This is a genomic window from Sphingomonas sp. PAMC 26605, assembly GCF_000241485.1.
In the GTDB taxonomy this organism is placed as follows: Bacteria; Pseudomonadota; Alphaproteobacteria; order Sphingomonadales; family Sphingomonadaceae; genus Sphingomonas.
Window position 1 is genome coordinate 3,110,149 of the sequence record NZ_JH584241.1, and the last position, 43,478, is coordinate 3,153,626.

Genomic DNA, 43,478 nt, shown 5'->3' on the forward strand with positions numbered 1-43,478 from the left:
ACATTACGGGCGGCGGTTTGCTCGACAATATCCCGCGTGTGCTGCCCGACGGGACGCATGCGCGGATCGACGCCGATGCGTGGGCGCAGCCGCGGCTGATGGCGTTCCTTCAGGCGCAGGGCAATATCGAGCCCGAGGAAATGGCACGGACCTTCAATTGCGGGATCGGGATGGTCGCGGTCGTGGCGGCGGATCAGGTCGCGGCGGTGACCGCCGGGCTCGAGGCGGCGGGCGAGACGGTGTTCGCGATCGGGACGATCGAGGCTGGTGCGCGCGGGTGCACCGTGTCGGGCTCGGTCGAGACCTGGGGCGGCCGTGCCGATTGGACCGCGACGCATAACCATGGGTGACCGCCGTCTTCCCCCCTCCCGCTTGCGGGAGGGGAGTCTTGAGCCGCAAGGTCGGCATTCTGCTTTCTGGCCGGGGCTCCAATATGATGGCGTTGGTCGAGGCGGCGCACAATTATGACGTCGTGCTCGTCGCGTCGGACAAGCCCGATGCCGCCGGCATCGCCTGGGCGCATGACCGTGGCCTCGCCACCTTCACCCAATCGCCCAAGGGCATCGCCAAGGCCGACTATGAAGCCGCGATCGACGCGGCGCTCGTTGCAGCTGGCGTCGAGGTGATCGCCCTCGCCGGCTACATGCGCCTCCTCTCCGACGCATTCGTCGCGCGCTGGGCGGGGCGGATCATCAACATCCATCCCTCGCTGCTGCCCAAGTACAAGGGCCTCGACACCCACGCCCGCGCGATCGCAGCGGGTGACACGGTCGCCGGCTGCTCGGTCCATATCGTCACCGAGGAACTCGACGGCGGCGCCGTGCTCGGTCAGGCCGAAGTCGCGATCAGGCCCGGCGACACGCCCGACAGCCTTGCGGCGCGCGTGCTTGAGGCCGAGCATCGCCTCTACCCACAGATTTTGGCGGAGTTTGTAAGACGATGAGCCCCGATCCCGCAGCCATCCTTGCCAAGGTGCGTGAACTCGCCCTGGCATTGCCAGAAACGACCGAGCGCGAATCGCATGGCGCGCCCGGCTTTCTGATCGAAGACGGCAAGTTCTTCGCCTATTTCTGGCACGATCATCATGGCGACGGCGAGACCGTCGTGATCGTCAAGACCACCGGCAGCGACGAGCAGGCGATGCTGATCGAAGCCGATCCCGAGACCTATTTCAGCCCGGCCTATCTCGGCGCCTCGGGCTGGGTCGCGCTCCGGCTCGACCGCGAAGTCGACTGGGACCGTGTCGGCGACCGGATCGCGATCAGCTGGGAACTCGCCGCGCCGCGCCGCCTGCTCGAGGCGGGCGGACGATGAGCGAGCAACCGCGCGATCCGGAACTGCAGGTCGCCGCGACCGAAGCGGTCGCCAAGGCCGAAGCCGCGGCGACGCGGCGGCGCTGGATCAACCTCGGCGAATTCATCGCGGTCGCCGGGCTGCTCATCGCGGGTGGCAGCCTGTATCTCAACTGGGCCGACCACCGCGCCGACGAAGCCGACAAGCAGGTCGCCTCGGTCAAGGCGGCGCGCGAGCAATCGCGCTTCGACATCCGCGCGTCACCGGCGTCGAACGGCAGCGCGCTGCTTCTGGCGCACGACGAGCGCCATGCGATCCGCGACGCGACCGTCACCTTCCCGACCGCGCTTGGCGTCGGCACCAAGGACACCGTCGCCGACACGATCGATCGCGGCTGGTTCGACCATGCCCTGCTCAAGACGACCGATGGCGGGCCCGACAAGAAGGCCGGGCGGCTGCCGGTGCTGATCGCGCTGACCTATTGGGACGGTGAAACGCCGCGCACGACGCGCGGGATCTACGATATCGGGTGGAAGACCGAGGGCGGGTTTCCGTTCGGGCGCTCGGTCAAGCTCGAGAGCCTGCGGCTCCACGAACTCGGCGGGACGCAGAAGCGGCTCGATGCGATCTGGGCGGGGCAGCAGCCGAAGGCGAAGGACTGACGGCGTTACAGCCGGGGGTCAGAGACTCCGCGCGTAGACCGGGTCGACATGCACCTCGCCACCGACGACGAAATCGCGGCTACCGATGACGCTGAAACCGTTGCGTTCGTAGAAGGCGCGGGCGCGGGCGTTCTGGTCCCATACGCCGAGCAAGAGCCGCTTGCCGCCGAGCAGCACCGCGTCGGCGGTCGCCTGCGCCAGCAGCGCGGCGCCGATGCCGCTGCCATAGGCCTGGCGGAGCGTATAGATCCGTCGCAGCTCGACATCGCCGAGCTGCAGGTCGATCGGAAAGTCGGGCGCGGTCAGCACGGCATAGCCGATCGGCGCCAGCCCGGGCTCGATCTCCGCGACGGTGACGACCGTCGCGGGATCGGCGAGCCATTCGGCGAACACCGCGGCGCTATTGTTCTTGAGACAATGCGCGACGAGATCGGCGCCGGCGAGCGACGGCGCATAGGTATCAAGGAACGCCGCATTGGCGACGAGCGACAGCAGGTCGGCATCCGCCGCCCCTGCCCGTCGCACGCGCCACTTTAGCATCAGCCGACGATTTCTTCGGGCTTGAAGAAATAGGCGATCTCGATCTCAGCATTCTCGTCCGAATCCGAACCGTGCACGGTGTTGGCTTCGATCGACTCGGCGAGCTCCTTGCGAATGGTGCCGGGCTCGGCGTTCGCCGGGTTGGTCGCACCCATGATGTCGCGGTTGCGCTGCATCGCATTCTCGCCCTCGAGCACCTGCACGACGACCGGGCCCGAGATCATGAAGCTGACGAGCTCGCCGAAGAACGGACGCTCCTTATGGACCGCGTAGAAGCCTTCGGCCTGCTCGCGGGTCATCTGGATGCGCTTCGAGGCGATGACGCGCAGGCCGGCTTCCTCGAGCATCTTGGTGACGGCACCGGTAATGTTGCGACGCGTCGCGTCGGGCTTGATGATCGAAAACGTGCGGTTCGCGGCCATGACCGTGAAGCTCCTGTGGTTTGAATGACGATTGGGAAAGTCGCGGTTCCCTAGTCGGGAGGCCGGTTGGATGCAAGTCTCGGGGTCGGCCTCAGGCCGCCTGCTCCCAGCGGCCCGAGTCGCTCTGTTTCCAGTAGCGGCGCTCGATCCCGGTGCGATCGGCGAGCGCCTTCCAGGCGGCGCGCGCCTGGGTGATGCGGTCCTCGTCGAAGAAGTGGAAGGCGCGGTCGAAGCCAAGCGCTTCCTCACGCCACACGCCGTCGGCGAGCGCGATGTTGCGCGCGGCGTTGGCGGCGGCGGGGCGGTCGGCGATGAGGATCGGCTGAGCGGTGTCGCTTTCGCCGTCGGCCTGCGCGTGCGGGAGGAAGCTGTCGGGGGCGTAGGTCCATAGCAGGCGGTCGAGCGCGCCGCGCTGGTCGGCGCTCTCGGCGACGATCAGCAGGCGGCCGCCAGTCTCGACGACACGCTCGGCGATGCGCGGGAGGACGCGCTCGAGCGGCTGCGCGGTGAGGTGGTAGAAATCGACCTGCATGTTTCTCGTGCCCCTCCCTTCTTACTCCCCTCCCGCTTGCGAGGTCGAGGTCGGTCATGCCCCCGGCATGACCTAAACGATGCGGGGCATCGTTTACCTCGACCTGGGTTGGGGGTGGGGCGTGCCCCAAGCGGATCGCGGGCGTTCCAGGTCGTTCCCACCCCTAGCCCCTCCCGCAAGCGGGAGGGGGATTTTGCAGCTCAGCCTTCGAAATTATCCGCCACGAATCGGTCGAGCAGGCGTACGCCATACCCCGTCGCGCCCTTGTCGTAATTCGGTCCGGCCTTGTCCGACCACACCATCCCGGCGATGTCGAGATGCGCCCATTTCACGCCCGGATCGACGAAGCGCTGGATGAACTGCGCCGCGGTGATCGACCCGGCGCCGCGCGGACCGACATTCTTCATGTCGGCGATCGGCGAGTCGATCAGCTTGTTGTACGCATCGCCCAGCGGGAAGCGCCACAGCAGGTCGCCCGAAGCCTTGCCCGCCGCCAGCAACTGGTCGGCGAGCGCATCGTCATTGGCGAAGATGCCGCCATGCTCGTTGCCGAGGCTGATGATCATCGCGCCGGTCAGCGTCGCGAGATCGACGATCGTCTTGGGACGATGCGTCCGCTGCACCCAGGTGACCGCGTCGCACAGCACCAGACGCCCCTCGGCATCGGTGTTGAGGACCTCGATCGTCTGCCCCGACATCGAGGTGAGCACGTCGCCGGGACGGATCGCATCGCCGTCGGGCATGTTCTCGACCAGGCCGCACACGCCGATCACGTTCGCCTTGGCCTTGCGCCCGGCGATCGCCTTCATCGCGCCGACGACCGCGCCCGCGCCGCCCATGTCCCATTTCATGTCTTCCATGCCCGGCCCGGGCTTGAGCGAGATGCCGCCGGTGTCGAAGGTCACGCCCTTGCCGACCAGCGCCAGATCGGGATCGCCCGCCCCTGCCCCGCTCCACTTCAGCGCGAGCAGCCGCGCGTCCTTGGCCGAACCCTGCGACACGCCGAGCAGTGCGCCCATGCCGAGCTCGCGCATCTCGTCCTCGCCGAGCACGGTGACCTCGAGCCCAAGGCCCTCGACTTCGGCGAGCACCTTGGCGACGAAGGTCTCGGGATAGATCTTGTTGGGCGGCTCGGCGACGAGCGTGCGCGTCAGTTCGAGCCCCTCGGTCAGCGCCTTCTGCTTACTCCACGCGCCGTCGGTGCCGTCGGGCGCACCATGGAGCACGATCGTCGTCAGCGTCGGCTTCGACTTTTCGGGCAGCTTGGTGCGATAGACGTCGTGACGCCAGCCGCGCTGTGCCGCCGCGCCGGCGAAGCGCGCGGCCGCGTTCGACGAAGCCTCGGCGCCCGCGAAGTCGACGCTCACGCGCTCCACCCCCGAGGTCAACAGCCGCGCGGTCAAGGCGCCCCCGGCACGCTCATAGTCGGCCTCGCTACCGGCGCCCGTGCCGAGCAGCAGCACGCGGCGCACGCCGCCGGCGCCGTCTGCGACGAAGGTCTCGCTCACGCTCGCCGCCTCGCCATCGAAGCGGCTCGCGCGCGCTGCCGCCTTGACCAGATCGAGCGCGGCGGCATCGATCAGCGTGGTGGCAAGCCCGGCAAGGCCGTCTTTCCTGATCGGGAAGGCAATGGCCGCGGCGGACGCCGGCGCGGCGCTGGAAAAGTCGATTTGCATGAAAGCCTCGATGTGGGTCTGGTCTGCGCTTGAGTCGGATGTCTCTAGGACAGCGGAACGCGGCTGGCAAAGGATCGGCCCCAGGAATTCGCCGCAGCACGATTGCAGCAAGGCAAGGTCGATGCGATAGGGCGGGATCGACCAGCGGCATCCGGCGACAGATCGGGCGCTTTCTCGCATCAGGGTGTTAGTTCCGACGTGAAGCGTGCCTTCTTCCTCGCCAGTTGTGTGTGTCCGTTGCTCTGGGCGGCCGCGCCCGCCTGCGCGCAGGACCTGCAGACGCGCACCGTCCCGCCGCCGCCGCCCGCGACGACGCCGAGCACGAACGACGATCAGGTCCAGTTCAACGCCACCACGCTCGAATATGACAACACGGCCGACGTGGTCACCGCGACCGGCGACGTGCGCATGTACCGCGCGGGCAATCGCCTCCGTGCCGACACCGTGGTGTGGAACCGCAAGACCGGCAAGGTCCGCGCGAGCGGCAACGTGGCGGTGGTCAACCCGGGCGGCGATACCGCTTATGGCGATTCGATCGACCTGACCGACGCGCTCAAGGACGGCATGGTCGACAACATGCTGCTCGTGCTCGAGAAGGGCGGGCGGCTCGCGGCGCGCAAGGGGACGCGCGCGCTCGACGAGAGCGTCGTGCTCGAAGACGCCGCTTATACCCCATGCGGCGTGACCGATACGGACAATTGCCCGAAAGAGCCGTCGTGGAAGATCACCGCGATCCGCGTCCTCTATCGCCCCGACCGCAAGCGGATCTATTACAAGGGCGCGCGGATCAATCTGTTCGGCCTGCCGACGCTTCCGCTCCCGGCCTTTTCCAATTCGATCGGCGACGGCAACGACAATGGCCTGCTCGCCCCGGATTTCCGCTACAGCCGGACCAACGGCTTCGAATTCGCCCAGCCGTATCACTTCGCGCTCGGGCCCAATCAGGGGCTGACCGTCACGCCGCGGATTTTCAGCGCGGTGCTGCCGATGCTCAAGGCCGAATATAGCGCGCTCAACACGCTCGGCGCGTATCGCATCGCTGGCTATGTCACCGCGAGCCCGCGCAGCACCGACCTGCTGACCCCGACCCCGGCGGGCACGCCCGATTCCTTTCGCGGCTATCTCGACGGCGTCGGCCGGTTCCAACTGACCCCGAATTGGACGTTGAGCGGATCGCTTCGCCTGACCACCGACCCGACCTTTCTGCGCCGCTACGACATCTCGACCGACGACCGGCTGCGCAGCACGGTCAAGCTCGAGCATATCGACGAGAGCAGCTATTTCTCGGTCGCCGCCTGGTACGTCCAGACGCTGCGCGTCGGCGACCGCCAGGCGTTGCAGCCGATCGCGCTGCCCGAGATCGATTACCGCAAGCGCATCCCCGACAGCCTGCTCGGCGGCGTCTTCACCTTCCAGGTCAACAGCCTGGGGATCGAACGCCCGGCGGGCCAGGACACGCAGCGCGCCTTTGCCAGCGCACAGTGGGAATTGCGCAAGCTGACGCCGTGGGGCCAGGAAGTGACCTTCACCGCGCTCGGCCGCGGCGATATCTATCACACGAGCGATATCCTCGCGACCAGCGTGGCGAGCTATCGCGGCGAATCGGGGGTCACCGGGCGGATCATCGGGGCGTTCGCGGTCGATGTGAAATGGCCGTTCATCGGCACCTTCCTCGGCGGCACGCAGCGGCTGACCCCGCGCGTGCAGCTCGTCGGCTCGCCGCAGGCGGGAACGCTGACGGTGCCGAACGAGGATTCGCGCTCGGTCGATCTCGAGGATACCAATTTGTTCTCGCTCAACCGCTTCCCGGGTTACGACCGGTTCGAGGATTCGGCGCGCGTGACCTATGGGCTCGACTGGGCGGTCGATCTGCCGGGCTTCTCCTTCACCACCAATATCGGCCAGAGCTATCGCCTCAACAGCCGGCCCTCGCTGTTTCCCGACGGCACCGGCCTGTCGGGCCGCGTGTCGGACATCGTCGGCCGCACCGAGATCCGCTTCCACGACTGGATCTCGGTGATCCACCGCTACCGGCTCGACCAGGGCGATTTCGCGGTGCGCCGCAACGAGCTCGACGCGACGGTCGGATCGCGCAGCACTTATGTGCTGGTCGGATACCTCCGGCTCAACCGCAACATCGACCAGACGCTCGAGGATCTGCGCGATCGCGAAGAGTTGCGGCTCGGCTCGCGCGTGCAGATCTCGCGCTTCTGGTCGGTGTTCGGCTCGACCGTTATCGATCTGACCAATCGCGACGAGGATCCGCTGTCGCTCGCCGACGGGTTCGATCCGGTGCGGCACCGGCTCGGCGTCCAATATGAGGACGATTGTCTCCGGCTCGGGATGACCTGGAAGCGCGATTATCAGACGACGGGCGACGTCAAGGCGGGCAACGGCTTCCTGTTGACGCTGGCGTTCAAAAACCTTGGCCGCTAAGCACTGGTTCAGACGGACCGGCGCAGTGGAGCGTTCAACGGCTCGGGCCGGACCCGGCTCGAGGTTTTGGCGCTGTTCGAGGCACGCCGTGCGGGATGGGATTTTGATTACGTGAAGACTGATACTGCAAAGCCGACCCGCCTGGGTCGCAGCTTCGGCTTTGGTGCCGCGATCATCGCCTTGCTGGCCACGAGCGGGGGCTCGATCGCACAGACCGCACCCGACCCTGCGGGTCAGGATCCCGCGACGGCCGAATCGCCGGGCGTGGCGGCGCTCGATCTGCCGAAGAACCCGACGATCTTCGGCAAGGTCGATCCGACGATCCGCAAGCCGACCGCGATCGTCAACGGCGCGGTGATCACCGGCACCGATATCGACCAGCGCGTCGCTTTGCTGCTCGCCGCGCGCGACCTCAAACTCTCGGCGCAGGAAATGGCGCAGTACAAGCTCGTCATCGTCCGCCAGCTGATCGACGAGACGCTCGAGATCCAGCAGGCCAAGACCGCCGACGTCAAGATCGGGCCCGACGAGATCAACAAGAGCTACGACACCGTCGCACGCAACTTCGGCAAGACGCCGGCCGAGATGCGCGCATATCTGCGCTCGATCGGCTCGGCGGACCGCTCGCTCAAGCGCCAGATCGAGGCCGAACTGTCGTGGAACCGCTATCTGCGCCGCAAGGTCGACGTCAATGTCGGTGACGAAGAGGTCAATGCGATCATCGACAAGATCAAGAAGCAGCAGGGCTCGACCGAATATCACGTCCGCGAGATCTATCTGAAAGCCGATGCCGATCGCGCGCCCGAAGTGTTCGCGCAGGCGCAGCAGATGATGCAGTCGATCCAGAAGCGCGACAAGGGCGAGGACACGTTCGGCTATTACGCCCGCCTGTCCGACGCCACGACGCGCGCGACCGGCGGCGATCTCGACTGGTTGAGCGAGCAGCAATTGTCGCAGCTTCCGGCGTCGCTGGTCGAGGCGATCAAGTCGATGACGCCCGAGCATCTCGCCGGGCCGATCGAGGTGCCGGGCGGCTTCTCGATCATCTATCTCGTCGATACGCGGAAAATCGGCGTCGCCGATCCACTCGACGCGCGCCTGACGCTCAAGCAGGTCAGCGAGCGCTTCCCCGAGGGGATCACGCAGGAGCAGGCCAACGCCCGCGTCGCCGAGTTCGCCAAGCTCAGCGCGACGATCAAGGGCTGCGGCGAGGTGGCCAAGGTCGCCTCGGCGCTCGGCGCCGACGTGGTCGACAACGATTCGGTGCGGATCAAGGACCTGCCGGTCGCGCTGCGAGACATCATGCTCAAGTTGCAGGTCGGTGAATCGACCCCACCGTTCGGCTCGGCCAAGGACGGCATCCGCTCGCTCGTGCTGTGCGGTCGCGACGAAGCGGTTGCAAACATTCCGGGAGTGGAACAAGTTCGCAGCACGATGGAGAATCAACGCGTTAACCTGCGCGCCAATCAGCTGCTCCGCGATCTGCGGCGTGATGCGATCATCGAATATCGCTGACCGGGGAGAAAGTACGATGGTCGCGCCGCTCGCCATATCGATGGGAGACCCGGCGGGCATCGGGCCCGAGGTGATCGCCAAGGCGTGGGCGCGCCGTGTGGAGGCGGGGCTCCCGGCCTTTTTTGCGACCGGGGACGCGCGCGCGATCGCGGCGGTGTGGGACGGTCCGATCACGACGATCGCGCATCCCGACGCCGCGAACGGCGTGTTCGAGACCGCGCTGCCGGTACTGACGGTCGAGGATGGCGGCGAGATCGTGCCGGGCGTGCCAGATGTCGAAGGCGCACGCTGTGCGTTGCGTGCGCTCGAGCTGGCCGCCGGCCTCGTCCGCTCGGGTGCGGCGCGCGCGCTCGTCACCGGGCCGGTGTCGAAGAACCAGCTGTACCAGATCGGTTTCAATTATCCGGGCCAGACCGAGTTCGTCGCGGAGCGTTGCGGCATCGCCGGCGAGAATGCGGTGATGATGCTCGCCGGGCCCGATCTGCGCGTCGTGCCGATCACCACGCACGTCCCGCTCGCCGCGGTCAGCGGCCTGTTATCGATCGAGCTGATCGTCGCCAAGGGCCGCGCCACCGCGCGCGGCCTCGCGCGCAATTTCGGCATCCTCAACCCGCGGATCGCCTTTGCCGGGTTCAATCCGCATGCCGGCGAGAGCGGCGCGATCGGGCGCGAGGAGATCGAGCTGATCGCGCCCGCGGTTGCGCTGCTGCGCGACGATGGGATCGACGCGATCGGCCCGTTTGCTGCCGACACGCTGTTCCATCCGCGCGCGCGCGCCGGCTATGATGCGGTGCTGTGCTGCTACCACGACCAGGCGCTGGTGCCGATCAAGACGCTCTATTTCGACGAGGGCGTCAACATCACGCTCGGCCTGCCGATCGTGCGGACTTCGCCCGACCATGGCACCGCGTTCGACATCGCCGGCAAGGATCGCGCCGAGCCCGGCGCGACGATCGCGGCGATCCGTCTCGCCGGCGAAGCCGCCGACCGCCGCGCCGCCGCCGACGCGTGACCCTTCCCGATTTGCCGCCGCTGCGCGAGGTTATCGCGCGTCACGGCCTCAACGCGAGCAAGGCGTTGGGGCAGAATTTCCTGCTCGACGCGCAACTGCTCGCGCGGATCGCGCGGATCCCCGGGGATCTGACCGATGCCGAAGTGCTCGAGATCGGCCCCGGGCCGGGCGGGCTGACGCGCGCGCTGCTCGGCGCGGGCGCACGCGTCACCGCGATCGAGCGCGACCGGCGTTGCATCCCCGCGCTCGCCGAACTGGGCGAGGCGTTTCCGGGCAAGCTGCGCGTTATCGAGGGCGACGCGCTCGAGATCGACGGCGCTGCGCTGTTCGAGAGCAAGCCGCATATCGCCTCCAACCTGCCCTATAACATCGGCACCGCCCTGCTGGTGCGCTGGCTGTCGGCCGATTGGGCGCCGTGGTGGCAGAGCCTCACGCTGATGTTCCAGCGCGAGGTCGCCGAACGGATCGTCGCGCCGACCGATGGCGAGGCCTATGGCCGGCTCGCGGTGCTGGCGCAGTGGCGCAGCAAGGCGACGCTGGCGATGCCGGTGCACCGCTCGGCCTTCACGCCGCCGCCCAAGGTGATGTCGGCGGTGGTCCATATCGTGCCGACCGAGGCGCCCGAGGCAGTGCGCTTCGCGAGCCTCGAGCGGCTTACCGCCGCGGCCTTCGGACAGCGGCGCAAGATGCTGCGGCAGAGCTTGAAGGGTGTGCCTGGGGCGCTCGCGGCGCTCGACGCGGTCGGGATAGAGGCTACGCGGCGCGCGGAGACGGTAAGCGTTGCGGAGTTTGTGGCGCTGGCGAAGGCGCTTTCCTGACATCGTCGCCCCGGCGAAGGCCGGGGCCGCGGGATGCAGCAGAGCGCCGCCCGATCAACCGAGCGGCCCCGGCCTCCGCCGGGGCGACGGATCAGTCCTTCTTCGGCAGCGCCGCTGGCGGTGTTGCTGACGCCGTCACGATCGGCGGCCCCTTGGCGATCGACGCGGTCAGCGTGGCGACCTCGGGGCAGGCGCGCTTGGCGCAGACGAGCTTGACCTTGGCCAGATTTTCGCGCGCCCGCAGCACCGCGCCCTTGGCGACGAGCGCCTCGCCCTGCCCGCTCAGCGCGGCGACATCGTTGGGATCGAGCGACAGCGCCTCGCGATAGAGCCGGATCGCCTTGCCCGCCAGGCCGCGCGTCCGCGCGACTTGGGCGAGGCTGACGAACGCATCGAGGTTGCGCGGATCGACCGCAACCGCGCTCTCGAGCAGATCGGTCGCGGTATCAAGATTGCCCGCCGCCTGCTGCGCCCGCCCCTTGGCAAGCAGCGCGAGCGAGCGCGCATCGACGCCGTCCGCCGGGCGCTGGCCCTGCACCGCGGTCGCGACGGTAACCAGCGTCAGCGCGGCAGCGACGGCGACGGACGTGTAACGCATGAGATACTCCAGCTTCGACACAGCGGGAGAGCTATCACGGCGCGACGAGGCGCGCGACAAAAAAGCCGTCGGTGGCGTCATGCGCCGGGGTCAGGCGGACGCCGGGGCCGTGACGTCGCCCGGCGGGCAGGCTGAGCGGTTGCGCCTTCCAGCCGGGATTGGCGGCGAGGAAGTCGGCGACTTGCCCCGCCCCCTCCTCGTCGAGCAGCGAGCAGACGATATAGACCAGCGCACCGCCCGGCTTGACCAGATTGGCGCCGACCTCGAGCACGTGCTTCTGCATCGCGACCAGCCGCTCGATCCGGTCGGGGGTGAGCCGCCAGCGCGCCTCGGGATTGCGACGCCAGGTGCCGGTGCCCGAGCACGGCGCGTCGATCAGCACGCAATCGGCGGCGTGCAGCCAATCGTCGAGCATCTCGACTTCGCGCCCCGGGTTGAGCAGGCGCGTTTCGATGATCCCCGAGCGCGCGCGCTCGGCGCGCGGCGCCATGCGCGAGAGCCGCATCCGGTCGGTGTCGGTCGCGAGCACCTCGCCCTGCCCTTCCATCACTGCCGCGAGCGCGAGCGTCTTGCCGCCGGCGCCGGCGCACAGGTCGACGATCCGCTGGCCGGGTTTCGCCTTGGCGGCGAGCGTGACGAACTGACTGCCGGCGTCCTGCACTTCGATCGCGCCGTGATTGTATGCGGGGAGGTTTTCCACCTGCGTGCCGGATAGGAGACGCAGGCCGTCGGGGAGACCCGCGATCGGCTCGGCGCCATCGATGTCGATCTCCTCGACGATCATCCGATTGATGCGGACGTCGAGCGGCGCGCGGTCGATGAGCGCGGCGAACTCCTCGTCATCGATGTCCGAGGCGCGCAGGCGGTCGATGATCCACACCGGCGCTACGCCCGACGGCGCGGCGGTCTCGTGCTTGCCGATCAGCGCGGGGCCATGGCCGACGCCGTCGAAGGTGGCGGCGACTGCGGGATCGGCCTGCGCGACGGCGAGCATCGCGGCGCGGCCGCTCGCGGGGCGTTCGCCCGCTGCCCGGATCGCGGCATAGACCAACTCGCGAACGGCGCGGCGATCCTTGCTGCCGGCGTAGCGGCGCGTCGCGAAATAGCGCGCGATCAGCGTGTCGGCGGCGGCGCCGCTATCGCGCGCGCCGGCGATGATCTGGTCGAGCAATTCGATCGCGGCTTGCGTGCGGGCGGATGGGGTCATGATCGTCTTTCTTATTCTCTTGCGGCGGCAGCGGGTGCCGCAGCGTATCCCCCGGATGGTCCGCGGGGCGGCCGAACAACACGCGCGCCCGATAGGGCGCGAAGCGAAGCGGCGCGTCGAGCGGCGGCAGTGCCTCAACCGGCGTCGAAAGTCACGGCCTGTCGTATTCACTGCCACGCGGCGGAACGGGGCGCTGGGTCTGCGAATAGGAATGCGTCGAGAGCCAGCGGACGGTTCGGCTCGCATCCGCCTTGCACCGATCGCACGGCCCGCTACGCTCGCAGCGTCTCCGGTCAAGGATCCCTGCATGCGTGCTGTCTGTGTTCTTCTGCTTTCTGCCTCGATCCTGACCAGCGCCGCGTCCGCCGCCTCGTCCTCTCCCGCTTCGACGGCTTCGGCCGACCACGCGCTCGATCTCGCCAAAAAGGCGATCGCGTTGCGCTCGGTGAAAGGTCCCGGCAACCAGACCCCGCAAGTCGCCGCGCTCTACAAGGCTGCGCTCGTCGCGGGCGGTTTTGCCGAGAGCGACGTCGAGATCGTGCCCGTCGACGACACCGCCTATCTGATCGGCACCTGGCGCGGCAGCGATCCGACGCTCAAGCCGCTGGTGATTTCGGGCCATATGGACGTGGTCGAGGCCAAGCCCGCCGACTGGCAGCGCGATCCCTTCACCCCGGTGGTCGAGAACGGCTATCTCTACGGCCGCGGCGCGACCGACATGAAGCTCGACGGGACGATCGCGATCACCGCGCTCACCGATCTGCGGCGGAGCGGCTACAAGCCGCGTCGCACGATCATCATCGAATTCTCGGGCGACGAGGAAACCGCGATGAAGACCTCGGCGCTGATCGCCGAGCGCCTGAAGACCGCCGATATCGTGCTCAACATCGACGGCGGCGGCGGCGTGCTCGACGAGGCGAGCGGCAAGCCCAAATATTGGACCTGGAACGGCGCGGAGAAGACCTATGCCGATTTCCGGCTGACGGTCACCAATCCCGGCGGCCATTCGTCGATGCCGCGCGCCGTCAACGCGATCGTCGAACTGTCGAAGGCGATCGAGAAGGTCGGCGCGTACCGCTTCAAGCCCGAGCTCAGCCCGCTGACGCGCGAGGCGCTCGCCAAGGCCGCCCCATTCGAGGAACCCGCGATCGGCGCCGCCTTGAAAGCATTCGTCGCCAACCCGAGCGATCCTGCGGCGATCGCGACGCTGACCGCCAACCCCGCCACCGTCGGCAAGATCGGGACGACCTGCGTGCCCACGCTGATCAACGGCGGCCATGCCGAGAATGCGCTGCCGCAACGCGCCACCGCCAACATCAATTGCCGGATCTTCCCCGGGCACAAGCCCGCCGACATCATGGCCGAGCTCGGCCGGGCGATCGGTGACCCTGCAGTCAGACTGGAAGATGTCAGCGAGGGTTCAATCGCCAACGACGCATCGCCGATGCGCCCCGATTTCATCGCCGCGATCGACCATGCGATGGGAAAGACCTATCCCGGCGTACCCGTCTTCCCCGCGATGGCGTCGGGCGCGAGCGACAGCATGTGGTTCCGCTCGCACCATGTCGCGAGCTATGGCGCGAGCCCGACCTTCATCAAGCCGTCGGAGGATTTCAGCCACGGCCTCAACGAGCGCACCCCGATCGCAACGATCGCGCCGGGGATCGCTTATTACCGGCTGCTCTTAACCGATCTGTCGAAATAGCGAGCCCACTAGCGGGCGCACGCGCGCGGCATCGCGTCTCCAAGCAACGCCGCGCGCTGCATCCGCAAATCCGCCTTTCCGCGTACACTTGGCTGCGGCCCCGAGCCGAGCCCGCGCCACAGCGCCGCGTTGAACGCGTCGGTATCGAGGTGATCCTCGGTGCGGAAATCCTGCCCCTCCATCGCCGCTGCCCAATAGCGCGCGTCGTGGACGGCGCAGGCGATCCCTGCGTGCGCCGTGCCGAATCGGTCGGCCGCGATCGGCAATTGCGTCGTCCGCAGCACGTCGGCGGCCACCGCGCGATAGCTCCAGTCCGTCACGGCGGGATCGAACACATCGGCCATCGGCAGCGCCAGCGAATCGTTCAAGCCGAGCGGGGCAAGCCCCAACACCGCTTCGATCGTCCGTAACAGGCTGACGGTGGTATAGCGCGTCGAAACCAGCGCGTGCCGGCGCACCATCGGCCCGACGATCAAGGCGACGCTGCGGCGCGCATCGACATGGTCGGCGCCGTTCTGCGCATCGTCCTCGATCACGAAAACCAGCGTCGTATCGCGCGACCGGCTTTGCGCGATCGTCTCGATCACCTGCCCCAAGGCATAGTCATTGTCCGCCATCTGCGTCTCGACGGTATTGACCCCGTCGATCGCGTCCTTGAAGTCGCCGAAATGATCGTGGCTGAGCCGCAGCAGCGTCAGCGCGGGGACTTGGCCCCTCGCATCGGCGGCGGTGAATTCGCGCCGCCACTCGAGCATCCGCCAGTAATCGGGCATCTTCTGGTCGAACCCGCGGAAATACGGGTCGCTGCGCGGCGCGAGCAGCCGGTCGCCCGGCGTATAGATCCGCGTCCCCGTCGTCGCCGGTTCACGCACCAGCGGCACGAAGCCGGGCTTGCCGAGGTCGTAGATCGACGCATCGGAAAAGCCGTAGTTGCGCACGCTCAGACCCGCGCGGATCGCGGCATTCCACAGAAAGCCTTGCCCCGTCTCGTCGTCGCGGTCGCCATCGGGGGCGGTGAGCAGCGCCGGCCCCGGCAGAAGATCGGGATCGCGCGACAAGGCGGGGTTGGTCGCGTGGCGTTCCGCTGGCCTCTGGGCGGGATAGAGGAAGCGGTCGGCCTCTTCGGCCTCATAGGCGAGCCCGCGTCCGGCGTAATTGACCGGCGCGGTCTTCTCGAGCAGGTCGGGCACCCGCGCCGCGGTCGACCAGGTCCAGCCGGTGCTCGATTGCTCGCCGCTGTCGTAGAAATTGTCGAGCGTGACGAAATCACGCGCGAGGGCGTGGTGATTGGGCGACAGCCGCTCGCCGAGGATCGCGAGATGCGGGTCGCCATTGCCGACCGCGAGATCGCCGAGCACCTGATCGTAGGTGCGGTTTTCCTTGATGATGAAGACGACGTGCTTGATCCGCGCGCGCACCGCCGCCATCGCCGCGTCCGCCGCTGCCCGCGCCCTGGTCGCGGTCAGCCCGATATTGTCGGCGACCTGCAGCGTCGTGCGCACCAGACCCGCCGGCTTGGGCAGCGCGAACTGCAGCAGCCCGGCCTTCTCGAGCTGGAAGATATATTGGTTGGCGGCCCCGCACGCATCGGGCTGGCCGCGATAGATCGCGAGCTTCGGCGCACAGCCGAGCGGATTGGGCCCCGGCGGGCTCTTGCGGTTGGCGACGAACACGCGTCCGCCATCACGGCTCGTCGCGACCGCGCTCGGATACCAGCCGGTCGGGACGAGCCCCTCGAGCGTAGCGTCACCACCGTGCGGCGCGACCAGCGCGACCGCGTTGATCCCGCCCATCGTCACCAGCAGGCGATGATCGGGCAGCAGCGCGAGCGCATTGGCGTTGAGCCCCTTGCCGACCGGCGCCGCGCCGAACGCATCGGGCAGGACGAGCCGGGGCTCGCCAGCCAGCCGCCCCGTCGCCAGATCGACGATCGCGAGCCGATCGGCATTGTCCTCGGTCGCGTAGAGCCGCGCGGCGAGCGAATCGATCACCAGCGCGGTCGGCGCGCCGAGCGTCGCAACGCGGCCGGTCACGCGAAGACGATCGGCGCGCAGCTCGAGCGCGACGAGCTGGCGATCGCGCGGTGCCGAGACCCAGGCATGCGTCGCATCGGTCCACAGGATCGCGAACGGATTCTCGCCGCCTGGAACGCCCGATTGTGCCGGATCGATCTTGCCGGGGCGAAGATCCTGCTCGGCGATCACCGTGCCGGCCGCGAGATCGATCAGGCTGACCGAATCGTTGTAATAATTGGCGACCAGCGCGCGTCGCCCATCGGGACTGACCGCGATGCCGGCGGCCTGCGGCTTGACCTCGGCGCCGTTGCCGGCAGCGTGCCCGAGCGCGATCGGCGCGCGTGTCTCGGCGAAGCCTGAACCGTTCGCATCGAAACGATGGACGACGTCGTCGACCCCGCCCCCGACGACGAAGCCGCGGCCATCGGGCAGCCAGGCGATCCCAGAATAGCTGTTCGGCACGGTCAGCGTCTGGAGCAGCCGGCTGCCGCGCGCATCGATCGCGTAGCGGAAGACATATTGCATCGATTGCGCGGGGAGCCGCTTGCCGTCGGCACCATTGAAGAGATTGAAGCCGCTGGTCAGCACGAGCATCTCGCGCCCGTCGGGGCTGACCGCAATCGCCGCGGCGCCGTCGGCGACATAGTCGGGGTGCGGGCCGACCTGCGTCACCAGCGGCGCGAACCGCGCGCCCGGCGCCGCCAAGGGGGTCAAGCGCTGCCCGGTCGGCAGCGCCACGCCCGGCGCGGGCGGCTGCTGTGCCGCGACCGTCGCCGCGATCGCGAGCACGCCGGCGAACAGAAACGCTTTGTACATGATATCCATCCCCAAACCGTATCGCCTTCGTACGACATTTTGACGACGCGGCCAGGCCCGATCGTGCGCGTCGCGGCGGCTGCGGCTCGCCACGCGCGATCCCGCGGTATCCTACGGGAAAACCCCAATATCTGGCGCGCCGCGAATTGGGTTGAAGCCAAAGGACCGCCGCGTGCGCGGCGCTAAAGGGGAAAGACCATGGATCCGGGTGTCGTCGATCTGTCGCGGCTGCAATTCGCGCTGACCGCGCTGTATCACTTCCTGTTCGTGCCGCTGACGCTCGGGCTGAGTTTCATGCTCGTCATCATGGAAGCGGTCTATGTCATGACCGACCGGCCGATCTGGCGCGTCATCACGCGCTTCTGGGGCAAATTGTTCGCGATCAACTTCGTGCTCGGCGTCGCCACCGGGCTGACGATGGAGTTCGAGTTCGGCACCAACTGGTCGTATTTCTCGCATTATGTCGGCGACATCTTCGGCGCGCCGCTCGCGATCGAGGGGCTGATGGCGTTCTTCCTCGAAGCCACCTTCGTCGGGCTGATGGTGTTCGGCTGGAGCAAGCTGTCGAAGCTCGCGCATCTTGGCGTCACCTTCATGGTCGCGCTTGGCACCAATCTGTCGGCGCTGTGGATCCTCGTCGCCAATGGCTGGATGCAGAACCCGGCGGGCGCGACCTTCAATCCCGAAACGATGCGGATGGAGGTCAGCAACTTCGGCGCGGTGCTGTTCAACCCGATCGCGCAGGCCAAGTTCGTCCACACCGTGAGCGCGGGCTATGTCTGCGCGTCGGTGTTCGTGCTCGGCATCTCTGCGCTGTATCTGCTGCGCGGCAAATATGTCGGCGTGGCGAAGCGCTCGATGGCGGTCGCCGCCGCGTTCGGGCTCGCCTCGTCGCTGTCGGTCGTCGTGCTCGGCGACGAGAGCGGCTATGCGCTGACCGACAACCAGAAGATGAAGCTCGCCGCGATCGAGGCCGCGTGGCACACCGCCCCCGCCCCCGCCGGTATCACGCTGATCGGCATTCCCGACGTCGCCGCGCGCACCACGCATTATGCGGTCGAGGTGCCGTGGGTGCTCGGGCTGATCGCGACGCGCAGCCTCGACAAGGAGGTTACCGGCATGTCCGAGCTGGTGCTGAAGGCGCAGGAGCGGATCACCTCGGGCGTCGTCGCGTATGACGCGGTGCAGAAGCTCAAGATCGACCCGACCAATCTGCGCGAGCGCGCCCGGTTCGAGGCGCACAAACGCGACCTCGGTTATGCCCTGCTGCTCAAGGCGCACGTCGCCGATCCGCGTCAGGCCAGCCCCAAGCAGATCGCCGCGACGGCGTGGGATGTCGTCCCCAACGTGCCTTTGATGTTCTGGAGCTTCCGGGCGATGGCGTTCATCGGCTTTTACATGATCGCGCTGTTTGCCACCGCCTTCGTGCTGGCGAGCCTGCGCCGGCATGACAGCACGCGGTGGTTCCTGCGGCTCGCGCTCTATTCGATCCCGCTGCCGTGGGTCGCGATCGAGCTCGGCTGGATGCTCGCCGAGATCGGTCGCCAGCCCTGGGCGATCGAGGGCGTGCTGCCGACCTTCCTCGCCACCTCGACGCTCAGCGCGGCGGCGCTGTGGACGACGATCATCGGCTTCACGCTGCTCTACGGCACGCTGGCGGTGATCGAGGTGCGCCTGATGATCGCGGCGATCCGCAAGGGGCCGTTCGAGCATGTCGACGATCCGACGCCCGAATTCGCCCCCGAGTCCGCTGTCGTCGCTCCCCTCCCCGTCGCCGCCTGAACCGAAAGGATCGACCATGTTCGACTATGAAATCCTGCGGCTGATCTGGTGGACGCTGATGGGCGTGCTGCTGATCGGCTTTGCGGTCACCGACGGCTTCGATCTCGGCGTCGCCACGCTGCTCCCCTTCGTCGCGCGCAGCGATGCCGAGCGCCGGATGGTAATCAATTCGGTCGGCCCGACCTGGGAGGGCAACCAAGTGTGGTTCATCACCGGCGGCGGCGCGATCTTCGCGGCCTGGCCGTTCGTCTATGCGGTGAGCTTCTCGGGCTTCTATCTCGCGATGTTCCTGCTGCTCGCCGCGCTGATCCTGCGCCCGGTCGGCTTCAAATATCGCTCTAAGCGGCCCGGCGCGGCATGGCGCAGCCGGTGGGACTGGGCGTTGTTCGTCGGCGGGTTCGTTCCGGCGCTCGTGTTCGGCGTCGCGGTCGGCAATGTCCTGCTCGGCGCGCCGTTCCGGCTCGATAGCGATTTGCGCTCGTTCTACGAGGGCGGGTTGCTCGGGCTGTTCACGCCGTTCAGCTTGCTCTGCGGGCTGTTGTCGGTGGCGATGCTCGTGCTCCACGGCGCGACCTGGCTGAGCTTCAAGACCGAGCAGGACGGCCCGGTCCATCGGCGCGCACGCCGCTTCGGGGCGATCGCTGCGATCGCGACGATCGCGCTGTTCGTCGCCGGCGGCGCCTATGTCGCGTTCGGCGATATCGGCTATCACATGGCGTCGGCGGCCGATCCGCTCGGCCAGTCCAACCCGCTGCGCACCACGACCCAGCATGTCGCGGGCGCCTGGCTCGGCAATTACCGGCTCTATCCGTGGATGGTGATCGCGCCGGTGCTCGGGATCAGCGGGGCGGTGGCCGCGTTGCTCGGCATCACGCTGGGCGCAGAGAAGAGTTCGTTCGGCGGCTCGGCGCTGGCGATCACCGGCATCATCGCGACGGTCGGTCTGGCGATGTTCCCCTATATCCTCCCGTCGAGCGTGGATGCGCATTCGAGCCTGACGGTGTGGAACGCGTCTTCGACCCCGACGACGCTCGGCATCATGCTGTTCGTGACCGTCGTCTTCCTGCCGATCGTGCTCGCCTACACCAGCTGGGCGTTCCACGTGATGTGGGGCCGCGTGACCACCGCAGAGGTCGCCACCAACCCCGATCTCTACTGATCCGAAAAGGGACCGAACGATGTGGTATTTCACTTGGGTTCTCGGCCTCGGCCTCGCGATCGGCTTCGGCATCCTTAACGGCATGTGGCACGAATTCCATTCGGCCGCCGACGAAGACGATGGCCCGCCGCTCGCGTGACGCACGCGCGCACCCGCTCCGCCCGCTGCCGATCGCACCGATCGGCAGCGGGTTCGCTTACCGGACCGACAGCCGGGTCACGGGTCGCGGCGCCGATCGCGCAGCGCATCGTCGATCGCGACCAGCGCGACGACCAGCATGAACAGCAGTGCAGCGCCGACTGCCAGCACCAGAAATGCAGACTGTTCCATTGCGTCCCTCCCCTAGGGTGTCTGGCGAACAGGATGCGCTCGGCTCCGAAAGCGCGCTTTGACCCCCGTCAAACCGCTGCTCGGCAATGACCGCGCTCTGCGCCGATTGCGCGGTGCGCGACGCGGCCTTGTGCAGCAGCCTGGCGGACGATCAGCTCGACCGTCTGCGCCAGCTCGGGCGACGCCACCGGGTCGCGCGCGGCGAGACCATGGTGTGGGCCGGGTCGGACAGCCTGGTCTGCGCGACCTTGCTATCGGGGGTGCTCAAGCTCAGCGCGACGACGCGCGACGGGCGCGAGCAGATCGTCGGGCTGCACTTTCCGAGCGATTTCATCGGCCGCCCTTATGCCGGGACCGTCGCCTTCACCGTATCGGCGCTGACCGACGTCGAACTGTGCGTCGTCCCGCGAGACCGCTTCGAGGCGGTGCTCGCGGCGAACGGCGGGATGGAGCGGCTGCTGCTGGAACGGACCTTCGCCGCGCTCGATGCGGCGCGCGCGCGTCTGCTCAGCCTCGCGCGCAACAGCGCGAGCGAAAAGGTCGCGGGCTTTATCGTCAGCATGGCCGAGCGCGCGCGCGGGATCAGCGACTCTTGCGCGCTTCCCGGCGGCCCAGTGACGTTCGACCTGCCGCTGACGCGGGGGCAGATCGCCGATGTGCTCGGGCTGACGATCGAGACGGTCAGCCGTCAGCTGACCAAGCTGAAGGTCGCCGGGGTGATCGCGCTGCCCGGCGTGCGCAGCGTCACGATCCGCGACGCGGCGGCGCTCCGCGCCTGCGCGGGGCTCGACCCGGCCTAGCCGCAGCTCGCGGCGAGACGCTGCGTCAGCATCGCGCGCGCGGCGGGGGTCAGACGTTCGTCGCCCAGCGTCAGCAAGGTCAGTTCCTCGAACGCCATCGCCTGGCGGAACCCCTGGAAAAAGCCGCGTAGCATATAGCCGAACGCTTCCGGGCAAAGCCGCGCTCCCGCCTCGGGGTTCAGCGCCGCGACGATATCCTCGGCCTGCGCGAGGCAGGCGGAATGCCGCGCGGTGACGTGATCGAGCAGCGCGTGACACAGCGGCTGTCCGCGCGACGCGGCGAACAGCCGTGCGAACAGCCGCTCCTCGCGCACGACGTGGCGCCCGAGCGCGACGCGCAGGTCCGCGCGCAGCGCCTCGCCCTCGCGCGGCGACGGCGGCTGCGGCAGCTGGTCGGCATGCTGTTCGAGCCGATCGCACAATTGGTCGAGCGCGGCGTGGTCGGAAACAAGCCCGACCACGTCGATCTCGTCGATGACATGCCAGCCCGCCGAGCGGACGGGATGAACCGAATGCGGCATCTTCGCCTCCGTCGTCGCCCGCGCCGAGATCACAGCCGGAGCCCGAGCCCGACCCCGAACACCAACGGGTCGATGCTGCTATCGACGCGGTTGACCGACGCGCCGGTGGTGAGCCGCGCCTTGGTGTCGATGTCGATATATTTGACGTCGAGATTGGCGAACACACGCTTGGTGATGTCGAAATCGAGCCCCGCCTGGAGCGCATAGCCGAAGCTGTTCTTGAGATGGACGTCGGTATTGCCGATCGCCGCCTTGAGCGCGCCGCTCGCCTTGCTCGAGTAGAAGATCGTGTAATTGACCCCGGCGCCGACATAGGGCCGGATCTTCGCGTGCGGCAGGAAGTGATATTGCAGCGTCAGCGTCGGCGGCAGGACCCAAGTGCTCGCGAGATGGTCGATCCCGGCGAGCGCGGCGCGGCCCTGGAGCTGGTGCTTGGTGGTCGCGAGGATCAGCTCGGTGCCGAGATGGTCGCTCAGCATATAGGTGAAGTCGAGCTCGGGCGCATAGCTGTCGGTCACGCCGATCCGCGCGCCGGGGAAGCTCGGCTGGACGCCGCCCGAGCTTTCATTGGGCGAAACCATGATCGCGCGGACGCGGACCAGCACGTCGCCCTTTTGCTGGGCGAGCGCGGGTGCGGCGCCGGACAAGGCGGCAAGCCCGAGCAGCGGGGCGGCGAATGAAGCGATGCGCATCTGGTTTCTCCCTGGTGAAGCGATGTGCTTCCCCTAGGCCCCGCGCGCGCGCGTACCTTTGATCCCGCGCAAACTCGGCCGGTTCGGCGAACCGACCGCCCGCGGCATGCGCCGTTACCCGTGGCTGCTGACCCGATCGCGCCCGGCATGCTTCGCCGCGTACAGCGCTTGGTCGGCACGACGCATCGCCGGCGCGAGCGAGGCGTAATCGCGCACGATCGCCAGCCCGCACGAGAATGTGAGCGCCGCGCCGCCGAGGCGGCCGATCTGGTCGCGATGCAACGAAGCGCGGAGCCGTTCGACGATCTCGGTGGCTTCGTCGAGCGTCGCGTCAGGAAGCAGGACGGCGAATTCCTCGCCGCCCCAGCGCGCGGGCAGATCGGACCGGCGCATCTCGGTCCGCAATCGATTGGCGAATGCGATCAGCACGCGGTCGCCCTCGTCATGGCCGTGGCGATCGTTGATCGCCTTGAAATGATCGAGATCGAGCATCGCGACGACCGAATTGCGATCCTCGCGCAGCAACGGCGCGATCGCGTCCATGAAGCCGCGGCGGTTGCGCAAGCCCGTCAGCACGTCCTTCTCGGCGGCGTCCGCCAACCGTTCGACGCGCGCGCGGGTCTCGGCAGACGCGCGGGCGACCGAAGTGAGCAGGTCGCCCACGAGATCTTCGCCGCCAGTGGGCACCGGCGGCACCGGTTCCCCACGCTGCAGCGCCTGAAGCAGGCCGGTCGCGTGCGACACCGGCGCGAGCAATCCGCGCAGCGCGCCGATTGCCGACCCCGTCCCGACAAGCGTCGCCACGAGCAGCGGCACGAACAGCCGCCAGTCCCAGCGCGCCAGGGCGAGCTCGGTCAGACAAAACACCACGATCGGGAGATGGACCGCGCCGAAACAGATGCTGAATATGCGCAGCTGGTAATTGCGCGGAAATAGGAACCGCGTCGCTTGATAGAACCGCATGCCTGCCCTTCGGCAAGATCACCCGATATCGGCGCTCTTGGGTGACCTTGCTTAAACGTTTACACGGCGCCCGACCCGGTCGGACGAGCACCGGGCAGGGGTCTAACCGCGTTGTCCGCAGGGCGAAAGGCCCAAGTCGATCAATAGACGACGACGCTGCGAATACTTTCGCCGGAATGCATCAGATCGAATCCCGTGTTGATCTCCTCGAGGCTGAGGACATGCGTGATCATCGGGTCGATCTCGATCTTGCCGTTCATGTACCAGTCGACGATCTTGGGGACATCGGTGCGTCCCTTCGCCCCGCCGAACGCCGTCCCGCGCCAGTTGCGCCCGGTGACGAGCTGGAACGGGCGCGTGCTGATCTCCTTGCCCGCCTCGGCCACGCCGATGATGATCGACGTGCCCCAGCCGCGATGGCACGCCTCGAGCGCCTGGCGCATGACGGTCGTGTTGCCGGTGCAGTCGAAGGTATACTCCGCGCCACCATCGGTCAGCGCGACGAGATGCGCGACGAGATCACCGACGTCCTTCGGGTTGACGAAGTGCGTCATGCCGAACTTGCGGCCCCATTCCTCGCGATCGGGGTTAATGTCGACCCCGACGATCATGCTGGCGCCCGCCATCCGCGCGCCCTGGAGGACGTTCAAACCGATCCCGCCGAGCCCGAACACGATGACGGTGTCGCCGACCTGGACCTTGGCGGTATTGACCACCGCGCCGACACCGGTGGTGACACCGCAGCCGATGTAACAGCTCGTCTTGAACGGCGCGTCCTCGCGGATCTTCGCCACCGCGATCTCGGGCAGCACCGTGAAGTTCGAGAAGGTCGAGCAGCCCATGTAATGGAAGATCGTCTCGCCCTTGTACGAGAAGCGCGAGGTGCCGTCGGGCATCAGCCCCTTGCCCTGCGTCGCGCGGATCGCGGTGCACAGATTGGTCTTGCCGCTGAGGCACGACTTACACTGGCGGCATTCGGGAGTGTAGAGCGGGATGACATGATCGCCCGGCTTAACCGAGTTCACCCCCGGCCCGACCTCGCGCACGATGCCCGCGCCTTCGTGGCCGAGCACGCTCGGGAACAGCCCCTCGCTGTCGAGCCCGTCGAGCGTATAGGCGTCGGTATGGCAGATGCCGGTCGCCATGATCTCGACCAGCACTTCGCCCGCCTTGGGCCCCTCGAGGTCGAGTTCGACGATCTCGAGCGGCTGCTTGGCGGCGAAGGCGACGGCGGCGCGGGTTTTCATGGGAGCTCTCCTCGAAACGGTCGCCCCTCCCTTACGGTGGCCCCGTCGCGCGTCAACCGCGCGGCAAGCTCACGCGCGATCGCGCCGCGGCATGCCGCGCAACACCAGCGCGACGCCCAGCGTCGCCACGCCGAGCATCCCGATCACGCCGGGCACATCGCTGCCGAGCGCGATCATCGCCGTCGCGACCAGCACGACGAGGACGGTGACGAGCGAATTGGCGATGTTGTTGGCGGCGATCACGCGCGAGCGTTCGGCGGCGGGGGTCGCGGTCGAGAGGATCGCATAGAGCGGCACGATGAACATCCCACCCGCGAACGAGATGCCGGCAAGCCCGAACAGGATGTGCCAGCTCCCCGCTGCGGCGACGAAATGCGCGATGTCGAGCCCCGCCGCGCGCATCGCGAAACCGTGCGTCGAGGCCGATAGGTCGATCAGGCAGACGCCCATCAGCGCCGCGGAGAGCGGCACATAGCGCGCCGAGACTTCGCCGCGCAGCAGCCGGTTGACGCTCAGCGACCCGATCGCGATCGACACCGAGAAGACGAGCAGGAACAGCGTCACCACCGCCTTCGACCCGCCGAGCGTCGCGCTGACGAGCGGCGCAAACTCCGAAACCAGCACGGCCCCCGCCGCGAAGAACCAGCTGATCCCGAAGATCGAGAGGACGATCGTGCGATCGCGGCTAGCGGTTCGCACAATGTCGGCGGTGCCCTTGAAGACGTTCCAATCGATGCGGTACTGCGTGCCCGTCGGCGGCGCGGGCGCGATCGCGAGGCTCGCGACGAACCCGACACAGGCGAGCGCCGTGGCCGCCACCCCCGCCTCCCACGGCGCGAGCACGCCGGCGAGCAATTGCCCGCCGAGGATCGCGAGGAAGGTCCCCGCCTCGATCAGGCCGGTCCCCCCCATCATCTCGTGCGGTCCGAGCTGTTGCGGCAGGATCGAATATTTGACCGGGCCGAAGATCGTCGAATGCAGCCCCATCAGGAACAGGCAGCCGAGCAGGATCGGGATCGATCCGACCGCGAAGCCGAGCAAGGCGACCGCCATCACCGTGATCTCGGCGCCTTTCACCCAGCGGATCAGCACCGCCTTGTCGATCGCATCGGCGGCCTGCCCGCCGATCGCCGAGAACAGGAAATAGGGCAGGATGAAGATGCCGGTCGAGATCGTCGCGAGCAGCTCGCCGCTCAAAGCCCCGTGCCGCACCCCGAAATTAGCGAGAAACAGCAAGGCGAACTTTAGCACGTTGTCGTTGAACGCGCCGAGGAACTGGACGACGAACAGCGGCGCGAAGCGGCGCTTGGTGAGCAGACGGAATTCGGGCGAGGCCATCGCCCGCCTTGTCGCTGCCAGGCGCGGCGGGCGCAAGCGAAACCCCCGCCCCGCCGCTGCGCCGTTCAGAAGAACAGCTTGCGCACCGACAAACGTACCGTCCGCCCCAAAGGATTGAGATAGTCCGGCTGATACGCGACCGGCGTCGTGCCGTTCGCATCGGTCACGCGCTGGCGCGCGTCGAACAGATTGTCGACCGCGACCGCGATGCGCATCCCGCGCATCCACGGATGCTTCTTGATCAGCTCGATCCGCTGCCCGAGATCGCCGAACAGCCGGACGCCGAGCGTGCCGAGCGCCGAGAAATGCAGGTTCTGCGGGCTGCCGAGCGTGCCGCCGTTGACGTCGGTCGCGCTTTGCCAATTCGCCGAGAAACGCACGCCGAGACCGTTGTTGTTATACCCCGCCTGCCCCTCGAGCTCATGCCGCGGCTGCCCGCCGCTCGAGCCGATCGCATCGCCGTTGAGCAGATCGAGCGACGGACCGCCGCGCTGGACGAGCACGTGATCGGTGAAATGCCAGGTGTGGTAAAGCGCGAACTGCAGCCTTCCGCCGCCTCCGCCGCCGCCCCGACCGCCACCGCCGCCGAATCCGCCAAAGCCGCCGCGCCCACCGCCCGGCCCGCCGCCCGGGCCACCCGGCCCGCCGCCACCAGCCCTGCCCCCCGGCCCGCCGGGTCCGTCCGGACCGCCGCCGCCGCGCGCCGCGCGCGCCGCAGCGATCTGCCGCTGGACGCTTTCGGGGATCTTGATCCCAGCGAACGGGTTGGGCCCCGTCCCGGCGCGCCACGCCTCGATCTGCTTCTGCAGCTTCGACTTGAGCGCCATCGAGAAATTGATCCCCCAGCGCAGCTCGGAACGGCTGCTCTGCGCGAAATTGATCGGCCGCGTGTCGAGTTGCGTCAGCACGAGATCGCCGTTCGCGTCGCGCACGCGCGTGAAGCGCGAGGGGAAGGCCGCCTCGATCGCCGCGGTCCCGGTCGGGAAGCTCGCGATCGGGTTCTCGATCCGCGCGTCGATATAGGTCGCGGTCAGCGACAGGTCCTTGGTGCTCCACGGTTTCAGCGTTGCGCTCAGCTTGTAGGTATGGCTGCTGCTCGCGATCAGATTGGGGTTGCCGCCCGAGATCGTCGTCACGCTCGCATTCTGGCCGAGCACATAGTCGAACACCGGCACGTTGGGCGTCACGATCTGCGGATTGCCGAGCTGCGTCGCGCTCGGCGCGGTGTCCTGCGTCGTCGCCGAGGCGATGATCCGGAGCGGCACGACCGGCGACCAGTTGAGGCCGTAGCCGAGCGTCGTCAGCGTCCCGAAATCGGAGAGATGGTTGACCGCGACATTGCCGTTGACCGACAGCGTGCCGATCGCGGCGAGCACGTCCTTGGCGCGGCTGGTCAGCGGCACGTCGACATTGAGCTGGCCGTTGATGATGTCGCGCGACACCGCGCCGGTCGCGGTCAGGCCGTTGCGATACGAGCGGCTGTCGAAGCTGCTGATGTCGCCGCCGAGATGGACGCTGGTCGAGATGTCGCCTGCGGGCAGCTTGAACACCGTGCCGGTGAACAGCGCGTCGATCTTGCCTTCGTCCGAGGTCGAATAGGCGCGCGTCGCGGCGCGCGTGCCGATCTGCGACGCCCCGAGCGCGCCGAACGGGTTCGCGGTCGGATCGTTGGCGGCGAGCCGCGCGTCGAACGCGCTGGGGTCGAGCCCGGCATCGGTGAAGGTCTTCGATTCGGCATGGTCGTAGGTGCCGGTCACCGACCATTGCCACGCCTTGCTGATCGTGCCGTTGAAGGTCGTGCCGAGATGCGCCGCGACCGTCGAATTGCGTTGCTCGAGCGGCGCGAAGTCGCCGCCGAGCGTGCGGCCGACGGTGACGGCATCGGCCGAGAAGGGGTTGCCCGCCGGCACCACCAACGTCGTCGTCGGCAGGCCGAGCAGTCCGATCGTGTCGCTCGCCGAAAGCGTGGCGTTGAGCGTGCCCGAAATGTCGCCGAAGCTGCGCGCATAGGTCGTGTTGGCGTTGAAGGTCCGGCCCGAGGGCAGCAGCGTGCGAAACGGCCGCTGATCGGTCGGGTCGGTCGCGACCAGCACCGGCGTGGTGGCCCCGGGCGGCGGCGTCCGCACCGTCGGCACGATGCCGCGCTCGCTCTCGGTCAGCGCCTCGACCGGCTGATATTCGAGGTGGAGGTTGACGCGGCCCTTATTGGCGATCTGGAGCAGATCGAGTTCGCCCTGCGGCGCGTTGCGGCCGCCTTCGGTGGCGAGCTTGTCCGACAGTTCGACCGTCGCCGCGCGGAAGCGGCGGCGCAGGACGATATTCACCACCTTCTGGTCGGCGCTATAGCCATATTTGAGCGCGACCTCCTCGGGCAGGATCTCGACCCGGGCGATCGCTTCGGTCGGCAGGTCGCGGACTTCGGAGAAGCTCGAGATGCGCTTGCCGTCGAGCAGCACCACCGGCGCCCCGCCGCTGCCGCGATCGCTGCGGATCTGCGGGGCGAGTTCGCTCAGCAATTCGGTGATCGAGCCGACGCCGTACGATCGGATGTCGGCCGGCCCGAAAGTCTGTTCGGGCGGGATGTCGCCGATCACCGAGCCGGGCGGCTTTGTCCCGCGAACGATGATGTCGGGGCCGTCCTCGCTGTCGTCGGTGACGGGTGCGGGCGCGCTCTTGCGCTTTGCCGTCGCGGAGGTCTTTCCGTCCGGCTGCGCGACGGATTTCGGGGCGGATTGCGGCGCCGCCGGCTGCGTTGCCTGCTGGGCGGCCGCCAGGGTGGGGGTCGCCGCGAGCGCGAGCGTCAGCAATTTGGTCGTGCGGATCATCGTTGCCCCATTTCGTCTCGCCGCCCGCTAGCGCGCATCTGTCGCAAGAGTATGCCGAAGATCACCCGCTGGAACTCGAACGGCCCCTGCCCTAGAACGCTTGTTATGAGTGAAGAGCGATTCGAGCGGCATCGGCAGCCCTGGACGACCGACGAGGTCCAGAAGCTGCACACGTTGGCGAAAAAGGGCATGGCGCTCAAGGCGATTTCCAAGGCGCTGAAACGCAGCGAGGAATCGACCAAGGACCGCGCCAAGGCGGACGGCCTCACCATCGCGAAACTGCGCTGACCTGCGCGCTGCGGCGGCGCGCGAAGTGCGGCCGGACCGAGACAGTTGATATGCCGTTGGAACAACCGCTATCAGGCCGCGTTTGGCGTCGGTTGCGTAGGGTATCCACCGTGCGCGAGCGTCCTTGAAAGCGGTGGACTAAGATGGCGGCTGAGTTTCCTTCCCTGCGCGCGGTGATGTTCGTCGGCACGACAGCGCTTTTGCTCGCCGGCTGCGGTGCCGCCAAACAGGACAAAGGCGGCCGCGGCGCGCCCAAGGGCCCGCCCGAAGTCGGCTATATCGTGATCCAGCCGAGTTCGGTCCCGCTCGTCACCGAACTCGCCGGCCGCACCGCCGCCTATCAGAGTTCCGAAGTCCGCCCGCAGGTGACCGGCCTAATCAAGCGGCGCTTCTTCACCGAGGGCGCGTTGGTGCGCGAGGGTCAGCCGCTCTACCAGATCGACCCGAGCCTCTATCGCGCCTCCGCGGGCCAGGCGAGCGCGAACGTCGCCAGCGCCATTGCCAATGCCGAGGCGACCCGCGTCAAGGCCGAGCGCTACAAGCCGCTCGCCGATATGCAGGCGGTCGCCAAGCAGGACTATACCGACGCCGCCGCCGCCGCGCGCCAGGCCGCTGCGGCGGTGTCGCAGACGAGGGCCGCGCTCGATACCGCCAAGATCAACCTGCGCTTCACCACCGTCCCCGCGCCGATCACCGGGCGGATCGGGCGCTCGCTCTATACCGTCGGCGCGCTGGTGACAGCGAGCCAGACCGATCCGCTCGCGACGATCCAGAAGCTCGATCCGATCTATGTCGACATCCAGCAGGCGAGCGCCGATCTGTTGCGGCTGCGACGCGCGCTCGCCTCGGGCGGCGCGGTCGCGACGCGCGCGAACGTCCAGCTCAAGCTCGAGGATGGCACCGACTATGGTTTGACCGGCGACGTCGAATTTTCCGAAGTGGTCGTCGACGCAGCGACCGGGACGGTAACGTTGCGCGCGCGCTTCCCCAATCCGAAGGGCATCTTGCTTCCCGGCATGTTCGTCCGCACGCGCTTCGCGCAATCGATCGATCCGAACGCCTTCCTCGTCCCGCAACAGGCCGTGTCGCGCAGCCCGAAGGGCGAGGCGACGGTGTTCGTCGTCGGGCCCGACGGCAAGGGCGGGTACAAGGCGGTGCAGCGTTCGATCACCGCGTCGACGACGCAGGGGACGGACTGGATCGTCACCGCCGGGCTCAAACCCGGCGACAAGATCATCACGCAGGGCGTCGGCAAGGTGAAGGTCAACCAGACGATCAAGCCCGTCGCCGCGAACGCGCCGCAGACGATCAAGCCGCCCAAATCGGACTCCGCGTCCGACAAGACGAACTGAGCGCCGCCTCGTGATTTCCCGCATCTTCATCGACCGGCCGATCTTCGCCTGGGTCGTCGCTATCATCATCATGCTCGGCGGGATCGGGGCGATCTACACGCTTCCGGTCGAGCAGTTCCCCGACATCGCGCCGCCGCAGGTCAACATCCGCGCGACCTACCCCGGCGCCTCGGCGACGACGCTCGAAAACTCGGTCGCGCAGGTGATCGAGCAGCAGCTGACCGGCATCGACGGCCTGCTCTATTTCGCGACCAGCTCGTCGTCGCGCGGGCAGGTGACGATCACCGCCACCTTCGACAAGGGGACCAACCCCGACATCGCGCAGGTCCAGGTCCAGAACAAGGTGCAGCAGGCGCTGTCGCGGCTGCCGCAGCAGGTCCAGCAACAGGGCCTTACGGTCACCAAGTCGAACCCCGACTTCCTGCTGATCGCCGCGATCTACGACACCACCGACCGGACGACCAACCAGGACGTGTCGGACTATCTCGTCTCGAACCTGCAGGACACGATCGGCCGCATCAAGGGCGTGGGCGACATCAACGTGTTCGGTGCGCAATATGCGATGCGCATCTGGCTTGATCCCAACAAGCTCGCGAGCTTCAGCCTGATCCCGAGCGACGTCACCACCGCGATCACCGCGCAGAACGCCGAAGTCGCGGCGGGCGAAATCGGCGGCGTTCCCAACGGGCCTGGCCAGGTGCTCGATGCAACCGTGACCGCGCAGTCGCGCCTATCCACGCCAGAGCAGTTCCGCGCGATCGTGCTCAAGACCCAGCCCGACGGCTCCGCGGTGCATCTGTCGGATGTCGCGCGCGTCGAGCTCGGAGCCGAAAGCTATGCCGTCACCAGCCGCGTCAACGGCCATCCCGGCGCCGGCATCGCGGTCAGCCTCGCGCCGGGCGCCGACGCGCTGAGCACCGCCGAACTGGTCAAGGCCGAGATCGAGCGATCGGCCAAGGCGTTCCCGACCGGCTATGCCTACAGCTTCCCGCAGGATTCGACCTCGTTCATCAAGCTCTCGGTCGAGGAGGTCGAGAAGACGCTGTTCGAGGCGATCGTGCTCGTCGTCATCGTCATGTTCGTCTTCCTGCAGAACTGGCGCGCGACGCTCATTCCGACGATCGCGGTGCCGGTCGTGCTGCTCGGCACCTTCGGCATCTTTTCGCTCGCCGGCTTCTCGATCAACACGCTGACGCTGTTCGGGCTGGTCCTCGCGATCGGCCTGCTCGTCGACGATGCGATCGTCGTGGTCGAGAATGTCGAGCGCCTGATGGAAGAAAATCCCGATCTGTCGCCGCGCGATGCGACGATCGAATCGATGAACGAGATCACCGTCGCGCTGATCGCGATCGCGCTCGTGCTCTCGGCAGTGTTCCTTCCGATGGCGTTCTTCGGCGGATCGACCGGCGTGATCTATCGCCAATTCTCGATCACCATCGTTTCGGCGATGGTTTTGTCGGTCGTCGTGGCGCTGGTGCTAACCCCCGCCCTCACCGCGACCTTGCTCAAGCGCAAGCAGGACCAGAAGCAGGACGGCTGGATCGCGCGCAAGACGCAGCCCGCCAAGGACTGGTTCAACACCGGCTTCGACAAGACGATCGATCGCTATGGCAACGCCGTCGCCAAGGTGATCGACCGCAAATGGCTGTTCGTGCTGATCTATGCCGGCGTGATCGCGATCCTGGCAATTCTGTTCCTGCGCTTGCCGACCGGCTTCCTGCCCAACGAGGATCAGGGGATCGCGCAGATTCAGTACAACCTCGCGCCGGGCGCGACGCTCAACTCGACGCGCAAGGCGCAGCTCGAGATCGAGAAATATTTCGCCGGCCCCGAGGGCAAGAACGTCGACGGCTATCTGACCGTTGCGGGCGGCGGCGGCGGTTCGGGCGGACAGAATGCCGGCCGTGGCTTTATCGCCTTCAAGGATTGGGCCGACCGCAAGGGCACCGAAAACGGCGCCGACGCGATCACCACGCGCGCCACCAAGGCGCTCGCCGGGCTGCGCGACGTCGAGTTCTATGCGACCGTGCCTTCCCCGGTGCGCGGGCTCGGCCAATCGACCGGCTTCACTATGGAATTGCTCAATTCGGGTGGCCTCAGCCGCGAGGACTTCAAGGCGGCGCGCGACAAGTTGCTCGCCGCCGCGCGCGCCGACAAGACGCTCGCCGCGGTACGCCCGACCGATCTCGACGACCAGCCGACGCTTCAGGTCAATCTCGACGCGCAGAAGCTGAGCACGCTCGGCCTCACCCAGGCGAACGTCAATTCGACGCTGTCGACCGCCTGGGGCGGCACCTATGTCAACGACTTCAACGATCGTGGCCGCGTTAAACGCGTCTATGTCCAGGGCGATGCGCCGTATCGCGCCTCGCCCGACGACCTCGCGCAATGGTATGTCCGCGGATCGACCGGCGCGATGACGCCGTTCTCGGCCTTCTCGACGACCGGCTGGAGCACCGCGGCGCCGTCGCTCGCGCGTTTCCAGGGGATCTCGTCGTTCGAATTCTCGGGCCAGGCCGCCCCGGGCCAGAGCTCGGGCACGGCGATGGAAAAGATGACCGAACTCGCCGCGAAATATCCAGGGACGAGCGTCGCGTGGAGCGGCCTGTCGTATCAGGAGCGCCTGTCGTCTGGTCAGGCGCCGTTCCTCTACAGCATCTCGCTGCTCGTCGTCTTCCTGTGCCTTGCCGCGCTCTATGAGAGCTGGTCGATCCCGATCGCCGTGTTGCTGATCATTCCGCTCGGTCTGGTCGGCGCGGTGTTCGCGGTTACGCTGCGCGGGTTGCAGAACGACGTCTATCTCCAGATCGGCCTGCTGACGACGATGGGGCTGGCCGCCAAGAACGCGATCCTGATGATCGAATTCGCCGAGCAGGCCGAGAAATCCGGCAAGCGCGTGATCGACGCTGCGCTCGAGGCGGCGCGAATTCGACTGCGCCCGATCCTGATGACGAGCTTCGCCTTCATCTTCGGCGTGCTGCCGCTGGCGATCTCGACCGGCGCCGGCGCCAACAGCCGCGTCGCGATCGGCACCGCAGTGATCGGCGGAATGCTGACCGCGACGATTCTCGCGATCTTCTACATCCCGCTGTTCTTCGTAATGATCCGCCGCGGCGCGCGCGGCATCTCGCAGAAGCTGCACCACGCGGAGAAGCCGGCGGACGACATGCCGCCTGCGCATCCGACCGGCCAGGGCGAGGCGACCGCATGATCCGCAAGACCGTCTCGCTCGTCTCGCTCGTCGCGCTGTCGGCGTGTTCGCTCGCGCCGAAATATGTCCGGCCCGACTTGCCCGTTCCGCCGAGCTGGCCGGTCGGCGACGCCTATCTGGCGCAGAACGAGGCGACGCTGCCGAGCATCAGCTATCGCGACATCTTCCGCGATCCGCGGCTGCAGCGTGTGATCGAGCAAGCGCTCGTCAACAATCGCGACCTGCGCGCCGCCGCCGCCAACATCGCGATCGCGCGCGCGCAATATCGCATCCAGCGGGCCGAACTGTTGCCCGAGATCGGCGGCACGGCAGGCTATTCGCGTCGGGACAACGGGACGCGCGGCGTCACCAATACGGGCTCCGGGCTCGGCACCGGTACGGGCGTTACGGGCACCGGTACGGGCGGCACCGGTACCAGTACTGGGACGTTCACGAGCAATGGTGGGGCGACCAACACCTTTTCCGCAAGTCTCGGGATCACCGCGTTCGAGGTCGATCTGTTCGGCCGCGTTCGCTCGCTGACGACGGCCGCGCAAAATCGCTATTTCGGAACCGAGGCGACGGCGCGCGCGACCCGCCTCACGCTGGTCGGGGATATTGCGACGGCGTGGCTGACCTATGCTTCCGACACCAGCCTGCTCAAGATCGCTCGCGATACAGCGGCGCTCGCGGCGCGCAGCGTATCGCTCACCAAGTCGCGCGTCGATGGCGGCATCGCGCCACGCACCGATCTCGATCAGGCGCGGATCATCGAGCAGACCGCTTTGTCGGACCTCGCGACGCAGACCACGGCGGTCGCACAGGACGTCAACGCGCTCCAGCTGCTGGTCGGTGCGCCGGTCGATCCATCGCTGCTGCCTGCGTCGATCGAGCAGGCCGCGCCGACCATCGCCGAACTGCCCGCCGGGCTCAGTTCGAGCATTCTCCTGCGCCGCCCCGACGTCGTCCAGGCCGAGTATGAGTTGCGCGCGAGTAATGCCGAGATCGGCGCGGCGCGTGCAGCGCTGTTCCCGACGATCTCGCTGACCGCGCTCGCCGGGCTGGCGAGCAGTTCGCTCGGCAATCTCTTCACCGGCGGCGCATTCAACTATTCGGTCTCGCCGAGCGCGAGCTATTCGATCTTCCGCGCCGGTGCGGGTCGCGCCGGCGTCGCGCAATCGCGCGCGCAGCGCGATTATGCGCTCGCAACGTATGAAAAGGCGATCCAGACCGCCTTCAGCGAAGTCGCCGATGCGCTCGCGCGGCGCGGCACGATCACCGCGCAGCTCGACGCACAGCGCGCGCTGACCGCGGCGTCGACCGACAATTACCGGCTGTCCGATGCGCGCTATCGCGGCGGGATCGATACCTTCCTGCAAAGCCTTACCGCGCAGCAGTCGCTTTATTCGTCGCAGCGCAGCCTGATTTCGGCGCAGCTGACCGAGGCGACCAACCTCGTGACGCTCTATCGCTCGCTCGGCGGGGACTCGACGCTCGATGTCACGGCGGCCGGGCCAAAACCCACGCAGCCGTAACGATTGCCGGCCGAGGCCGAAGGAACGCGTGACAAGCCGCGGCGCGCGTGGCAGCGTTGCGCGGTTCCAGGCTGATCCAGCCGTGGTTGGAAGCGCCGGGGAGTGATCGACGATGGGCCATCACATCCGGCGGTTCGAGCCCAAGGACGAGCAAGCGATGCTCGCCTTTGCCGAGACGCTCCCCGAGCACGACCTGCTCTTCCTCGGGCGCGACCTGCGCCATCCGCGCGTCATCGCTGCCTGGGTCGCGGCGATTGCCGAAGGCTATATCGACAGCCTCGTTGCCGAGGATGGCGGCGCGTTCGTCGGCACCGCTGCCTTGGTGCGCGATCCGCTCGGCTGGAGCGCGCATGTCGGCGAGATCCGGTTGCTCGTCGCGCCGGCCAAGCGCGGTGCCGGGCTCGGTCGCGACTTGCTCGAAGGGCTCTATTCGGTCGCGCTCGACCGCCGTCTCGAAAAGCTCACCGCGCAGATGACCCCCGATCAGATCGGGTCGGTGATGCTCTTCGAAAGCCTCGGCTTCCGCGCCGAGGCGCTGCTCAAGGACCATGTCCGCGATCGCGCGGGCAACACGCACGATGTCGCGGTGCTGAGCCACGACATCGTGCGGAGCGCCGATACCACGCGCTAGATCGCGCCGCGGATCGCCGCGCTTATTTCTCGCCGCGGACCGCGCCGACCGCGTCGCGGCCGAACTGCAGGATGACTTCGCCCATCTCGCGCGCCTGGCTCACGCTGCGCTGGCTTTGCTCGCGGAGAAAATCGCCCTGGATCTTCATCACCTCCGAGAGGTCCTTCGCCCCCGCCGCGGCGCGCATCGCGGCAAAGGCCTCGCGAGCGTTGGCTTCGGCCTGATCGAGCATCTTGATGCCGATCGCCGAACTGCTCTCGGCCATCTTGCCGCCCGCGTCGCGCAGCGCTTCACCCGCCTTTCTGGCCGGGTCAGCGACGTTTTCGGTAAAGGCGTCCCGGATCTTGTCGGTCATGAAGCTGCGTCCTTTCGATAATATGGGCGACTGGGCCGAGCGGCACCGCGCAGCGCGCAAGCCGGCGAGGCGGCGCATCCGCGCCGGGCCGGCATAAGCGGTGCTGACGCGATACGGCATCCGACTCTCCTTTGCCGCGGTCTTCGCCGCCGACAGGTTGTGAGTTTAGGCTCGCGCCGCGCCGAGCGCAAATCCTGCCGGCGTGCCTTAACGCGACCTCAACCCGTCGTACCGCATGATGCGCGGATGGTCCGCCCCGCCCCGCCTGTGGCCCCGCCGAGCGCGGCCACGTTTGCCCTCCTTCCACTCTGCGTCCTGGCCAACGGCGCGCTGTTCTGGCCGGCCGCCTGCCTCGTCGCGATCGCCGCAGCGGTCGCGCAGCGACCCGGTGCGATGCTCGTCTGGTATGGATTGGCGGTCGGGTTCGACGCGAATGCGCTCGTGCTCGCACCCTTCGTCGTCGCGCTCTGTGTCCGCCTGCGGGCGCCGTGGCCGACGCTGCCGCTCGCGCCCGCATGCGCGCTCGCGATGCTGCTGGCGCGCTCGCAGGGCGTGCCGCTTGCCATCGTCTTGCCGCAGGATGTTGCGCTGACGCGCGGCGCGCCGACGCTGTGGGCGATCGCGCAGGCACTCCCCGGGATCGGCGCGCTTCCCCTGGCCGGGCTGGCGATGGCGAGCGCACTCGGCGCTGCCATGGCCTATACCGCCTGGGCAACGGGACTGAGCCTACGGCGCGCAGATCTGCTCGACGCCGCGTTGCTTGGCGCGATGCTCCCCGTCCTGCTGCCGGCAATCGGTCCGCAAGCCTTGCTTCTGGCGGACGCATTGGCGCTGATCGTCGCCGTGCTCGATCCACGCGCCGGTCGCTGGCGGGTCGCCGGGCTCGTCGTTGGCGGCACCACGATGGCGTGGCTCGGCCGCGCCGACGCCACGGCGCTCGCTGCCGTGGCGATGCTTGCGGCAACACTGCTCCATGCCCGCATGGTTCTCAAACCCGCCGCCAACGACAATCCGCGTATCGTGCCGCTGCAGCGCGCCAAGCCCCTGCCCTCCTGGCCCGAGACATGCTAGCGCAGCGCCGAGTCGGGCAGTTCGGGGCGGCAGGCGATGGCGATCTTTACCGGTAGAGCGAGCAACGGCAGCGATGGTTCGGCCGGGCATCCCGTGCCCCCATCGTCCGCAGCGGCCAAGCGCGGTCTGTTCTCGGTGATCAGCGCCGACGTGGTGATCACGGGCAATATCGCGGCGAGCGCCGATCTGCATGTCGATGGGCGGATCGAGGGCGACGTCTCGTGCGCGACGCTGATCCAGGGGCAGGACAGTCGGATCGCCGGGGCGGTCGTCGCCGAAACCGCGCGGCTCGGCGGCGGGATCGACGGATCGGTCGCGGTGCGGCATCTGACGATCGAGCGGTCGGCGCGGATCGTTGGCGACGTCCAGTATGAATCGATCTCGATCGAAGTCGGCGCGTCGATCGACGGACGGCTCAAGCACCAGCCGGCCGAAAGCGAAAGCCGCAGCTTCGACCGCGCGTCCCCGGTCGCGGCGCTTCGCCAGATCGAACCGATGCGCGCGATCGAGAACGGCGTCGAGCCAAGCACCGCCGCCGTCGCCGAAGGATAGCGGGCGGCGGGTGCAGCCCGACCTTAGGCTTTAGCGCAGCATTGCGAAGTAGGTCGTCGCCGGTGCCGGCAGAACGCACCGCGCGACCGCACCCGGGACGATCACCAACGCGAGCGCGATGCCGGTGCCAGCCAGCGCGCGGCGCGACCAGCGCGCATCTGCCGTCAGAACGACCGCCGCCAGCGCGGTCGCCACCATCGGCCATAGATGATAGCGCAGGTCGGAAGCGATGCTGAGCACGCTGAAACTCGCCTCGAGCGCGATCGCCGAGGCAAGCAGCGCGATCGCGAAATCGCGCATCGGCGCGGGATCGCGGCGAAGCGCGACGACGAACGCGCAAATCGCGAGCACGAGCCAGACGATCGGCCAGCCGAGCGGCGTCTCCGCATTGATCCGCGCCAACGCCTGCCAGCGTGCGGCCGCGGGCCCGGGGCTGCGCAAGCCGACCGTATTGGCTTCGGTCACTCCCGGCGGTACCGCGCTCGGCCAGTTCGCTGGCACGATCCAGCGTTCGGTCGAATTGAGATGGGCGAGGCGGTGCGTCGCGTACGCCAACGGATGCCGTACGATCGCTTCGCCGAGCAGGCGATACAGCGGAGCGGCGGTCAGCCCGTGCAACCGCTCGAGGGTCGGGCCACAGCGATCGGGCGTGCCGAGCGGATCCCAGAAGAACGGCTTGACGCAACGCAGCGCGACCACCGCGCGCGCCTCGCCTGCGGTCAGGCCGACCGCATGCTGCGGGTCCTGCGCCGCGATCGCCGAAAGGTCGTAAAACGCCTCGGTCCGTTCGACTCCGCTCGTCCCGGCGCCCAGCACGCGGTGATTGATCGCCTGCGCGAGCACGAGCACGGCAACGACCGCGCCGAGCGTGGTCACCGCACGCGCCCACCATGGCTTGGGGCCGACCAGCAGCACGACGAGCGGGACAGTCGCGAAAACGGCGTTCGAGCGCACCAACGTCGCATAGCTCAACAGTGTCGCGACGACCAACAGCGCGGCGAGGGGCGGCCGGGCGCCGCGCAACCGCCACCAGGCAAGGATCCCCGCAGCGGCAAGCATTGCGCCGAGCATCTGCGTATCCTTAAGCACGACGCCCTGCCAACCGACGTATAGCGGCAACACCGCGAGCAGCAGCACCACGACCGCAGCGCGGCGGCGCCCGTCGCGCGCGAGCGTCGCGGCGATGAGCCCGAAGCCCATCCAATACAGCGCCATCTGCAACAGCAGCATCGGCTCCGCGCCCCCGCCGAACACGCCGTGCAGCCCGTGCCACAACCGCGCCATGATCGGCGGATGCCAATCCTCATATTCATCGGCGAGCGCTTGCCCGAACTGCGCGATGCCGTCGTAGGTGATGATCCCCGGCCAGAACAGCGCAAGCGACCCGAGCAACAGCAGCAGCGTCGCACCACCGATCCGCGCCGCCGCGACGCGATCGGTGCGGGGCGGCACTGCCCGTGGCTCGGTTGCGCGCGTCATGTGCGGGGCATGACGCGGCGCACCATCGCTGTAAAGCGCCGATGCCAAGCGACTTTCAGGACTCGCGGCGGCGCCGCCTAAATGTGCAGCGCTCGGCCATAGGCACCGAGCACGCTCTCGTGCATCATTTCGCTCAGCGTCGGATGCGCGAATACCGTCTCCATCAACTCGGCTTCGGTCGTCTCGAGCTGACGCGCGACGACATAGCCCTGGATCAGCTCGGTAACCTCGGCGCCGACCATGTGCGCGCCGAGCAGCTCGCCGGTCTTGGCGTCGAACACCGTCTTGACGAAGCCCTCGGCCTCGCCGAGCGCGATCGCCTTGCCGTTGCCGATGAACGGGAATTTGCCGACCTTGAGCTCGTGGCCGGCTTCCTTGGCCTTGGCCTCGGTCAGCCCGACGCTCGCAACCTGCGGTCGCGAATAGGTGCAGCCGGGGATGTTCCACTTCTCGAACGGATGCGGGTTGAGCCCCGCGATCGCCTCGACACAGACGACGCCTTCATGGCTTGCCTTGTGCGCGAGCCAGGGTGCACCGGTGACGTCGCCGATCGCATAGATCCCCTCGACATTGGTGCGCGCATAGCCGTCGACCTTGATATGGCCGCGCTCGGTCTCGATCCCGAGCGCCTCGAGACCGATATTCTCTGTATTGGGCACGATGCCGATCGCGACGATGACATGGCTATAGTCTTCCGACGTAACCGTGCCGTCCTTGCCCTTGATCTTGGCGGTAACGCCCCTCGCCGAGGTTTCGATGCCCTCCAGGCCGGTGCCGACGAGCAGCTTGATGCCCTGCTTGGTCAGCGCCTTGTCCATGAAGGCGCTGACCTCCTCGTCCTCGACGGGAAGGATGCGCGGCAGCATCTCGACGATCGTGACGTCGGCGCCCATGTCGTTGTAGAAGCTCGCGAACTCGACGCCGATCGCGCCCGAGCCGATCACCAGCAGCTTGGTCGGCATCTCGGGCGGAACCATCGCGTGGCGATAGGTCCAGATCCGCTCGCCATCGGCCTTGGCGAACGGCAGGTCGCGGGCGCGCGCGCCGGTGCCGATGATGATGTGCTTGGCCTCGAGCTCGGTCGTCTTGTCGCCCTGCTTGGCGCTCAGCTTGCCCTTGCCGGTCAGCGCGCCGAAGCCCTCGTACACCGTGACCTTGTTCTTCTTCATCAGCCCCTTGACGCCGGCGTTGAGCTGTCCCGCCACCTTGCGGCTGCGCTCGACGACCTTGTTAAGGTCGAACGAAACGTTGTCGGCCTTGAGCCCGTAGCTCTCGGCATTCTGCATGTAGTGATAGATTTCCGAGGTGCGCAGCAGCGCCTTGGTCGGGATGCAGCCCCAGTTGAGGCAGATGCCGCCCAAGCGCTCGCGCTCGACGATCGCGGTCTTGAGCCCGAGCTGCGCCGCGCGGATCGCGGCGACATAGCCGCCGGGGCCCGAACCGAGGATGATGAGGTCGAATTGGTCAGCCAAGGGAGGATTCCTCTATCACTAAAGGGCGCGGCCGGTCGTCCTCGCCCATCGAAACCAGAATATAGGTGCCGCGCGCGGCGCATTCAGTGCCCTCGCCGTGGCGGTCGCGCCGCCACACTTCGACCGCGACGGTCATCGAGCTGCGCCCGGTCTTGACGATCGCGGCATGGAACGAGACTTCGTCGCCGATCTCGACCGGCGCCGTGAAGCTGAAGCCATCCGCCGCGACGACCGGCGCGCGCCCGCCGCAATGCCGTGATGCGACCGAACCCGCGGCCAAGGCCATCTGCCCCATCAGCCAGCCGACGAAGATCTTGCCGTACGGATTGGCGTCGCACGCCATCGCGGTCGCACGGATCGCGGGAGATGTCGTCGGGGGCTGATCGGTCATGCCGAAGCAATCAGTCGCGCAGCGCCGGATCGCGCTGCGCCCGCCACGCCAGGCGCAGCGGGGGAAGGCCCATCAGCACGATCACCGCCATCATACCGAGTGCCACTTCCCAGATCGGGCTCGCGGCATGCGGCAGCGCCCACACTGCGCCATAGGCGATCACCGCCGCGCCGAGCAGGCCGGCCGCGATATGCAGCAGCTCGATCAGGGTGCGGCGGCCGATCATCAGGCGAGCATCGAGAGCGGCGCTTCGACCAGCGTCTTGAACGCCTGCATCAGCGCGGCGCCGTCGGCCCCATCGATCGCGCGATGGTCGAAGCTGCCCGTCGCCGACATCACCGTCGCCACGCCGAGCGCGTCGTCGATGATGTACGGCCGCTTCTCCCCCGCGCCGATCGCCATGATCATGCCCTGCGGCGGATTGATCACCGCCTCGAACTGCTTGATGCCATACATGCCCATGTTGCTGAGCGAGGCGGTGCCGCCCTGATATTCCTCGGGCTTGAGCTTGTTGTCGCGCGCGCGCGTCGCGAGGTCCTTCATCTCGGTCGAGATCGTCGCGACGCCCTTGGTGTCGGCGCCCGCGATGATCGGCGTGATCAGCCCCGACGGGGTCGACACCGCAACCGAGATGTCGGCGCGGCTGAAGCTGATCAACTGGTCGGGGGTGAACATCACGTTGCATTTGGGCACCTGGATCAGGCTGGCGGCGAGCGCCTTGATCAGCAGATCGTTGACCGAAAGCTTGACGCCGCGGCCCTCGAGCCCCTTGTTCATGTCGGCGCGCAGCTTGAGCAGCGCATCGAGGCGGATGTCGACCGTGAGATAAATATGCGGAACGGTTTGCTTAGATTCGGTCAGGCGACGCGCGATCGTCTTGCGCACGTTGCTGAGCTTTTCCGCGCTGTGCGGGATGTCGGGGATGATCGCGGGCTTGGGCGCCGCGGCGGGCGCTGCTGCCAAGGCCGGAGCTGCGGTTTCCGCCGCCGGGGCGCTGGCGGTTGCAGCGGATGCGTGACCCGACTTGGCACCTTCGAGATCGGCGCGAACGATCCGCCCGTTCGGGCCAGAGCCCTGCAGCGTGGCGAGATCGATGCTCTTCTCGGCAGCAATCCGGCGGGCGAGCGGGCTCGCCTTGACGCGATCGCCGCCGTCCTGTCGCGGCGCCGGAGTCGACTTCGGCGCGGCGCTGCCCGCGGGATTGCCGTGATCCTCGGCCTGTTCGGCGGTCCGCTCGACGGGCTTGGCTTCGCTGCCGGTCTGGTTCGGATCGACCGGCGACGGCTTGGGCTCGGACTCCTTCGCGGCGGGCTCGGGCGTCGTCGCGCCGGCGCTTTCGCCTTCGGCGAGCAGCGTCGCGATCACGGTGCCGACCTTCACGTTGTCGGTCCCCTCGGCGACGAGGATCTTGCCGATCGTGCCTTCGTCGACCGCTTCGAATTCCATCGTCGCCTTGTCGGTCTCGATCTCGGCCATCAGGTCACCCGACTTGACGGTGTCCCCTTCCTTGACCAGCCATTTCGCCAGCGTGCCTTCCTCCATCGTGGGAGAAAGAGCGGGCATCTTGATTTCGACCGGCATCAACGCGTCCTCATCTGTCCGAATCCGTAGGGGTCGTCTCTCGCGCCCGGCGCGGCGATGGTCAAGGCCATGGCTTGCACCTTGCGCCGCTTGGCCCCACCTATCGTTCACAATATCGCTGTTGGGGGAGAGCGAACGCCATGCGGACCTATCTGGTCGTGATCGACGAAACGCAGGAAAGCAGCATCGCGCTGCGCTTCGCCGCGCGGCGCGCTGTGAAGACCGGAGGCGGCGTCGAAATCCTTGCCTTGATCCCGCCGACCGAATTCACCGCCTTTGCCGGGATCCAGGCGACGATCGAAGAGGAAGCGCGGCAGCATGCCGAAGGGCTCGTTGCCGCCGCCGCTGGCACGCTGCTGCAGGAATCGGGGCTCAAGCCGACACTGACCGTGCGCCAGGGGGAAGGCCCCAAGGTGATCCGCGACGTGATCGCCGGGAATCCCGACATCGCCGCGCTGGTGCTCGCCGCAGCACCGAGTGGCGTTCCGGGCCCATTGGTCGCGCATTTCGCCGGCGCCGATGCGGCGTTGCCGATCCCGCTGATGATCATCCCCGGCTCGCTCGACCGCGAGGCGATCGATAGGCTGAGCTGAACGCTGCTCCCCTGGGCCTTCTCCTCCCCTCCCTGAAAGGGAGGGGTCGGGGGTGGGTCGGCCCGTTGTGACGGCTGACCTGCG

General features: G+C 67.7%; 40 protein-coding genes (1 of these 40 running past the window's edge). 21 read left to right on the forward strand and 19 right to left on the reverse strand.

All coding sequences use genetic code 11. The features are described from left to right. The 4 genes from purM to RH90_RS14470 form a co-directional block, all read left to right on the forward strand. On the forward strand, positions 1-350 hold the 3' portion of the coding sequence (gene purM / locus RH90_RS14455; RefSeq protein WP_010186465.1) for a phosphoribosylformylglycinamidine cyclo-ligase. Its footprint begins 760 nt before the window's first position; only the last 350 of its 1,110 coding nucleotides appear in the window; its start codon lies beyond the left edge, outside the window; its stop codon occupies positions 348-350. An 83-nt stretch (positions 351-433) separates the two neighbouring features. Beyond that, complete coding sequence (gene purN / locus RH90_RS14460; protein ID WP_051124680.1) at positions 434-943, forward strand: phosphoribosylglycinamide formyltransferase; 510 nt, start codon at positions 434-436, stop codon at positions 941-943. After that, positions 940-1,314, forward strand: a complete 375-nt coding sequence (locus tag RH90_RS14465; RefSeq protein ID WP_010186468.1) for an MmcQ/YjbR family DNA-binding protein — start codon at positions 940-942, stop codon at positions 1,312-1,314. The genes purN and RH90_RS14465 overlap by 4 nt, the downstream gene beginning before the upstream one ends. Then, complete coding sequence (locus RH90_RS14470; protein WP_010186469.1) at positions 1,311-1,955, forward strand: hypothetical protein; 645 nt, start codon at positions 1,311-1,313, stop codon at positions 1,953-1,955. Before RH90_RS14465 ends, RH90_RS14470 begins: the two co-directional genes overlap by 4 nt. An 18-nt stretch (positions 1,956-1,973) precedes the next feature. Here RH90_RS14470 and RH90_RS14475 read toward each other — a convergent pair whose 3' ends face one another. From RH90_RS14475 to RH90_RS14490, 4 genes are all read right to left on the reverse strand, one after another. Then, complete coding sequence (locus tag RH90_RS14475) at positions 1,974-2,495, reverse strand: GNAT family N-acetyltransferase (RefSeq protein ID WP_010186471.1); 522 nt, start codon at positions 2,493-2,495, stop codon at positions 1,974-1,976. Next, the gene (gene ndk / locus RH90_RS14480; protein ID WP_010186473.1) at positions 2,495-2,917 is read right to left on the reverse strand and encodes a nucleoside-diphosphate kinase; all 423 of its coding nucleotides are present in this window, start codon (positions 2,915-2,917) and stop codon (positions 2,495-2,497) included. Before ndk ends, RH90_RS14475 begins: the two co-directional genes overlap by 1 nt. Before the next feature lie 91 nt (positions 2,918-3,008). Then, complete coding sequence (locus RH90_RS14485; protein WP_010186475.1) at positions 3,009-3,449, reverse strand: DNA polymerase III subunit chi; 441 nt, start codon at positions 3,447-3,449, stop codon at positions 3,009-3,011. Between the two features lie 200 nt (positions 3,450-3,649). Then, positions 3,650-5,125: a leucyl aminopeptidase gene (locus RH90_RS14490; protein ID WP_010186478.1), complete on the reverse strand. Its 1,476-nt coding sequence runs from the start codon at positions 5,123-5,125 to the stop codon at positions 3,650-3,652. A gap of 198 nt (positions 5,126-5,323) precedes the next feature. On the opposite strand from RH90_RS14490, the gene RH90_RS14495 reads away from it, so the two are divergent. From RH90_RS14495 to rsmA, 4 genes are all read left to right on the forward strand, one after another. After that, the gene (locus tag RH90_RS14495) at positions 5,324-7,561 is read left to right on the forward strand and encodes an LPS-assembly protein LptD (protein ID WP_037492816.1); all 2,238 of its coding nucleotides are present in this window, start codon (positions 5,324-5,326) and stop codon (positions 7,559-7,561) included. Between the two features lie 111 nt (positions 7,562-7,672). Next, the gene (locus RH90_RS14500) at positions 7,673-9,076 is read left to right on the forward strand and encodes a peptidylprolyl isomerase (protein WP_081477010.1); all 1,404 of its coding nucleotides are present in this window, start codon (positions 7,673-7,675) and stop codon (positions 9,074-9,076) included. A gap of 16 nt (positions 9,077-9,092) precedes the next feature. Continuing rightward, positions 9,093-10,088: a 4-hydroxythreonine-4-phosphate dehydrogenase PdxA gene (gene pdxA / locus RH90_RS14505; RefSeq protein ID WP_010186484.1), complete on the forward strand. Its 996-nt coding sequence runs from the start codon at positions 9,093-9,095 to the stop codon at positions 10,086-10,088. Continuing rightward, the gene (gene rsmA, locus RH90_RS14510; RefSeq protein ID WP_010186485.1) at positions 10,085-10,906 is read left to right on the forward strand and encodes a 16S rRNA (adenine(1518)-N(6)/adenine(1519)-N(6))-dimethyltransferase RsmA; all 822 of its coding nucleotides are present in this window, start codon (positions 10,085-10,087) and stop codon (positions 10,904-10,906) included. Before pdxA ends, rsmA begins: the two co-directional genes overlap by 4 nt. A 91-nt stretch (positions 10,907-10,997) precedes the next feature. Here rsmA and RH90_RS14515 read toward each other — a convergent pair whose 3' ends face one another. Continuing rightward, entirely contained in the window at positions 10,998-11,504 is a 507-nt protein-coding gene (locus RH90_RS14515) for a tetratricopeptide repeat protein (protein ID WP_029625338.1), read from the reverse strand. A 34-nt stretch (positions 11,505-11,538) separates the two neighbouring features. Next, positions 11,539-12,711 carry an RsmB/NOP family class I SAM-dependent RNA methyltransferase gene (locus RH90_RS14520; RefSeq protein ID WP_010186490.1) on the reverse strand — a complete coding sequence of 391 codons (1,173 nt, stop codon included), beginning with the start codon at positions 12,709-12,711 and terminating at the stop codon, positions 11,539-11,541. Between the two features lie 307 nt (positions 12,712-13,018). On the opposite strand from RH90_RS14520, the gene RH90_RS14525 reads away from it, so the two are divergent. Then, complete coding sequence (locus RH90_RS14525; protein ID WP_010186492.1) at positions 13,019-14,416, forward strand: M20/M25/M40 family metallo-hydrolase; 1,398 nt, start codon at positions 13,019-13,021, stop codon at positions 14,414-14,416. 8 nt (positions 14,417-14,424) lie between these two features. Here the strand turns inward: RH90_RS14525 and RH90_RS14530 are convergent, their stop codons facing one another. Beyond that, on the reverse strand, positions 14,425-17,247 hold the full coding sequence (locus RH90_RS14530; protein ID WP_037493485.1) for a bifunctional YncE family protein/alkaline phosphatase family protein: 2,823 nt from the start codon (positions 17,245-17,247) through the stop codon (positions 14,425-14,427). 198 nt (positions 17,248-17,445) lie between these two features. Here RH90_RS14530 and RH90_RS14535 point away from each other — a divergent pair, with 198 nt between their 5' ends. The 4 genes from RH90_RS14535 to RH90_RS14550 all read left to right on the forward strand — a co-directional run bounded on the left by RH90_RS14535 (position 17,446) and on the right by RH90_RS14550 (position 21,318). After that, positions 17,446-19,029: a cytochrome ubiquinol oxidase subunit I gene (locus RH90_RS14535; RefSeq protein WP_010186495.1), complete on the forward strand. Its 1,584-nt coding sequence runs from the start codon at positions 17,446-17,448 to the stop codon at positions 19,027-19,029. Between the two features lie 16 nt (positions 19,030-19,045). Further along, positions 19,046-20,188, forward strand: coding sequence for a cytochrome d ubiquinol oxidase subunit II (cydB, locus tag RH90_RS14540; protein WP_010186497.1), 1,143 nt, complete (start codon positions 19,046-19,048; stop codon positions 20,186-20,188). A gap of 19 nt (positions 20,189-20,207) precedes the next feature. Further along, complete coding sequence (gene cydX, locus RH90_RS22660; RefSeq protein WP_010186498.1) at positions 20,208-20,327, forward strand: cytochrome bd-I oxidase subunit CydX; 120 nt, start codon at positions 20,208-20,210, stop codon at positions 20,325-20,327. 277 nt (positions 20,328-20,604) lie between these two features. Further along, entirely contained in the window at positions 20,605-21,318 is a 714-nt protein-coding gene (locus RH90_RS14550; RefSeq protein WP_010186500.1) for a Crp/Fnr family transcriptional regulator, read from the forward strand. On the opposite strand, the gene RH90_RS14555 is transcribed toward RH90_RS14550, so the two are convergent. The 6 genes from RH90_RS14555 to RH90_RS14580 all read right to left on the reverse strand — a co-directional run bounded on the left by RH90_RS14555 (position 21,315) and on the right by RH90_RS14580 (position 28,904). Beyond that, positions 21,315-21,839, reverse strand: a complete 525-nt coding sequence (locus RH90_RS14555; protein ID WP_157134602.1) for a hemerythrin domain-containing protein — start codon at positions 21,837-21,839, stop codon at positions 21,315-21,317. The genes RH90_RS14550 and RH90_RS14555 overlap by 4 nt on opposite strands. A 29-nt stretch (positions 21,840-21,868) precedes the next feature. Continuing rightward, the gene (locus RH90_RS14560) at positions 21,869-22,531 is read right to left on the reverse strand and encodes an OmpW/AlkL family protein (protein ID WP_010186504.1); all 663 of its coding nucleotides are present in this window, start codon (positions 22,529-22,531) and stop codon (positions 21,869-21,871) included. A 114-nt stretch (positions 22,532-22,645) separates the two neighbouring features. Then, positions 22,646-23,494, reverse strand: coding sequence for a GGDEF domain-containing protein (locus tag RH90_RS14565; RefSeq protein WP_010186506.1), 849 nt, complete (start codon positions 23,492-23,494; stop codon positions 22,646-22,648). Between the two features lie 140 nt (positions 23,495-23,634). Further along, positions 23,635-24,741 carry an S-(hydroxymethyl)glutathione dehydrogenase/class III alcohol dehydrogenase gene (locus tag RH90_RS14570; RefSeq protein WP_010186508.1) on the reverse strand — a complete coding sequence of 369 codons (1,107 nt, stop codon included), beginning with the start codon at positions 24,739-24,741 and terminating at the stop codon, positions 23,635-23,637. Between the two features lie 69 nt (positions 24,742-24,810). Continuing rightward, positions 24,811-26,079, reverse strand: a complete 1,269-nt coding sequence (locus RH90_RS14575) for a long-chain-fatty-acid--ACP ligase (RefSeq protein ID WP_010186510.1) — start codon at positions 26,077-26,079, stop codon at positions 24,811-24,813. A 65-nt stretch (positions 26,080-26,144) separates the two neighbouring features. Further along, positions 26,145-28,904, reverse strand: coding sequence for a TonB-dependent receptor (locus tag RH90_RS14580; RefSeq protein ID WP_010186512.1), 2,760 nt, complete (start codon positions 28,902-28,904; stop codon positions 26,145-26,147). Between the two features lie 105 nt (positions 28,905-29,009). Here RH90_RS14580 and RH90_RS14585 point away from each other — a divergent pair, with 105 nt between their 5' ends. From RH90_RS14585 to RH90_RS14605, 5 genes are all read left to right on the forward strand, one after another. Continuing rightward, entirely contained in the window at positions 29,010-29,192 is a 183-nt protein-coding gene (locus tag RH90_RS14585) for a hypothetical protein (protein ID WP_010186514.1), read from the forward strand. Between the two features lie 143 nt (positions 29,193-29,335). Continuing rightward, positions 29,336-30,544, forward strand: coding sequence for an efflux RND transporter periplasmic adaptor subunit (locus RH90_RS14590; RefSeq protein WP_010186517.1), 1,209 nt, complete (start codon positions 29,336-29,338; stop codon positions 30,542-30,544). A 10-nt stretch (positions 30,545-30,554) separates the two neighbouring features. Further along, positions 30,555-33,755, forward strand: coding sequence for an efflux RND transporter permease subunit (locus RH90_RS14595; RefSeq protein WP_010186518.1), 3,201 nt, complete (start codon positions 30,555-30,557; stop codon positions 33,753-33,755). Further along, positions 33,752-35,269, forward strand: coding sequence for an efflux transporter outer membrane subunit (locus tag RH90_RS14600; protein WP_010186520.1), 1,518 nt, complete (start codon positions 33,752-33,754; stop codon positions 35,267-35,269). The genes RH90_RS14595 and RH90_RS14600 overlap by 4 nt, the downstream gene beginning before the upstream one ends. Positions 35,270-35,381: 112 nt before the next feature. Continuing rightward, positions 35,382-35,900: a GNAT family N-acetyltransferase gene (locus tag RH90_RS14605; RefSeq protein WP_010186522.1), complete on the forward strand. Its 519-nt coding sequence runs from the start codon at positions 35,382-35,384 to the stop codon at positions 35,898-35,900. 22 nt (positions 35,901-35,922) lie between these two features. Here the strand turns inward: RH90_RS14605 and RH90_RS14610 are convergent, their stop codons facing one another. Continuing rightward, on the reverse strand, positions 35,923-36,333 hold the full coding sequence (locus RH90_RS14610; RefSeq protein ID WP_232280363.1) for a phasin family protein: 411 nt from the start codon (positions 36,331-36,333) through the stop codon (positions 35,923-35,925). Between the two features lie 168 nt (positions 36,334-36,501). Here RH90_RS14610 and RH90_RS14615 point away from each other — a divergent pair, with 168 nt between their 5' ends. Beyond that, positions 36,502-37,326 carry a hypothetical protein gene (locus RH90_RS14615; RefSeq protein ID WP_029625340.1) on the forward strand — a complete coding sequence of 275 codons (825 nt, stop codon included), beginning with the start codon at positions 36,502-36,504 and terminating at the stop codon, positions 37,324-37,326. 36 nt (positions 37,327-37,362) lie between these two features. Beyond that, positions 37,363-37,878, forward strand: coding sequence for a bactofilin family protein (locus RH90_RS22125; protein WP_010186528.1), 516 nt, complete (start codon positions 37,363-37,365; stop codon positions 37,876-37,878). Between the two features lie 30 nt (positions 37,879-37,908). Here the strand turns inward: RH90_RS22125 and RH90_RS14625 are convergent, their stop codons facing one another. The 5 genes from RH90_RS14625 to RH90_RS14645 form a co-directional block, all read right to left on the reverse strand. Next, the gene (locus RH90_RS14625) at positions 37,909-39,357 is read right to left on the reverse strand and encodes a hypothetical protein (protein WP_051124682.1); all 1,449 of its coding nucleotides are present in this window, start codon (positions 39,355-39,357) and stop codon (positions 37,909-37,911) included. Positions 39,358-39,434: 77 nt separating this feature from the next. After that, positions 39,435-40,829 carry a dihydrolipoyl dehydrogenase gene (lpdA, locus tag RH90_RS14630; protein WP_010186532.1) on the reverse strand — a complete coding sequence of 465 codons (1,395 nt, stop codon included), beginning with the start codon at positions 40,827-40,829 and terminating at the stop codon, positions 39,435-39,437. Next, a complete protein-coding gene (locus tag RH90_RS14635) occupies positions 40,822-41,220 on the reverse strand; it encodes an acyl-CoA thioesterase (RefSeq protein ID WP_010186534.1) in 399 nt (132 codons plus the stop codon). The genes lpdA and RH90_RS14635 overlap by 8 nt, the downstream gene beginning before the upstream one ends. Positions 41,221-41,230: 10 nt before the next feature. Further along, on the reverse strand, positions 41,231-41,446 hold the full coding sequence (locus tag RH90_RS14640; protein ID WP_010186536.1) for a hypothetical protein: 216 nt from the start codon (positions 41,444-41,446) through the stop codon (positions 41,231-41,233). Then, positions 41,446-42,801, reverse strand: a complete 1,356-nt coding sequence (locus RH90_RS14645) for a pyruvate dehydrogenase complex dihydrolipoamide acetyltransferase (protein ID WP_010186538.1) — start codon at positions 42,799-42,801, stop codon at positions 41,446-41,448. The genes RH90_RS14640 and RH90_RS14645 overlap by 1 nt, the downstream gene beginning before the upstream one ends. Before the next feature lie 140 nt (positions 42,802-42,941). Between RH90_RS14645 and RH90_RS14650 the strand changes: the two genes are divergently transcribed. Further along, positions 42,942-43,394, forward strand: a complete 453-nt coding sequence (locus RH90_RS14650; RefSeq protein ID WP_010186540.1) for a universal stress protein — start codon at positions 42,942-42,944, stop codon at positions 43,392-43,394. The last annotated feature ends 84 nt before the right edge of the window (positions 43,395-43,478 follow it).

Excerpts from the sequence above, each read along its gene's own strand:
- RH90_RS14615 (WP_029625340.1), top strand. The coding sequence starts at position 36,502 with ATGGTCCGCCCCGCCCCGCCTGTGGCCCCGCCGAGCGCGGCCACGTTT.
- RH90_RS14650 (WP_010186540.1), top strand. The coding sequence starts at position 42,942 with ATGCGGACCTATCTGGTCGTGATCGACGAAACGCAGGAAAGCAGCATC.
- RH90_RS14640 (WP_010186536.1), bottom strand. The coding sequence starts at position 41,446 with ATGATCGGCCGCCGCACCCTGATCGAGCTGCTGCATATCGCGGCCGGC.
- RH90_RS14465 (WP_010186468.1), top strand. The coding sequence starts at position 940 with ATGAGCCCCGATCCCGCAGCCATCCTTGCCAAGGTGCGTGAACTCGCC.
- RH90_RS14575 (WP_010186510.1), bottom strand. The coding sequence starts at position 26,079 with ATGGCCTCGCCCGAATTCCGTCTGCTCACCAAGCGCCGCTTCGCGCCG.
- cydX (WP_010186498.1), top strand. The coding sequence starts at position 20,208 with ATGTGGTATTTCACTTGGGTTCTCGGCCTCGGCCTCGCGATCGGCTTC.
- RH90_RS14555 (WP_157134602.1), bottom strand. The coding sequence starts at position 21,839 with ATGCCGCATTCGGTTCATCCCGTCCGCTCGGCGGGCTGGCATGTCATC.
- ndk (WP_010186473.1), bottom strand. The coding sequence starts at position 2,917 with ATGGCCGCGAACCGCACGTTTTCGATCATCAAGCCCGACGCGACGCGT.
- cydB (WP_010186497.1), top strand. The coding sequence starts at position 19,046 with ATGTTCGACTATGAAATCCTGCGGCTGATCTGGTGGACGCTGATGGGC.
- RH90_RS22125 (WP_010186528.1), top strand. The coding sequence starts at position 37,363 with ATGGCGATCTTTACCGGTAGAGCGAGCAACGGCAGCGATGGTTCGGCC.
- RH90_RS14610 (WP_232280363.1), bottom strand. The coding sequence starts at position 36,333 with ATGCGCCGCCTCGCCGGCTTGCGCGCTGCGCGGTGCCGCTCGGCCCAG.
- RH90_RS14565 (WP_010186506.1), bottom strand. The coding sequence starts at position 23,494 with ATGCGGTTCTATCAAGCGACGCGGTTCCTATTTCCGCGCAATTACCAG.
- RH90_RS14635 (WP_010186534.1), bottom strand. The coding sequence starts at position 41,220 with ATGACCGATCAGCCCCCGACGACATCTCCCGCGATCCGTGCGACCGCG.
- RH90_RS14605 (WP_010186522.1), top strand. The coding sequence starts at position 35,382 with ATGGGCCATCACATCCGGCGGTTCGAGCCCAAGGACGAGCAAGCGATG.
- RH90_RS14520 (WP_010186490.1), bottom strand. The coding sequence starts at position 12,711 with ATGACCCCATCCGCCCGCACGCAAGCCGCGATCGAATTGCTCGACCAG.
- RH90_RS14590 (WP_010186517.1), top strand. The coding sequence starts at position 29,336 with ATGGCGGCTGAGTTTCCTTCCCTGCGCGCGGTGATGTTCGTCGGCACG.
- RH90_RS14535 (WP_010186495.1), top strand. The coding sequence starts at position 17,446 with ATGGATCCGGGTGTCGTCGATCTGTCGCGGCTGCAATTCGCGCTGACC.
- RH90_RS14525 (WP_010186492.1), top strand. The coding sequence starts at position 13,019 with ATGCGTGCTGTCTGTGTTCTTCTGCTTTCTGCCTCGATCCTGACCAGC.
- RH90_RS14625 (WP_051124682.1), bottom strand. The coding sequence starts at position 39,357 with ATGACGCGCGCAACCGAGCCACGGGCAGTGCCGCCCCGCACCGATCGC.
- RH90_RS14645 (WP_010186538.1), bottom strand. The coding sequence starts at position 42,801 with ATGCCGGTCGAAATCAAGATGCCCGCTCTTTCTCCCACGATGGAGGAA.
- RH90_RS14585 (WP_010186514.1), top strand. The coding sequence starts at position 29,010 with ATGAGTGAAGAGCGATTCGAGCGGCATCGGCAGCCCTGGACGACCGAC.
- RH90_RS14570 (WP_010186508.1), bottom strand. The coding sequence starts at position 24,741 with ATGAAAACCCGCGCCGCCGTCGCCTTCGCCGCCAAGCAGCCGCTCGAG.
- RH90_RS14600 (WP_010186520.1), top strand. The coding sequence starts at position 33,752 with ATGATCCGCAAGACCGTCTCGCTCGTCTCGCTCGTCGCGCTGTCGGCG.
- RH90_RS14490 (WP_010186478.1), bottom strand. The coding sequence starts at position 5,125 with ATGCAAATCGACTTTTCCAGCGCCGCGCCGGCGTCCGCCGCGGCCATT.
- pdxA (WP_010186484.1), top strand. The coding sequence starts at position 9,093 with ATGGTCGCGCCGCTCGCCATATCGATGGGAGACCCGGCGGGCATCGGG.
- RH90_RS14550 (WP_010186500.1), top strand. The coding sequence starts at position 20,605 with ATGACCGCGCTCTGCGCCGATTGCGCGGTGCGCGACGCGGCCTTGTGC.
- RH90_RS14580 (WP_010186512.1), bottom strand. The coding sequence starts at position 28,904 with ATGATCCGCACGACCAAATTGCTGACGCTCGCGCTCGCGGCGACCCCC.
- purN (WP_051124680.1), top strand. The coding sequence starts at position 434 with ATGATGGCGTTGGTCGAGGCGGCGCACAATTATGACGTCGTGCTCGTC.
- RH90_RS14485 (WP_010186475.1), bottom strand. The coding sequence starts at position 3,449 with ATGCAGGTCGATTTCTACCACCTCACCGCGCAGCCGCTCGAGCGCGTC.
- RH90_RS14515 (WP_029625338.1), bottom strand. The coding sequence starts at position 11,504 with ATGCGTTACACGTCCGTCGCCGTCGCTGCCGCGCTGACGCTGGTTACC.
- RH90_RS14470 (WP_010186469.1), top strand. The coding sequence starts at position 1,311 with ATGAGCGAGCAACCGCGCGATCCGGAACTGCAGGTCGCCGCGACCGAA.
- RH90_RS14530 (WP_037493485.1), bottom strand. The coding sequence starts at position 17,247 with ATGTACAAAGCGTTTCTGTTCGCCGGCGTGCTCGCGATCGCGGCGACG.
- RH90_RS14560 (WP_010186504.1), bottom strand. The coding sequence starts at position 22,531 with ATGCGCATCGCTTCATTCGCCGCCCCGCTGCTCGGGCTTGCCGCCTTG.
- RH90_RS14475 (WP_010186471.1), bottom strand. The coding sequence starts at position 2,495 with ATGCTAAAGTGGCGCGTGCGACGGGCAGGGGCGGCGGATGCCGACCTG.